The organism is Rhizobacter sp. (assembly GCF_032229685.1).
Taxonomy (GTDB): domain Bacteria; phylum Pseudomonadota; class Gammaproteobacteria; order Burkholderiales; family Burkholderiaceae_C; genus LMDS01.
Map to the genome: position 1 here is coordinate 1 of NZ_JAVTWP010000033.1, position 42,553 is coordinate 42,553.

The window sequence follows — 42,553 nt, forward strand, 5'->3', positions numbered from 1 at the left end:
GACGTGGGCCTCGAATACGTGAAGCTCGGCCAGCCGGTGCCCACGCTCTCGGGGGGCGAAGCGCAGCGCCTGAAGCTGGCCGGCTTTCTGGCCGAAGCCTCGCAGAACGGCAGTGCCAGCGGCCAGAAGGTCGCCAAACGCGGCACGCTGTTCATGTTCGACGAGCCCACGACCGGCCTGCATTTCGACGACATCGCCAAGCTGATGCGTTCGTTCCGCAAGCTGCTCGACGCTGGGCATTCGCTGATCGTGATCGAGCACAACCTCGACGTGATCCGCGCCGCAGACTGGCTGATCGACCTCGGCCCCGAAGGGGGTGACGCGGGCGGCTTGATCGTCTGCACCGGCACGCCGGAAGACGTGAAACGCCATCCCACGTCGCACACCGGCAAGGCGCTGGCCGACTACGACATCGCGATGGGCCTCGACGGCCACCAGGTCGAAGAGGGCCGGCCGCTGCAGTACCTTTTGCGCGCCGCGCGCGACGAGCGCCGTGCGAGCGAAGAAGTGATCCGCATCGTCAACGCGCGCGAGCACAACCTGAAGTCGCTCGACGTGAGCATTCCGCGCGGCAAGTTCACCGTGGTCACCGGCGTCTCGGGCTCGGGCAAGAGCACGCTCGCATTCGACATTTTGTTCAACGAAGGCCAGCGCCGTTACCTCGAATCGTTGAACGCCTATGCACGCAGCATCGTGCAGCCGGCCGGGCGGCCCGAGGTCGATGCGGTCTACGGCATCCCGCCCACGGTCGCGATCGAACAGCGCCTGTCGCGCGGCGGGCGCAAGAGCACGGTGGCGACGACCACCGAGGTCTGGCACTTTCTGCGCCTGCTGTACGTGAAGCTCGGCCTGCAGCATTGCGTGAAAGACGGTTCACCCGTCAAACCGCAAAGCGCCGAGAGCATCGCTGCGCAGCTGCTGCGCGACCACAAGGGCGAGCACGTCGGCCTGCTCGCACCACTGGTCGTGAACCGCAAGGGCCTGTACACCGACCTTGCCAAGTGGGCCAAGGGGCGTGGCCACACCCACCTGCGGGTCGACGGCGAATTCGTCAAGGTCGACCCGTGGCCGCGGCTCGACCGCTTCAAGGAACACACGCTCGAGTTGCCGGTCGGCGACATCGTGGTCAGCGCCGACCACGAAGCCGAACTGCGCGACCTGCTCGCCACAACGCTCGAACTCGGCAAGGGCGTGATGCACCTGCTGAGCCCGCTCGACGGCCTGAAGGGCGCGATGCTCACCGACGGTTCGACCGCGGGCATCGGCAGCGTCAAGGTGTTTTCGACCAAACGCGCCTGCCCGACCTGCGGCACCAGTTACGCCGAGCTCGACCCGCGCATGTTCAGCTACAACAGCAAACACGGCTGGTGCACGACCTGCGTGGGCACCGGCCTGGCGCTCACACGCGAGCAGCGCAAGGCCTACGACGACTCGGTGCGTGACGACGACAACCGCGGCCAGGAACAGAGCTTCCCTTCCGAAGAAAAAGAAGTCGAGGGGCTGGTCGACGAAGCCTGCCCCGACTGTGCCGGCACTCGCTTGAACCCGGCGTCGCGCCTCGTCACCTTCGACACCCATTCGATCGCAGCCATCGCGCAGTGGTCGGTGAGCGACGCACGCCATTGGGTCGACGCGTTGAAGCTGGTCGGCCGCGACGCCGAGATCGCGCGCGACGTGGTCAGCGAGATCCGCAGCCGGCTCGAATTCCTGGAAGAAGTGGGCCTCGGTTACCTCACGCTCGACCGCGCCGCGCCCACGCTCAGCGGCGGCGAGGCGCAGCGCATCCGGCTCGCGGCGCAGCTCGGCAGCAACCTGCAGGGGGTGTGCTACGTGCTCGACGAGCCGACCATCGGCCTGCACCCGCGCGACAACCAGGTGCTGCTGAACGCGCTGCAGACGCTCAGTGACAAGGGCAACACGCTGGTCGTGGTCGAACACGACGAAGACACGATCCGCCGCGCCGACCACATCATCGACATCGGCCCGGGTGCGGGCAAACGCGGTGGCCACCTGGTGGCCGAAGGCAGCGCGGCCGATCTGGCGCGCAACGCCGATTCGGTGACCGGCCGCCTGCTCGCGAACCCGCTGGTGCACCCGCTGCAGGCGCGCCGCTTCGTCGAGCCGGTGACGGCCGCGACCGTGCGCAAGGAAGGCGAAGGTAACCGGCTGCTGACGATCCGCGGCGCGAAGCTGCACAACCTGCAAGACGTGACGGTCGACGTGCCGCTGAAGCGCCTGGTCGCGGTGACCGGCGTGAGCGGCTCCGGCAAGTCCACGCTCGCGCGCGACGTGCTGCTCGCCAACCTGCAGTTCATCAACACGCGCGGTGGCAAGCCGGCCTGGCACGGCTGCGAGACCATCGACGGCTGGGGCTTCATCGACCGCGTGCTCGAAGTCGACCAGACGCCGATCGGCAAGACACCACGGTCCTGCCCGGCCACCTACATCGGCTTCTGGGACACGATCCGCAAGCTCTTCGCCGACACGCTCGAAGCGCGGGCGCGTGGTTACGCGCCTGCGCGTTTCAGCTTCAACACCGGCGAAGGCCGCTGCCCCGGCTGCGAAGGTCAGGGCATGCGCACGATCGAGATGAGCTTTCTGCCCGACGTGAAAGTGGCCTGCGACGTGTGCCACGGCGCGCGCTTCAACGCCGAGACGCTGGCGGTGAGCTGGCGTGGCAAGAGCATCGGCGACGTGCTGAAGATGGAAGTCGACGAAGCGGTCGAGTTCTTCGCTTCGATGCCGAACATCTCGCACCCGCTGCAGCTGCTGAAAGACGTGGGCCTGGGCTACCTCACGCTCGGCCAGCCTTCACCCACGCTCAGTGGCGGTGAAGCGCAGCGCATCAAGCTCGTCACCGAGCTGAGCAAGGTGCGTGACGACGTGGGCCGGCGCGGCAACAAGGCGCCGCACACGCTCTACGTGCTCGACGAACCCACGGTCGGCCTGCACATGGCCGACGTGGAGCGCCTGATCCGCGTGCTGCACCGCCTGGTCGACGCCGGCCACAGCGTGGTCGTGATCGAACACGACCTCGACGTGATCGCCGAAGCCGACTGGGTCATCGACCTCGGGCCCGAAGGTGGCGTGAAGGGTGGCGCGGTGGTGGCGGGCAGCACGCCGGAGGCGCTGGTGAAGATCAAGGCGAGCCACACCGGGGCGGCGTTGCGGGCGGTGCTGGCGCGGGGGTGAGGTGGACGCAAGGGGCGCTACAGTCCGCTCAGCATGAAGCGCCATCTCGCCCTCGTCGAAGACGACGAAGTCATCCTCAGCAACTACGCCGACTTTCTTGCCGGACTCGGGTTTCGAGTCGATCGCTACGGCGACAAGGAGTCCGCGCTGCTGGGCCTCGGTTCCGACTTGCCAGATCTCGTGTTGCTCGACATCACGCTCAACGGGGAGCGCGACGCGGGCTTTGCGATCTGCGCCGAGATCCGCCGCCGCGCGCCATGTTTGCCGGTCATCTTCCTGACCTCTCATGACGGCGAGGTCGACAAGATCTCCGGCCTGCGGCTCGGCGCCGACGACTACATCACCAAGGACGTGTCGCTCGACTACCTCGTCGTGCGCATCGAGGCGCTTTTCCGCCGGTTGGAGGCTTACGCCGCAGCGCCGCGAGGGGTGGCGGCCATCGTGCCCACACAGCGGGCCGGTGTCGACATCGAGTTCGACCCCCAGACTGCAACCGCGCGCTGGCGTTCGCAGCCGCTCGAGTTGACCTTGACACAGGTCTGGATGCTGCAAGCACTGTGCGAGGCGAACGGCCAGACGCGTTCGCATGCCGAGTTGATGCGCGCTGCCAAGATCGTGGTCGAACCGAACACCGTTGCCGCGCACATGAAAGCGATTCGAGAGGCTTTTTCACGCGTCGACCCTTCGTTCGACCACATTCGCACCGAGCGTGGCCGCGGGTATCGCTGGCTGTCGCCCTGAAACTCAGGCCGACGCGCGCGGCAGCTCCACCACGAATCGCGCGCCTTCAACCTGGTGCGCGGGCGGCTCCGCACGCAGCGTGCCGCGATGATGGGTGGCGATGGTGCGCGCCACGAACAGCCCCAGCCCGAGCCCGTTGCCGCCCGCACGGCGCCGCTTGCGGCTCAGGAACGGTTCGAAGATCTGCTCCACGTCGAGGGGCAGCGAATCGCCCTCATTGCTGACGACGAGTTGGCAATTCAGTTCCCCGCCGCGCAGTTGAACCTGGATCGGTCGCGACGGCTCGCCATGCTCGAGCGCGTTGTCGATCAGCTTGTCGAGCATCTGGATCAAGCTGTCGGCATCGCCGTTGACCGCGACATCATTATCGGCGTCGACAGTGAATGTGCGGTCCGGATGGTCGTGCTGAAAGTCGTCGATTCGGTTGCGCACGAGTTCGCCGAAGTCCACGCGCTCGAAGTTGCGAAGGCGAAGCGCCGCCTCCAGGCTCGTCGCATCGGCCACCTGCGTGAGCAGCCGGCGCATGTAGGAAACGCTGCGATCCGCCCGGGCCAGATACCGAGTTGCGGCAGCTGTCGGCCAGGAACGCCCCGCCAGTTCGACCGAAGTACTTACCCCGGTGATCGCATTCTTCAGTTCATGGCGAAGGAAGGCCGCGAGCACTTCCAGCCAACGGCGCCGCTCTGATTCGGCGGCGATGCGCTGCGTCGCTTCGATCTGCGACAGCGCCTGAGCCACAAAGCGCATTCTTGCGGCGCGCTCGTAGCGGTAGGTGGCGAAAGCGGCCAAGACGAAGATGATGACGGAGTCGACAGCGAAGTGATTCAGGATCGCCACTGAATCGACACCAGTGGCCGATGCGCTGCCGGCGAAAATGATCATCAGTGTCGCGGCGACGCCCATCCCCCAACGCAACGGCAGCCCACAGAGAAAGAAGGCTGCGACGACAATGTTCCAGATGCTCGGGCTCAGGTATTCGAAAGCGGCGGAATTCTTGGCCAGCAGGATTGGTATGTCCCGACCACCCACCAATATCAACAAGACCGAGATCCAGGGAAGCCAATAGCGCACATCGCGGATGAAGATGGCACCGAGGACGGCCAGTACCGTCGAGGGTATTCCAATGTATAGGCGCATTGATTGAATCGCGGCGAGGCTGTGTGCGGGCGCGATGATCGGGTCGAGCCAGAGGAAGCTCAGCATGAGCAGAACGCCGACCCCCAGCCCCGAGACGATGACCTTGTGACCCCGTTCGTACTCGAACTGGAGGTACGCCCGCTCGAGTGCGCGATCCTGGAACGTCAACAACCACCCCTGAGGCGGCGACCACGCATGGCGCTCCGGCGCAGCGGCCCAGTCGATGACTGCCATTGTCTGGTCGGCTTCCGCCGCGGGGTTCCGCTCCGTGTTGCCGGCTCCGAGGGATTCGTTCATACGGATTCATCGTGCCTCATGTTTCCTCACGATCCTAGCGTTGACCGCGGCGAACCGGGGTGCGATTCTGTGTTGGCAATGGGCTGAACTTGAGGTTTGCGATGGCCGACGTGCTCAGAACCGGAACCCGGGAATTGGTGGTGCCCATGGGCGCAAAGCGACACTGGTTCGTTGTTGCCGCGTCGCTGGTGGTCGCGATCGCTGTCGCTGCCTGTGGCGGGGGTGGTGGGGGAACTGACACGCCGCCCTTGCCGAGTACCCCCGTGATCACCAGTCAACCGGCATCGGTGAGCGTCGGCGCGGGCTCGAGTGCCAGTTTCACGGTTGCCGCGTCCGGTGGGGGCCTTGCCTACCAGTGGCAACGCAGCACCAATGGTGGGCTGACCTTCAGCGACATCGCGGCCGCGTCCGGCGCCAGCTACTCGATCGCGGCGGTGAACGCGCCGATGACCGGCCAGCAGTTCCGGGTCGTGATCCAGAACACCGCCGGCATCGTGACCAGCGCGGCCGCGACCCTGACCGTGACCGGTGTTCCCAGCGCCCCTGTGATCACGCAACAGCCGACCGAACAGACCACTGCACCGCCCACATCCGCGACATTCACCGTCGCGTTCACCGGTTCGCCGACCCCCACCGTTCAGTGGCAGGTCAGCCTGAATGGCGGGGTGACCTGGACGAACATCAGTGGCGCCACCGCTGCCAGCTTCAGCACTGCAGGCGGCGTCTTCGGCCAGGGGGCGAGCAACAACCTGCGTCAGTACCGCGCCCTGGTGACCAACGCCTCCGGCAGCGTCACGAGCAACACCGCGACATGGCTCGTCAGGCCAGTGACGCTCGGCGGGTTGCCGAACGCACTGCACATGAGTGCATCGGGGGAACTGACAGTGCTGCTGGCGCCGAACTATTCGCAAGACTCCGTCTACCCCCTGACCAACGCGGGAGCCGCCCGATTCGAACGCGTTGCCGCTAACGGCACCGTCAGCGCGCTCGCCGGCGGCGACATCGAGGGCCTGGTCAATGGGTCGGGTGCCACCGCCCGCTTCAATCTCGGAGGGACGGCTTCAGCGCCGTTCGGCATCGGGCGGGATGGGGCCGGCAACGTCTACGTGCCAGAGTTCCAGAACAATGTGATTCGCCGCATCGCGCCCGATGGAACCGTCTCCACATTCGCCGCTGGCGGCGCGCGCATATTGGCAGCCGCCGACGACGGGACTGTCTACCTTGAGCGCTCGAGGCGCATCGTGAAGATCGCGGGCGGCATCGAGACGACACTGTCCCCGGTAGTCGACGCCATCGCCCTGACCGTCGACTCGGCCGGCACCTTGTACGTGCTGCAGTCCGGGTCGGTACTGCGGATCACGGCGGCCGGTGTGGTGAGCGGCTTGACGCTGAACGTCACCGAGGATGCCAGCGCATCGGCAAGGTACAGCGGCATCGCTGTCGACTCCACCACCGGCACCATGTATCTGACCGATGCCGGGCTCTGCATCGTCCGCAAGGTGGCTCCGAACGGTACGGTCACCACGCTCGCCGGCGGAAACGCGCCGACCCTGAACGAGAGCTGCGGCAATGTCGATGGCACGGGACGCGCCGCGAAGTTCAGCTACAAGCTCTTCGGCATCGTCGTCGATGCGGCGGGCAACATCTACGTCGCTGACGGAGACAACCTCTCGATTCGCAAGATCACGCCCGCCGGGGCGGTGACGACTTTGGCGCGCTGACCCAAGAACGGCAGGCGCTCCTCGCTTGACCCCGAGGGCCAGCGCGGGCGACTGTCGAGCAATGCCGATCCGGTCACCGGCGGCTTGCTTGCCAACCACGCTGGTGCAACCTTTGCAGGAGTGGCGTTTGGTCGTCGCAATCGGCGTGAGCCGACCGCTGGACTGCCGATGGCCGGCATCTGGCGCCTGATCCAAGCATCGAGTAGCCGACGCGTCTGCCTAGCCGGCAGCGAAGCCGGATCGGCGTGTTTGCGGTGGCTTTAAGCAAACCTTAACCGAGCCGCAGACATCATCGCGCGATGAACATCAAGCGTGCCCTCAAGACGGCCGGCGAGTGGCTGGCGTATGCGCTGGCCACGTCCGCGTTCACCTACCTCATGTTCGGCGAGTAGGCTCAGGCCAGGCGCCTCAGCACCACGTAGAGGCCGTTCACGTCTCGCCCCTGCTCGTGCCGCACGGGCGCCTCTTCGACCAGCACCGGCTCGAAACCGTTCTCTTGCGCGAGCTGCAGCAGGTGCGAGCGTGCGTGCGCGTAGCGCAGGCTGGGCAGCAGTTGCCAGCCCGCGCCACCCTCGTCGGCCGCTTCTGCCGTGAAGGCGAACAGGCCGTGCGGCATCGCCCGCGCCACCGCGGCGAACAGTGGCGCCGGGTCGCCGATGTAGATGAGCACATCGGCCGCCACCACCAGGTCGAAGCGCTCCGCCGTGCCGACGAGAAACTGCGTGGCGTCGGCCTGTTCGAGCCGGTCGTAGACCGCACTGTCGCGGGCGCGGCCGAGCATCACCGCCGAGACGTCGAGGCCCGTGAGCTGGCGTGCCAGCGGCCGCAGCAGCGGGCCGCAGAGCCCGGTGCCGCAGCCCAGGTCGAGTGCGGCCTCGAAGCCGCTGCCGCCGGCGCAGCGCTGCACGCGGTCCACGAGCTCATGGTGTGCGCGGTAGCCCAGGGTGCCGACGAGGTGGGTGTCGAAGTCGCCGGCATAAGCGTCGAACAGGCGCTCGACGTAAGCCGGTGGTGGTGCCGGCGGCGCGCCCTCGGCGCCCAGCCCGGCCAGGTAATAGCGATGCAATGTCTCGTCGGCGCCGTGGCGAAGGGCTTCGCGGAAGGCCGCCTCGGCCTCGTGGTGGCGCTGCGATTCGCGCAGCAGGCTGCCACGGTGGCTCCAGCCCAATGCGTGGGCGGGCTCCAGCGACGTGAGTTGCTCGAAAACCGCCAGCGCTTCGGCTGCGCGGCCGAGTTCGGCAAGCGCGGTGCCGCGGTGCAGCAGCGCGTCGGCGCTGGCGGGCTCGGTGGCGAGTGCGGCTTCCGCGTTGGCCAGCGCATCGGCCGGGTGCCCGAGCCGCAACTGCGTGGCCGCGAGGTTGATCAGCGTCGACGCGCGGCCGGGCAGCAGGCGCAGCGAGGCTTGGTAGTGCTGTTCGGCCTGGGCGAAGTCACCCGCCTCGTGGCTGGCCAGGCCGGCGAGGAATTCGGCCTTGGCCTGCTCGAACGCGGCGCCGGATGAAGAGGTGTCGGTCACGCCGCATTGTCACGGACGTGCGTGTCGAGCCCGCACGACCCGACACCGCGCGAGCCTTCAGAACGCTTCAGCACCGATTCACATCGGCAAAGGACTGAAGCGGGGGTGCGGCTCGACAGTCAACCCATCGACCACCCACGCCCCGGAGCCCACGATGACCCAGCTGACCCGCACCACCCGCCTGATCGCTGCTGCCACCGCTGCCGCCACCACCTTCGTGCTCTTCAGTGCCGTGCTCTCGAACGCCGAGCCGCAGCGCAGCGTGCTGATCGCCAAGACCCAGCGTCTCGAGAAGCTGCCGGCCGCCCCCGTCGCCGTGGCGATGGCCTCGAACGCCGCCGGCCGAATCAACAAATGAGCGGTGCGTGCACGGCCACGGCAGCGGCGTTGCCCGGCAGGACGGCCGGCGGCTGCGAGGTGGTCGCCAGGCTGCCGGCCAGGGCCGTGTGGGCCGCGGCGTCGATGAGCACCGGCGCGCCGCGTTCGCTGGCCAGCGCCTGCAGCCGCTCGGCCCGCTGCAGCGCGGTGCCCAGCCACACGCGAACGGCGCGCTGCGGCGTGCCGACGTGACCCGTGAGCACGTCGCCACGCGCGATGCCGATGCCCTGAGCGACGGCCGGCTTGCCTGCCGCCGAGCGCTCAGCATTGAACATCGCGAGCAGTTGGGTCATCTCCAGCGCGGCCGGCACGGCGGCCTGCGCGGCGCCCTCGAACACCGCCGTGAGCCGGTCGCCCGCCATCTGCCACAGCACGCCGCCGTGGCTCTCGATCGCGTCGAGCATCAGCGTGCTCCAGTTGCCCAGCAGCTCGAGCGTTTCATGCGGCGGCTGCCGCGGCATGTCGATGTCGTGGAGCCGGGCGACCAGCAGCGTGGCCTCGACGCGCCGGGCCGCGGCGGTAGGCTCACCCGGCGCCAGGCGTGCAAGCAACTCACGCTCGCGGTCACGCCAGTGTTTGCGCTCCAGGCTGGAGTTGACACGCGCTTTCAGCAACACCGGGTTGACCGGCTTGTGCAGGTAGTCGTCGGCCCCCAGTTCGATGCAGCGCGCCACGGGCGCCGCGCCTTCGAGCGAGCTGGTCACGATCACCGGCACCGCCTGAAGCGTGGGGTCGGCGGCACGCTGTTCGAGCAGGCTGAAACCATCGACCTCGGGCATTTCGAGGTCGAGCAGCAGCAGGTCGAAACGTTCGCTGCGCAACTTGTCGAGCGCGGTGCGGCCGTTGTCGGCGCTGGCGACCTCGTGCCCCATCAGTTCGAGCGAGCGGCACAGCAGCAGGCGGTTGACCTTGTTGTCGTCGGCCACCAGCAGGCGCGAGACGCGCGAAGCCGCGGCGGCCGGGCGCTCGGGCGCGGGCAGAGGGCCCGCTTCGGCCGCGCGGGGCGCTGCCGCACCCACGGCCAGCGCAGCCACCGTGAACTGGTAGCCGCGCCCCGGTACCGTGGCGATGGCCTGGGCGCCGAGGATCTTGCGCAAGGCCGAGATCTGCACCTGCAGGTTGTTCTCTTCGACCACAAGGCCGGGCCAGACCACGTCGATCAGTTCGTCTTTCGGCACCACGCGGTCGCGCCGCGCCACCAGCGCCGCCAGCAGGTCGAAAGCGCGGCTGCCGAGCGCCACCGGCCGGCCGTCGACGAGCAGCCGGCGCTCGGCCGGCAGAACCTCGAAGCGGCAGAACGCGCCACCTTCGGGGTGCAGCGTGCCGGCGCTCATGAGCGGGCCAGGGTGCGCAGCGCTGCGAGCGTGGCGTCGATCTCCGGCGCCAGTGCGTCCAACGCCGAAGCGTCGGCCGGCAGACCGCCGAGTTCGAGCGCAAGCGCCATCGTGGCCAGCCGCGTGGCACCGAAAGTGTTGCCGTTGCTCTTGAGCGAGTGTGCTGCGCGCCTGAAGCGCTCTGCCGCGCCAGCCGCGAGCGCGGCGTGCAATTCGGAGAGCAGCAAGGGCGCTTCTTCGGCGAAGGTGTCGACCAGTTCGGCCACGAAGTCGGCGCCGGCGTTGGCCTGCAGTTCGTCGAAAGTGTGCGGGTCGATCATGGTGGCTTGCTCAGGGTTCGGCACGCGGCATGGTGTCGGCCAGCGCCGCCACGAGCTGGTCGACGCGGATCGGCTTGCTGATGTAGTCGTCCATGCCCGCAGCGAGGCAGGCTGCGCGGTCGCCCTGCATCGCGTTGGCGGTCATCGCGACGATACGCGGCCGGCGGCCGGCCGGCCAGCGTGCGGTGATGCGGCGGCTTGCTTCCAGGCCGTCCATCTCGGGCATCTGCACGTCCATCAGCACCACGTCGTAGAGCTGGCGCGCGATGCTCTCGATCGCTTCGATGCCGTTGCCGGCCAGGTCGGCGCGGTAGCCCATCTGCTGCAGCAGGCGCAACGCCAGCTTCTGGTTCACCACATTGTCTTCGGCCACCAGGATGCGCAGCGGGTGGCGTGTGGCCATGCCGGCGTCCAGCGTGGCGGGCTGGTGCTTCGCCGGCATGGCCGAGCCGTGCCCGAGCAGGCCCACCAGCGTGTCGAAGAGTTGCGTCTGCCGCAGCGGCTTGCTCAGGTAGGCCTTGAACAGGCCCTCGGTGTCGCCGGCCTCGCGCCGACCGAGCGAGCTGAAGAGCACCAGCGGCAGCGCCGGCCGCAGCGCGTGGATCTGCCGTGCCAGCGCGAGCCCGTCCATGCCGGGCATGTGCATGTCGAGCACCGCGAGGTCGAACGATTCGCCGCTGCCCAACCAGCGCAAGGCCTCGGCCGGCGACTCGGTGTCGCGTGGCAGCATGCCCCACTTGCCGGTCTGCAGCGTGAGCACCTTGCGGTTGGTGGCGTTGTCGTCGACCACCAGCACACGCTTGCCGCCGAGGTCGGGCTGGCGGCCGACGAGTGTGCGCCGGTTCGGCTGCGGCGAGCGGGCGAGCGGCGCGACGATCGTGAACGAGAAGGTCGCGCCCCGGCCCGGCCCGGGGCTGTCGACCCGCATCGTGCCGCCCATCAGCTCGACCAGCCGCTTGCTGATCGCCAGGCCCAGGCCGGTGCCGCCGTAGCGGCGCGTGGTCGATGAGTCGGCCTGCGAGAACGACTGGAACAGGCGGCCCATGCCGTCGGCCGACAGCCCGATGCCGGTGTCGCGCACTGCGAAGGCCAGCTCGGCGCCGCCCTCGACGGCGCGTGCCGACACACTCAGCACCACTTCGCCGTGCTCGGTGAACTTCACCGCGTTGGCCAGCAGGTTCAGCAGCACCTGGCGCAGCCGGGTCACGTCGCCGTCGAGCGCTTCGGGCACATCACCCTCGAACAGGTAGGCGATGTCGAGGTGCTTTTCGGCGGCGCGCGGGCCGATCAGGTCGAGCGCCGCCTCCACGCATTCGCGCAGGTCGAAGGGCTGGGCCTCGATGTCCATGCGGCCGGCCTCGATCTTCGAGAAGTCGAGGATGTCGTTGATGATGGTCAAGAGCGCATCGCCGCTGTCGCGGATGGTGCCGGCGAACTCGCGCTGTTCTTCGTTCAGCGGTGTGTCCAGCAGCAACCCGCTCATGCCGATGACGGCGTTCATCGGCGTGCGGATCTCGTGGCTCATGGTCGCCAGGAATGCGCTCTTGGCTTCGTTGGCGGCTTCGGCCTGCTCGCGGGCCGCTTTCGTCTCGTTGAACAGTCGGACGTTCTCGATCGCGATCACCGCCTGGTCGGCAAAGGTCTGAGCCAGCGCGATGTCGCCGTCACTGAAGGCCTCGGGCCTGTCGCGCTGGAAGGCCAGCACGCCCAGGCCTTGCTGATCTTGGCCGCGCAAAAGCGGCAGCAACAAGGACGCCCGTGTGGACGCGGTGCGGTGGCCTTCTCGCTCGTGCGCTGGCAATTCGATGGCCGACCAGTCAGGGATGTGCAGCAAGGCCTTGGACGCGAGCGTCCGTGCCGGCAAGTTATGCGCCGGGTCGAACGGCAGCTGTACCGACAAGATCGGTCCCACGCCATGGGCTGAAGCGTGGCTGGCTATGGTCAGCACGTCGCCTTCCCGCTGCAGGAACACCGTGCTCCTGTGGCACCCCAGCAGCCGCCGCGCGGTGGTGACGATGACATCGACGACCGGCTGCACGTCGGTGGGCGACTGGCTGATCACGCGCAGGATGTCGGCGCTGGCCGTCTGGCGTTGCAGTGCGGCTTGCGTCTCGTTGAACAGCCGCGCGTTCTGCAGTGCCACGGTGGCCTGGCGCGACAGGCCGGTCAGGAACTCCAGCTCGTGGGCTTCGAAGGGCGCACCGCCGTTGCGCCACACCGCCATCGCGCCTTGCACTTCGGCACCGGCGAGCAGGGGCACGACCATCAGCCGTTCTTCGCTCTGCAGCGGTGTGCCGGGGATCTGCCGCACGCGCGGGTCGGCCGAGGTGTTGTTGATGCGCTCGGCCCGGCCACTTTGCAGCAGGTTGCCGATGATGCCGACGCCGGTCTCGACCACGGCGGCCTTGAGCTCGCTGGCGATGTCGCCCACCGCCACGATCGCGCGGTGCGTGCGCCCGCCAGGCTCGGGCAGGAAGATCGCGCTGTTGCTGGCGTGCAGCAGATCGCGCGCGTGGTTGGCGATGCGGTCCATCACGGTCGGCAGGTCGAGCGACGACGACAGGTCGCGGCCCACGTCCGAGAGCGCCGACGACTCGCGCTCGCGGCGTTGTGTTTCTTCGAGCAGGCGTGCGTTCTCGAGCGCCACGCCCATCGAGGCGGCCACCGTCTGCAGCAGCCGCACTTCGGACTCGCCGAAAGCGTGCTCGCGCTCGTGGTTCTCGAGCTGCACGGCGCCCAGCATGCGATCGCTGCCGATGATGGGCACCCACACCGCACACTGCGCCATGTCGGTGCCCGGGGTGGGCGCGCCGGCGATCCTGTCCAGCTCGGCGCGTGTGTTGATCACGACGGGCGCGCGGGTCTTGAACATCGTCTCGCCGGGGCCGCCGGAAAGCAGCGGGCGAGGCGGGTGAAACAGGCGCTGCCCGTGTTCGTATGCGTAGAGCGGGTGCACGCGCTCGGTCTTCGGGTCCCACCAGGTGATGCCGATGTCCTGCGTGTGCAGCACCTCGCGCAGCTGGTCGCCCACCAGATCGATGATGGCCTGGAACTCGAGCTTGGCGGCCATGCCGTGCTGGATGCGGTTGATCACCGCCAGCTCCGCATTGCGCTGCTCGGTTTCCTTCAGCAGCCGCTGGGTCTCGTCGAACAGCCGCGCGTTCTCGAGCGCCACACCCATGCTGGCGGCCACGGTGGAGAGCAGGCGCACCTCGGCCTCGCCGAACGCGTTTTCGCGTTGGTAGTTCTCGAGCACGATGGCGCCCAGGAAACGCTCGCCCGAGAACATCGGCACGAACACCGAGGACAGGCTCACGTCGGTGCCTTCGAAGTGGTGGAGGCCCAACGCATCGGCTTCGGCTCGGTTCTGCACGACGACGGGGCGGCGCTGCAGCAGCGCCTTGTCGATCGGCCGCTCCAGCAGGTCGGGCACTGCGGGCAGCTCCGAGCGCACGCCGTGTTCGTACCCGTAGAGAACATGGCGTGTCGCGGTCGCGGCGTCGCGCCAGTTGATCAGGATGTTGCCGGTCTCGAACACCTCGCGCAGCTTGTCGCCGACGAGGTCGACGATGGCCTGGAAGTTCAGTTCGGCGCCCACGCCTTGCTGGATGCTGTTGATCACCGCCAGTTCGGTATTGCGGGCCTCGGTTTCCTTCAGCAGCCGCTGGGTCTCGTCGAACAGCCGTGCGTTCTCGAGCGCCGTTGCCATGCCCGCGGCGATGGTCGTGAGCAGCCGCACCTCGGCTTCGCCGAAGGCGTATTCGCGCTCGAAGTTCTCGACCCGGATGCCGCCGACGCGGCGATCGCCGCTGACCATGGGCGCCAGCACGTTGGACAGGCTGGCGTCGGTGCCCGGCACCAGGCCCGAAGCCAGGCCTTCGGCCAGCGTGTTCTCGATCAGCGGCTCGCGCCGCGCCAGGATCTGCGCCCAGCGTTCGTCGGATTCGACGACGCTCTCGTGCGCGGCCAGCCGCACCCCATGCTCGAACACGTAGGGCGTGTGGACCGCGCGCCGCGTGTGGTCGATCCAGCTGATCGAGAGGTCTCCGCTGCCCAGCACTTCGCGCAGCTTGTCGCCGACGAGGTCGACGATGCCCTGAAAGTCGAGCTTCGCCGCCATGCCTTGCTGGATGCTGTTGATCACCGCCAGCTCGGCTGCGCGCTGCTCGGCCTGCGCCGTGCGCTCGGCCACGGTGTGCTCCAGGCCTTCGGCGATGCCGATGTTGGCGAGCGCCACGGCCGCCTGGCTGGCGAGCATTGCCAGCATGTCGCGGTCGGCGTCGTCGAAGCGGCCGAAAGCGCCGCCGATGTCGGCGTACAGAAACCCGAGCAGTTCGTTCCGTGCGATCAGGGGGGCGACGAGGCACGAGCGCTGCTCGATGGCGGCAGCACCGTCGGGCCCGTGGCGCAGGCTCACGCCGCGGGTGCGCCGCGCTTCTGTGAGCCACGGCGTCACGGCGGCGAGCAGTTCGTCGGCCGTTTCGCCCGGCGGCAGCACGGCGCCGGCGGGCCGTGGCACACCGTCGGTGTCGAGCACCAGCATCACCCGTTCGGCGCCGCTGAGTTCGGCGGCCTCGTCGATCAGGAATTCGTGCAAGGCCTCGGCGCTGCGCAGTTCGTTCAGGCGCAGGCCGGTGTCGACGAGGCGTTCGAAGGGCTGGCGAAAGTCGGCCGCAGCGGCGGCGGGCGACGGCGCGTGGTGCTTCTGAATCTTTTTCGGACCAGGCATGGGCTGCTCGACGAAGCGGTGCGGCCGGCGCCGACCGAGCGCAGTCTACAGGCGGGTGCTGCTCCGCCGAGCTTCAGCGAACGACGGCGGTGGGCGCCGCCTGGGCCAGCAGCGAGCTGGCGACCGGCGGCTGGACCTGGCAGGCCACGGCCGAAAACAGCACGAAAGTGATGGCGGCCGAAGCGATGGCGGCGGCGAAGCGGTGGTTCGGGCGGGTGGTGTTCATGGTGGGCTCCTTCGGGGTGGTGGGCAGTGCGTTGTCGATGGCTGCACTGTCGCCCGCCGGCCCCGCTTCAGTCCTTTGGCCGCCTGAAGCCGACCTGAATCGTTCTGAAACCGGCGTCCGCCACACCGCCCACAATGCGCACTCCTGCCCGAATGCCCGACCACCGCACCATGCTCGACTGGATCTTCAAGAAGAACAAGGCCGCCGCCACCGAGCGGCCGCCCGCCCCGGCCCCGGCCGCCACCCCAGCCGCGCCCGCCGCGAAGACCGCTGCCCCGGCCATCGATTGGCCGCAGCAACTGCAGGCCGCGCTCGGCGACGACAGCGCGCTGCTGGCGCTGGCGCGGAGCCAGGCGCCGGTCGACGTGAAGCTCGCCGCCGTGGCCGCTCTCACCGGCGAAGCCACGCTGAAGCTCGCCGAACGCGAGCTGCGCGACACCGACCGCCGCGTGCACCGCCTGGCCAAACAGCGACACCTGGCGCAAGTCGCCGTGCGTGAAACCGCCGAGCAGGCGGGCCGCCTGATCGAAGCGGCCCGTGCGTTGGTCGGCGAAGCGGTGATTCCCTCGAATCGGCTCGTCGAGCTCGACCGCGGCTGGCGCGCTTTGAACGCCGCGTCGGTCGATGCCGCACAACGCGCCGAGTTCGAAGCGCTGCTCGCGCAGTTGGCCAGCCTCACGCGTGAGCGTGGCGATCAGGCGCTCGCGCTCGAACGCCAAGCCGCCGAGGCACGCGTTGCGCTCGCCGGGCTGCAGGCCGCGTGCCTCGCCGCCGCCGAAGGCGCCCAGGACCGGAGCCAGCTCGCCGAGGCCAGCGCCGCCGCGCGTGCCGTGCTCGACGCGACGACCGACGCCGAGCAACAAGCGCCGTTGCGAGCGGCGCTGCACGGTGCCGAAGCACTCGATGCGCGCCTCGAAGTGCTCGACGCCTTGCTGCAGGGAACGACCGCGGGCGACCCGGGTGCAGACTGGCCTCAGTCCGCACCGCTGCCCGACGCCGCGCTCGAGCGCGCGCTGCAGCAACGCTTCGCGCTGTGGCAACAAGCACGCGACGACGCGAAGCAAAGTCGCCGCACCGAGCAGCGCGAGCAGGCGCGCGAGCGCTCACGCGAGACGAAGACACAGAACACCCAGGCCCTGGCCACGGCGCTCGAACACGCCGAGGCCGCGCTCGCCGAAGGCCAGCTCGGCCCGACGCACCAGCATCTGGTCGAGATCGACGAGTTGCTGCACGGCGGCACGCCAGCGGCGGCCTACAGCGCACGCATCGACGCGGTGCAGGCCGGCTACACGCGCCTGAAAGGCTGGCAGCACTGGGGCGGTGGCCTGGCGCGCGACGAGCTCGTGCTGCAGGCCGAAGCGCTCGCGGCCACCACGCTCGGCGAGGCCGGCGCGCTGAGCGTGAAACTCTCTGTCAAGGAACAGGCCGGCCTGATCGACGACCTGCGCGCGCGCTGGAAAGAACTCGACCGGCTCGGCGGCGCCACCAGCCGCGCGCTGTGGCAGCGCTTCGAGGCCGCGCTCAAGACCGCGCACGCGCCGGTGGCCGCGCACCTCGACCTGCAACGCGCCGCGCGGCAACAGAACCTGCAGTCGCGCGAGCAGCTCGTCGAGGCGCTGAACGCGCTCGGGTTGCCCGGTGCTGAAGATCCCGCGCCCGACTGGAAGACGCTGGCCGTCGCGCTCGATCGTTTCGAGACCGACTGGCGCCGGCTGGGGCCGCTCGAACACACCGTGCCGCACAAACAGCGCGACGCGCTGGTCGAGCGCATGCGCGCGGCCGTGCAGCGCGTCGAAACCCCGTTGAACGAAGCGCGGCGCGTGGCGCAGCGCGGCCGCGAACAGCTGGTCGCACGGGCCGCGGCGCTGGCCGCCGAAGCCGGCACCGGCGAGCCCGGGCGTGACCTGTTCCCGAGGGTGCGCGAGCTGCAGGGCGAATGGCAGCAGCAAGCAACGCGACTGCCGTTGCCTCGTGCGCTCGATAACGCGCTGTGGGGCACGTTCAAGGGCCACATCGACGCCGTGTTCAGCGCGCGCGACGCGGCCTTCAACGCCCGCGATGCTGAGTTCCGGGCGCATGGGGCCGAACGCGCGGCGCTGATCGAGCGGCTCGCGGGGCTTGGTGCCGACACACCGCCGGCCGAACTGCATCGCACGCTGGGCGAGGTCGAGTCGGCCTGGCAACGCGCCGGCCCGGCGCCGCGCCATGATGCAGCCGCGCTCGACGCGCAGTACCGCAGCGCACGCGACCAGGTTCGCCAGTGGCTCGCCACGAGCGCGCAGCGCCGCTGGCACGGCCAGTGCGACGCGCTGCTCGCCCGGCTCGAAGCCTGCGAGCAGTTCGAAGCCGAAGCGGCCGAGGCCAACGACCCGGCGCCTGCGCGCGCGCTGCTCGAACAACGTTGGGCTGCGTTGCCGGCCCTGCCTGTGGTTTGGGATCAGGCGCTGGCGCAGCGTGTGGCACCGGCGGCTGCATCGGCTGCCACCACCACGAACGTCGACGAACTGCTGCTGCAACTCGAAGCCGCGTACCAGCTCGATTCGCCTCCCGCGTTCGAAGCAGCGCGCCGCGCGCTGAAGCTGCAGGCGATGAAAGCGGCACTGGAGAGCCGCCCCTCGGTCGCCTCGGCTGCGTTCACGCCGGAGCAGTGGCTGGCCGCCGCACTCGGCCACCGCGGGCTCGATGCCGCGCAACGCGCGCGGCTCGGCCAGATCATCAAGACGCTGCGCGAACGCGGGCCGGCTCACGCCGGCTGAGGGGCTGCGTCAGGCCGCCGCGGGCGCAGCCTGCGGCCGCGTGCGCAAGGCGAGCGCGCCGATGACCGCGGCGCCCGCCACCCACAGCAGTGCCGGAAGCCATGCCAGCACCGGGGCGAGTGCAGCGTTCTTCGGCAGGCCGGCCAGCACCGCCCCGATGCGCACGAGCGTGGCCAGCGCGAGCATCGCGAACATCGTGCCGAGCGCCAGGCCTTCGCGGCCGCTGCGGCCGAGCTCGGCGGCCGACGAGAAGATCGAAACCAGCATGCAGCCCCAGGCGAAGCCGGCGACGAGCTGGGCCGCGATCAACACGCCGAGCGACGCCGCACCGGCCGCCGCCAGCGCGCTGCCGGCACCGAACAATGCCGCCACCGCCATCACCCGCAGCGGGCCGTGGCGCTTGCACAGTGCGCTGCCGGGCAGCATGGCCGCGCCGAAGCCGACCCAGAACAGCGGCATCAGCCACTCCAGCTCGGCCGGTTTCGCAAAGCGCAGGTACTGGGTGGCGGCGTTGAGCGAGAAGTGGGTCTGGAACGCGGCGGCCAGCAGCAGGATGCCAAGCATCCAGGCTGCGTGCTGTGCGCCGAACACGCGTGGCGCCTGCGGTGTTGCCGCCGCAGCGGGCTGGCGTGCCAGGCTGCGCTCCAGGTGCACGATGCCGGCAGTGGCTGCCAGCAACGTCAGGCTGGACAGCGCGAACGGCAGGCGCGGGTCGATGTTCTTCAGCGCCACGCCGAGAAATGGCGCGAGCGCGCCGCCTGCGGCCAGGCCGAGCAGCGTCAGCGAATTCAGCCACGGCAGGGAAGGGCGCGCGGCGTGTTTGCCGAGCAGCACCCAGGGCGGCGCGCGCAGCGCCGACGAGGTGGTGGTCCAGACCAGGATCAGCCCGAGCGCCAGCAGCGGCGCCGCGCTGCCGAACAGCACCACGTGAGGCAGCAGCAGAAAGGCGATGCACGAGAGCACGGTCCAGCCGACGATCAGCGGGCCGAGGCGACCGAGCAGACGTTGTACCCGGTCGGCGTAGACGCCGCTGGCCACGTCGGCGACCATGAACACGAGCTGGTCGAGCAGCAGGATCCACGGGGTCCAGGCCACCGGCAGGCCGGCCGAGGCGAGCAACTTCGGCAGGAAGATCACGTAGATCGTCCAGGTGGTGACGAACAGGAACTGCACGCCCGCGATGTAGATCGCGGCGCCCGTGGGCACTGTGGCGCGGGCGTTGTCGCTCATCAGCCGTAGTTCGCGACCCACTCGATGCCCTGCGCGTGGGCCGCTTCGATCGCGCTGTCGGCCGACGTGTGGGCGCCGCGCACCACCGCGATGGTGCGTGGCCGTTTCGGCCAGGCCTGTCGGCAGATGACCAGTGCGGGCTCGAAGCCACCGCTCGCTTTGGCCACCGCACTGCAGGACAGTTCGTACTCTTTCACTTGGAAGGTTCGGGTCCCGGTCATGCGTGCCCCAGCGATGCGATGCGGCAGTATGCCCCGCCGCCGCAGCCTGCTCCCCGTTTCCCGCGCTTCGTCCGCATCGCCCCAGCCCCGGCCTTGACCACAGGCCGCTCCGCGATAACCTGTGCCCGATGACGACCGCCACCCCTTCCGAGCCCGGGCCACGCTGGGACCGCACGCGCCTGATCCCGACCCGCCGCCAGCTCGCGCTGGTGGTCGTGCTGGCGGTCGTGGCCGCGGTGGCGCTGCTGCCGGTCACACACAACCCCTACATAGAGCTGCTCGGCGAAACGCTGTTCGTCGGCATGGTGTTGCTGTTCGCGTTCACGCTGGCAGGCGCCTGTCCGCAGACGCTGCTGCCACGCTGGGTGGCCCAGGTGCTGGCGATCGCGCTGGGCGCGGTGCTGTCGCCGCTGATCGTGCAACTGCTCGCCGCCGGCGGTGACTTCTCGGCCTTCATCAGCTCACGCCCGCATGTGCGCGGTTATGTGCTGGTCACGCTCAGTGGCGCGCTGGTCGGCACGCTGTTCGGGCTGGGCGCGTTGTACCGCGAGCGCGACGCGCAGGTGCGGGCCCAAGCGCTGCAGTTCGCGCTCGAACGCGAAACCCTGCAGCGCCAGGCCGCCGACGCCCGGCTGCAATTGATGACGGCGCAGATCGAGCCGCACTTCCTGCTCAACACGCTGGCCAATGTGCAGCAGCTGGTCGAAAGCGGTTCTGCAAATGCGGCGCCGGTGTTCCGCAGCCTGATCGCCTACCTGCGCGCGGCCATGCCGCAACTGCACCGCGACGCGCCGGCCACGCTCGGCGACGAAGAGCGGCTGGTGCGCGCCTACCTCGAGCTGATGCTGATGCGCATGCCCGACCGGCTCACGTTCGCGGTCGAGATCGATCCGGCGCTGCGCACGCTCGCGTTTCCGCAGATGGGCGTGTTGACGCTGGTCGAGAACGCGGTGCGCCATGGCATCGACCCCGGCATCGACGCCGGCCGCATCGACGTCGGCGCGCGCCGTGGTGCGGGCGGCGAGTTGCTGCTGTGGGTGGCCGACACCGGCGTGGGTTTCTCCGACCGCCACGCCGGCACCGGCACCGGCCTGCGCAACCTGCGCGAACGCCTGCAGGCCTTCTTCGGCCCAGACGCACGTGTCGACTTGTCCGAGCAGTCGCCGCACGGCGTGCGCGCCGAGATCCGCGTGACGCCGCGTGCTGCATGAGTGCGCCGACCGCCCTGATCGCCGACGACGAGCCGCTGCTGCGCGAGCAGCTCGTGGCGCACCTCGCTCGCCTGTGGCCCGAGCTGCAGGTCGTGGCGCAGGCGCGCAACGGGCGCGAAGCGGTCGAGCTGTTCGACGAGTTGCAGCCGCGAGTCGTGTTCCTGGACGTGCACATGCCGGGCATGAACGGCGTCGAAGTGGCGTGCTGCGTCGACCGGCGCGCCGAGGTGGTCTTCGTGACCGCCTTCGACCGGTATGCCGTCGAGGCGTTTCGCCATGGCGCGATCGACTACCTCGTCAAGCCGCTCGAAGAAGAACGCCTGCGCGACACGGTGCAGCGCCTGCAGGCGCGCCTGCGCGCACCCGAAGCCGACAACACGCCCCGCCCCGAGTACGGCGAGTTGCTGGAGCGGCTGGCGGCGGAACTCCGGCAGAACGGCGCAGCGCGTTCACACCTGCAATGGATCAAGGCCTCGGTCGGCAACTCGGTTCGGCTGATCCCGGTGGAGCAGGTGCTCTACCTTCGCGCCGACGCCAAGTACACGGTGGTGGCCTGGGAAGGCGGCGAAGCCCTGATCCGCACGCCGATCCGCGAGTTGGCCGATGCGCTCGACCCTTCTTGCTTCGTGCAGATCCACCGCTCGGCCATCGTCAACCTGGCGCAGGTGGACCGGTTCTCGCACGGCCCGGGTGACTCCGGTGAAGTGCACCTGAAGGGCCGCGCCGAGCGGCTCTCGGTGAGCCGCAGCTACGTGCATCTGTTCAGGCAGATGTGAAGCGCCGTTGAAACGCCGGCGCGGTGCCGGCTCAGCTCAGGGCTGGCGATAGGACTGCACCGTTTCCCAGGCCACCGCCTGCAGATGGGCGGCCACATCGGCCGGCAGCCCGGCGGTGTAGCGGTTGCCCACCGGCGAAGGGCCGTAGACCGACGCAAGCACGGTGCAGGCCGCGAGGTAGGTGCCCATCAGGCTCGGGTGGCGCTTGTCGGCTTCGTACAGGTTCAGGTCGGGGCGCTTGGCGATCGACCGCGCGAAGGCGAGGCCGGCTGGCACCACCTTGGCCTTGTTCTCGGCGCCGGCCTTCGTGTACGCGGCGGCGAGCTGCTCGGTCATCTCGGGTTTGTCGGAGTAGGCCCACGACATGAAGAACACGGGCTCGGCGCCGTACTTGCGGGCGATCGCGCTGTCTTTCGCCGCGTACTCGAAGAAGATCTTCGAGAGCTGCGGATGGATCGGGCACTGGCTGCAGTCCATGATGATCGCCACGTCGAAGGGCTTGTCGAACGTGTTGAAGACGACGTTGTTGTTGCCGTCGAAAGAATACGAACCCACGCCGCCGGGCCGGAAGTGCGCTTCCAGGTCGTGCCAGTTGATGCCCGAACCGCTGATCGTGGCCGAGGTGGCGCGGTAGCCCTTTTCGCCCGGGTTCGCGGCAGACAGCAGTCGCCCGACGTGGCCGTGCATGCTGTTGTTGTAGTAGAAGAAACTGTTGCCGACCCACAGCGCCGTCTTGGTCGGTGCGGCCGGTTTGGCGGTCGGTGCGGCGGGTGACGCACAGCCGCTGAGCGCGAGTGCGAGCAACGCGGTGGCGACGAGCGCGAACAGGCTACGCGAAGGGGTGGGCGAGGGCGGGCGAAGGTGGCGCATCGGGCTGGTCTCCTGGGTCGATTTGTCGTGATGGACGTCCGCAATGTTAGTCGTGCCGTCGCTCGGCCAGCGACGCCTGCTTCGGCCGCTTTAGCGAGCTGTGGCCTGGCCGCGTCGCCAAGCCGCCGGCGGGGCGCCGTACTCGCGCCGGAAGGCGCGGCTGAAAGCGGTGTCGGTCTGGTAACCCACGTCTTCGGCGATGCGCGCCAGCGGCGCGTTGCTGCGGCACAAGAGGCTGGCCGCGAGCAGCATGCGCCACTGCGTCAGGTACTGCATCGGCGAGCTGCCGACGAGTTGCTGGAACCGTTCGGCCAGCACCGAGCGCGAGCTGCCGGCTTCGCGCGCCAGCTCTTCCAGCGTCCAGGCGTGGGCCGGGCGTTTGTGCAGCGCGTTCAGGGCCGCACCGACGACGCGGTCACTGACGCCGGCGAGCCAGCCGGTTCGCCCGGCACTCTGTTCGTTCATGTACAGGCGCAGCACCTCGATGAACAGCACCTCGGCCAGCTTGGCCAGCACGCCGGCGCCGCCGGGCCGGGGCGAGCGCGCTTCGGCCAGTGCGTAACGCACCGAGGCTTCGAGCCAGGGACCGGCGTTCGAGCCGCGCACGTTCACGCGCACCAGTGGTGGCAGGCCGGTGAGCAGCAGCTGCGCCAGGCGCGCGTCGCAGGCGAGGTAACCGCAGACCAGCCGCGTCGTCGCGCCGCCGCCACCGTAACTCAGCTGGCGCGGTCGGCGCGAGAGCACGTCGCGCAGCGAGGTGCCGCTCGCTGGCACCAGGCCGGGCTGCGAAGTCATCCGGTGCGCGTCGCCCTGCGGGAACAGCACCGCGTCGCCCGCGACCAGATGTACCGGCGGCCCGTCGTCGAGTTCGACGAAACACTCACCTTCGGTCAGCATGTGCCAGATCACCACGCGCTCGGCGCCGGGCTCGAGCACCGGCGCGGCGATGTCGGCGTGCGGCGAGTGGTAACACCAGGGTGCCGTGAAGCGCGCGTTGATGAACACCGCGCCCACGAGGCGCACGACGCGCAGGGTTTCAGAGAGCGCGTCCATGCGGCCGACTCAGCTAACGTCGATGTGCAGCGCGAACGGCGTGGCCTGCTGCACCGCATTCGGGATCGGCGAGCAGCGCACACCGGCTTCGACCAGCGTGCGCAGGCGCTCAGCGCCGACACCTGTTGCAGAGATCGTCACGTGCAGCTGCACGTCACCCGGCCCGGCGAACACCGGCTCGCCGTCGGTGCCGGCCATGCCGAGCAGGCCGCGTGAATCGGAGCGGCTGCTGGCGCGCACTTCGAGCGTGTCGAGTTCGATGCCGGCGGCCGCGGCGGCCATCACGATCGAGGTGCTGGCACACGACGCGAAGCCGGCGCGAAACAGCCAGCCGGGGGTGATGTGGTCGCCGGTGCCGCCGAATTCTGTCGGCATGTCGCTGGCGACCTCGGTGCCGTTGGCGTGGCTCGCGACGACGCGGGTGCCGCCTTTCCAGCGGGCGGTGGCGGGCGCGTCGTCGTGCACGCCGGCCTCGGGCCGGCGCTTCAGTACGCTGTGCACACGTTCGAGTGCGGCGGCGAGTTCTCGTGTTGTCATGGCTGAGCCTTTGCTACCGATCCGGTGCGGTTCATTGTGACCATCGGCACGCTCAAGTCCAAGCACCACGGATGTGGGCGGCGCGCGCCCGGACGTTCGGGCAGCAATCCCGGACGCTGCGGCAGCTGCTGCAGCCTGCCGGCGATCGTTCGGACGATCGGGCAGGCCGGGCCGACGCGTGGGCAGGACAGCGCGCGGCGCCGGGCGCGAAAGTGCGCACCAGGGCAAGCCGACCGGCGCCTGCCCCACCCCTCAAGGAGCCGACCCCATGAACGCACCCACTGACCTTTCCGCCCTCAAAGCCCGCCAGCAAACCGCCTGGGCCAGCGGCGACTACGCCGTCATCGGCACGACCCTGCAACTGGTCGGCGAAGAGCTCGCCGAAGCCTGCGACCTGCGCTGGGACGAGCGTGTGCTCGACGTTGCCGCCGGCAACGGCAACGCCACGCTCGCCGCCGCACGGCGTGGCGCGCAGGTCACCTCGACCGACTACGTGGCGACCTTGCTCGAACGAGGCGCCGAGCGTGCCCGCGCAGAAGGGCTGCAGGTCACGTTCCAGGCCGCCGACGCCGAAGCGCTGCCGTTCCGCGATGCGAGCTTTGACGCGGTGTTCTCGACCTTCGGCGTGATGTTCGCGCCCGACCATGCGAAGTCAGCGGCCGAGATGGCCCGGGTGTGCCGCTCGGGCGGTCGCATCGGCCTGGCGAACTGGACCCCCGAGGGTTTCATCGGCCAGTTGTTCAAGACACTCGGCAAACAGTTGCCGCCGCCGCCCGGCGTGCAGCCGCCAGCGTTGTGGGGCACGGAAACCCATCTGCGTTCGCTGTTCGGAGAAAGCGCAGCGGAGATCAAGGCGACGCCGCGCCTGTTCAATTTCCGCTACCGCTCGGCGGCGCACTTCATCGAGGTGTTCCGCACCTGGTACGGGCCGGTGCACAAGGCCTTCCTGGCCCTGCCACCCGACAAGGCGGCCGCGCTCGAGAGCGACCTGACCGACCTGCTGAACCGCCTGAACCGCGCTGGCCCGGGCACGCTGGTGGTACCGAGCGAGTACCTTGAAGTCGTGGTGACCCGCCGCTGAACATGGAAGCCAGGCTGCAGCGGCGCGTGCAGCGCTACGGCTGGGATCTGGCGGCGGCTGACTACGAGCCCTTGTGGGGTGCGCAGCTGGCCGGCGTGCAGGCGACGCTGCTGGCGCAGGCCGCGTTGCAGCCGGGCGAGCGCGTGATCGACATGGCCTGCGGCACCGGGCTGGTGTCGTTCGCTGCGGCCCGGGCGGTCGGCCCGACCGGGCGGGTTCTCGGTGTCGATCTCTCGGGCGAGATGGTGGCCGCTGCCGCACGGCGCGCGCGTGAACACGGGCTGCGCCACGCCGACTTCGCGCGCATGGATGCCGAGGATCTCGAATGCGCCGATGCCGACTTCGACGTGGCGCTGTGCGCGCTCGGCCTGATGTACATGCCCGAACCCGAGCGTGCGTTGTGCGAGATGAGCCGCGTACTGCGGCCCGGCGGGCGCATGGTCGGGGCCGTCTGGGGCGCGCGTGCGCACTGTGGCTGGGCGCCACTGTTCGGCATCGTGCAGGACGAAGTGGCGAGCGACGTGTGCCCGCTGTTCTTTCGCCTCGGGCAGGGTGATGCTCTGGCGCGCCTGTGTGCAGAGGCCGGTTTCGAGCGCATCGAAACCCGGCGGATCGTCACCACGCTCGAATATGCCGATGCCGAAGAAGCCAGCGAGGCCGCGTTCGTCGGCGGGCCGGTAGCGCTGGCCTGGTCGCGCTTCGGCGCCGACGTGCGCGAGCGTGTTCGCCGGCGTTACCTCGAAGCCATTGCGCCGTGGCGCGAGGGCGCGGCCTACCGCGTGCCGGTCGAGTTCGTCGTTGTCTCTGCGAAACTGTCGGCATGCGCCTGCCCAACCTTCTCGCCACCCGCTTCGGCCGCCTGACGGCTTTCTTCTTTCTCTACGTGACCGAAGGCATACCGCTCGGCTTCGCCGCCACCGCGGTGGCCGCGCAGTTGCGCAGGCAGGACGTGGGGCCGGCCGAGATCGGCGCTTTCGTCGGTTCGTTCTATCTGCCCTGGGCCTTCAAGTGGGCCTTCGGGCCATTCATCGACGTGTTCGCGTCAGAGCGCTTCGGCCGGCGCCGCGGCTGGATTCTCGGCACGCAGGTCATGATGATCCTGACGCTGCTCGCCTGCATGGGGCTCGATCTGCCGGCGCAGCTCGGCCTGTTCACCGCGGTGCTCCTGGTGCACAACAGCTTCGGTGCGATGCAGGACGTGGCGATCGACGCACTCGCCGTGAACACGCTGCACGAAGACGAGCGTGGCCTGGCCAACGGCGTGATGTTCGGCGGCGCGGCGATCGGCAGCGCGGTGGGTGGCGCGGGTGTGCTGTTCCTGATGCCGTTCATCGGGCTGAAGGGCGGGTTCATTTTCGTGGCCGGGTGCATCGCGGCGGTCACCGTCTTCATCGTGCTGCCGTTGCGCGAAGCGGCCGCGCCCGTGGCCTCCCGGCGTCTGGCCGGGCTGTCGTCGGCAGTGCGCGAGATGAAGAACTTCTCGGTCGAGGCGTTCCGCAGTTTCCTCGGCACACGCGGTGCGTTCGCCGGCGTGTTCTTCTCGCTGCTGCCGGCCGGGGCCATGAGCATGGGCCTGGCTCTGCAGTCGAACCTGGCGGTCGAGATCGGCATGAACGACGACAGCGTCGCCTGGCTGAGCCTGTGGTCGCAGGTGGTCTCGGCCTCGTGCATGGTGCTGGGCGGCTACCTCTCCGACCGCTGGGGCAGGCGCCGCACGCTGTTCGTCTACCTGGCGCTGATGAGCCTGCCGGTGCTCTACATGATGGGCGTGCTGACCGAGCAGAACTGGATCATGCCGACCAGCCCCACCGACGCCGTGAAGCGCGTGGCCGCCCCCGCACTCGTGACCGCCGTGTGGGTCGCGACGCTGCTCTATGCCGTGGCGCAGGGCCTGATGTACGGCACCCGCTCGGCGCTGCTGATGGACGTGACCAACCCGGCCGTGGCGGCCACGCAGTTCACCGCGTACATGGCGATGATGAACCTGGCGATCGCCTATTCGGCGATGTGGCAGGGCATCGCGATCGAGGCGCTCGGCTACCCGAAGACCCTGCTGATCGACGCGGTGGTCGGCGTGTTGTGCCTGGCCGTATTGCCCTTCATCAAGCCCGCGAGCGAACCGGCCGGTGACGGCCGCGGTGCGCGCCGCGCCCGCGTGCTGGCCGGCGTGCTCGCGCTCGCGTGCCTGGCCTGGCTGCCTTACCGCGCCGGGGTCTGGAACGCCGGCGCGGCGGCGCCGATCTTCGAAACGCTGTTCACGCTGATCTTCGTGGCCTCGGCCGTGTTCCTGGCCACCGGCGCGGCCGTGCTCGGCACCAGCGCCAGCGTGCTTGGCCGCCTCGGCCTCGTGCTGGCGCCGCTGCTGCTCGCGATGTACCTGCGGCGCTGGTGGCCGCAGGCCGAGTGGCTGTATTTCGTGGTGCCGGCCGCCGCGGCGCTGGTGCTGGCAGCGCAGGCGCGGCTGTCGTGGCAAGTGTTGCGGGTGGCGCCGGCGCCGGCCCTCGCCGCGGCCTGAGTGCCGGCTTACCGGGTGGTCGACTCCAGGTAGTCGCACGCCAGCTGCGCCAGCGCGCGCACCCCGTTCACCAGGCAGCGCTCGTCGGCGAAGAAACGGGGTGAATGGTTCGGTGCCGCGGTGCGCGGGTCGGTGCCGGGCGGCACCACACCAATGAAGATGAACAGGCCCGGCACGAGCTGCTGGAAGAACGAGAAGTCTTCCGAGCCCATCACCTTGGGCACGAGCATCAGCTGGCCCGCGCCGGCGGTGCGCTCCAGCGTCGGCACCATCGCTTCGGTCAACTTCGGGTCGTTCACCGTCACCGGGTAGTTCTTGCGGATGCACACCGTGCACTTGGCGCGCGAGCCGCGTGCGATGGCTTCGGCCAGCGTGGTCACGCGCTCGTGGATGTCGTCGCGCATCTCTTCGTCGAAGCTGCGGATCGTGCCGCGCATCTCGACCGAATCGGGAATGATGTTCTCGCGCACGCCACCCTTGATGGCGCCGATGGTCACGACCGCCGGCTCGCGCGTCAGGTCGAGCTGGCGGCTCACCACGGTCTGCAGGCCGAGCACCACCTGCGCGGCGGTGACGATCGGGTCGACGCCGAACCACGGCATCGCACCGTGCGTCTGGCTGCCGTGCACGGTGATGCTGAGGTTGTCGGCACTCGCCATCGTGGGCCCCGGGCGGTAGCCGATCACACCGAGCGGCAGGCGCGACGTGACATGCAGGCCGAAGATCGCCTGCGGCGTCGGGTGCTCCAGCGCGCCTTGCTGGATCATCATCTTCGCGCCGCCGTCTTCGCCTTCGGGCGGCAGCTCTTCGGCCGGCTGGAAGATGAACTTCACCGAGCCGCGCAGCGTGGCCCGCAGGCCGGTCAACACTTCGGCCACACCCATCAGGATGGCGGTGTGCAGGTCGTGGCCGCAGGCGTGCATCACGCCCACGGTCTCGCCGTTCCAGGTGGTCTTCACCTTCGAGGCGAAAGGCAGGTCGACTTCTTCGCTGACGGGCAGCGCGTCCATGTCGGCGCGCAGCGCGACCACCGGGCCGGGCAGCGCGCCCTTGAGCAGGCCGACCACGCCGGTGTGGGCGACGCCGGTGCGCACCTCGTCGAGGCCGAGCGCGCGCAGGTGTTCGGCCACCACGGCCGCGGTGCGGAATTCGCGGTTGCCGAGTTCGGGGTGTTCATGGAAGTCGCGCCGCCAGCGCACCAACTGCGGCTCGATCGACGCTGCGGCCGCGTCGATGCGGCTGGCGAGTGAAGTGGGGTGGACGACGCGCTCCGACATGCTGCCCTTTCGGCGGCACGGCGCCGCGCCGGGAAACCTTAGCACGCCTTCGTGAAGCTCAATCGCGCTTCGGCGCGCCGGGGCGCAGGTTCAGGTCGTCGAACAGTTCATCGGGCGACGTGTCGGGGTCTTCCGACACGTCGGCCCCGCTCAGCAGGTCCATCGACGACTCGATCCAGCCGCTGCCCGAGGTGTCGGGCCGCGGCGGCTTCTGCGCCCGGCCGGGCGCCGGCAGCTCGTCGGGGTCGACCCACTCGCCCATGGGCGCGCTTTCGCTGATGCGCCAGACCGCCCGCTTCGTCGGCACGGCGGGCGAGGGCCGGGCCGCGTGGGCTTTCGGCGCCTTGCCGGTCAGCAAACTCCTGAGCGTCTTTTTCATGCGGTCGGCGTCGGGTGGGCAGGGCTGGTGAAGAGGGCACAGGAGCACAGGTACGTGGCCACTGCCCCGATGGATGCGGCATTCTGTTCACCGGCCGCGGCTGTGTCAGCACGACAAAACAGGCGCCGCCATGTGCTGCACGGCGATGTTCGAGTCGGTGGCTTGTCGGCCACTGCCGCGTGCAGGATGTCGCGCCAGTGGCCTGGGTGACAGGCCCGGTGCCCAAGCGGCGGGCGCGGTGCTACCGTGCTGGCCTGCTGCCACCACCGGAGACGACCATGAACTACCGCTGCGCCCACCGCTGGGCTTTCACGTCCTGGGGCGGGGCGCTTGAAGAGCAGGCCGACGAGCTTGCGCCGCCGGCCGGCCACGAGGTCAGCGTGCGCATCACGCACTGCGGCATCTGCCATTCAGACCTGCACGTGCAGGCCGGTGGTTTCGACATGGGTGGCGGCAAACTCTCGTCGCTGGCGCGGGCCGGCGCGACGCTGCCGCTGACCATGGGCCACGAGATCGGCGGCGTGGTGGCCGAGATCGGGCCCGAGGTGCAGGGCGTGGCCGTCGGCGACCCGGTCGTCGTGTACCCGTGGATCGGCTGCGGCGCCTGCCCGGTGTGCGAGCAGGGTGACGACCATGTGTGCCCGCGCGCGTCGAACACGCTCGGCATCCAGAAGCCCGGCGGTTTTGCCGACCTGGTGCGGGTGCCGCACGAGCGTTACCTCGTCGCCACCGGCAGCCTCGACCCGGCGCGTGCCGCCACCTTCGCGTGTGCGGGCATCACGGCGTTCAGCGCGGTGCGCCGGCTCGGCACGCTGACCGAGAGCGACGTGGTCGTGATCATCGGCGCGGGTGGCGTGGGCATGACGGCCGTGGCGCTGCACTCGGCGTTGTCGCCGGCGCGCACCGTGGTGATCGATTCCGACCCGGGGCGGCGCGAAGCGGCGCTCGCCCATGGTGCGGCGCTCGCTTTCGACCCCGCGATGCCCGACGCGCTGAAGGCCATCGGCAAGGCCTGCGGCTTCAACGTGGCGGCGGTGATCGACTTCGTGGGCGCCGAGTCGACCTCGTCGCTGGCGGTGAACCTGGTGCGGCGCGGCGGGCGCGTGGTGATGGTCGGCCTGTTCGGTGGCGAGTTCCGCATGCCGCTGCCCACGTTCGCGCTGAAAGTGCTGCAGATCAGCGGCTCCTACGTGGGCTCGCTGAACGACCTGCGCGAGCTGGTGGCACTCGCGCAGCGCGTGAAACTGCCACAGATCCCGCTCGACCTGCGGCCGATGTCACAGGTCAACCAGGCTTTGGGCGACCTGGCGCAGGGGCGCGTGGTGGGCCGGGTGGTGCTGCAGCCTTGAACTCGGCGGCGGCGCCCGCAGTTGGGGTGCATGGGTGCGCGATGCCGCGCGCCCGCTGCAGGAGTCTTTCATGTCCGCACTGCCCGTCGAAACCATCAAGTCGCGCCTCGAGACCGTGATCGCGCTCGCGCGCTTGCTCGAGCGGGTCGAAGCCAGCGGTGTGGCCGTCGGTGCCGATCAGTACCGCGCCCTGGTGCAGCGGCTCGCGCTGGCCTTGTCGCAAGAACTGCCTCAAGACGCACTGAACGCCGTGCTCGGCGCCCACCCGGCCGCGGCCGAGTTGTACGAGAACCTGCACTACGAGCAGTCGGGCCTGTCGCGCGCTTCGCTCGAACGCTCGGTCAGCTCGGAGCTGATCGCGAGCCAGGCCATCACGAAGGCTGCACGAAAGAACTGAGCCGCGTGTCGGTGCGCGCCAGCCGCTGGCCGACGAGGTAACTCGTGCCCATCACCAGCACGATGGCGGCGCCGAACCAGAGCGCCTTGTCGTCGGCCCAGGCATCGATGCCGGGCACCGTCTGCGTGGCGACGCCGAGGCCGGCGGTCAGCAGGCTGACGCCCGAGACCGCCAGCGCCATCACACGCGACGCGATGCGCGCGGTCTGGTCGGAACGGCGCACCAGGCGTGCGATCCACCAGCCGTTCAGGCCGTCGGTCAGCAGCATGCCGGCGATGAAGGTCAAGGCGAGGAACAGCGCGCTCTGCCAGCCGCCGAAGCGCGTGGCCGTCACCGCGAACAGCGTGGCCTGACTCACGGTGTCGAACGACAGCGCGAAGAGCGTGCCCACCGCCATCACCGTGGCGGGGTTGCGGGCCCGCAGCAGCCGAGCGAACACGCCGCAGCGCCAGCCGAGCAGCGGCGTGGCCTGGTCGCACGGGGTTCGCAGCACGGCGCCGATGTTCAGCAAGGCCAGCAGCGTGAGCACGCCGATCGACACCCAGGCGCCGAACGACTCGAGCCAGTGCGGCGCGCGCCAGGCCTGGGCGAGTGTCGACACCCCGAGCGCCACGCCCACCACCACGAGGCCATGGCCGAGCGAGAACAACACGCCGGCGGCGCTCGCCAGCCGTGGCCGCGCCTGCGCGTTGTAACGCGTGAGGCCGTCGATGGCGGCGAGGTGGTCGGCGTCCAGCCCGTGTTTGATGCCGAGCATCAGCACCACGAGGGCCAGCCCGATGAAGTCGCTGGGCAGGTCGGTGTTCATGTGTAGGAACTTTGGATCTTATTTCATACCGGCTTCGAGCAAGGTTCGCGCCAGGCGCCGCAGGCCGGCAAGCACCGAGAAGGCCCTGTTTCCCGCCGCTGTTGCACGCGCCGCCGGGCCGCTGCATCGTGAACACTGGCGCGAACCCCACGGAGCCGGCGAACCGGGCCGCTGCCATGAACAAAGACCACATCCCTGCCTTCACCCTTGTGCCGGAGAAACGGGCCGTCGAAGCGAAACCAGCCGCAGGCCCCGCCACGCCGCGTTTCATCGACGACGTGGCCGCCGGCCGGGTCGAATTGCCGACGATCCCCGCCGTTGTGCAACGCCTGATCGCCGCGCTGCGCGACCCCGACGTCGACGCGCGCAAGATCGGCGAAGCGCTGTCGCGCGACCCGGTGCTCAGCGCCAAGGTGCTGAAGGTGGCGAACTCTTCGTTCTTCGGCGGCCAGCGTTCGATGGCCTCGATCGACGCCGCCGTGGCGATGATCGGCACGGCGGCCCTCAACAAGCTCATCGTGGCCTGCGGGGTGGCCGCGACCTTCGAGAAGATCGAGAGCATCGACATGCCGCTGTTCTGGCGTGACGCGCTGGTGGCCGCCACCGCCGCCAGCAAGCTCGCGCCGCGCCTGGCGGCCGACCCCGAAGAAGCCTACCTGTGCGGCCTGCTGCACGCGACCGGGCACCTGATCCTGTGCCGCAGCTACCCCGACATCGCCAACGCCATGTTCGCCGGCTTCGAGGTGCTGCGCGGTGCCGAGCTCGCCGCGATCGAGCTCGAAGCCTTCGGCATCGAGCACCCGACGGTGGGCGCGCTGTGGGTCGAGTCGCTCGGGTTCCCGCAAGCCATCGCCGAGGCGGTCGGCAGCGCGGTGCGCCCGCTCGCCGAACTTCAGGCGCCACTCGCGCTGGCCTTGCGCGGTGCGTGCACGCTGGTGACGTCGGTCGCGCAGAAACAAGATGCGGACGTGGCACTGGCCGCCCTGCCGCCGGCGCTGCGCGCCGGCTTCACCGCTCCGGGCGGCGAACCCGACGCGAGCTTCATCAAGCTCTACGACACGCTGCTCGAAACCGAGCCGGCGCTCTGATCAGCGCGCCGCCGGTGCGCGGCCCTCGTAGAGCGTGACCACGCACGCGCCACCCAGCCCGAGGTTGTGCTGCAGGCCCAGGCGCGCGCCCGGCACCTGGCGCTGTTCGGCCGTGCCCCGCAGCTGGTGGGTCAACTCGTAACACTGGGCCAGCCCCGTGGCGCCGAGCGGGTGGCCTTTCGACAGCAGGCCGCCGGAAGGGTTGGTGACCACCCGGCCGCCATAGGTGTTGTCGCCGGCGTCGATGAAGGCTGCCGCGCCCCCTTCGGCACACAGGCCGAGCGCTTCGTAGCTGATCAACTCGTTCTGCGCGAAGCAGTCGTGCAGCTCGACCACGTCGATGTCGTCGGGCCCGATGCCGGCCTGCTCAAAGACTTGCTGCGCCGCGCGCCGGCTCATGCCGTAGCCCACGAGCTGCATCATGTCGTGGCTTGCAAAACTGTCGGGCCGGTCCGTCGTCATCGCCTGCGCGGCGATGAACACGTCGGTGCGCAGGCCGTGGCGCTTGGCATAGGCCTCGGACACGAGCACAGCCGCCGCGGCGCCGCAGGTCGGCGGGCAGGCCATCAGGCGCGTCAGCACGCCGGGCCACAGCATCGGCGCGTTCATCACGTCTTCGGCCGTGAGTTCCTTGCGCAGCAGCGCGAGCGGGTTGCGCGCTGCGTGCCGGCTGGCCTTGGCGCGCACCTTGGCAAAGGCCTCGAGCGGCGTGCCGTGTTTGTTCATGTGCGCCAGGCCGGCGCCGCCGAAGTAACGCAGCGCGAGCGGCAGCTCGGGCATGCCGACCAGCGCGGCGGCTTCGCGGTCGAAGTCTTCGAAGGGGCTCGGCCGGTCATTGAAGACCGTGCCGAGCGCGCCCGGGTTCATCTGCTCGAAGCCGAGCGCGAGCACGCAGTCAGCGGCACCGCTCTCGATGGCCTGGCGCGCGAGGAAGAGGGCGGTCGAACCGGTCGAGCAGTTGTTGTTGACGTTGAAGATCGGAATGCCGCTCATGCCCAGGCCGTACAGCGCTTTCTGCCCGCTCGTCGAGTCGCCGTACACGTAGCCGACATAGGCTTGCGCGATCGCGTCGAAGGCCACGCCGGCATCTGCCAACGCCAATCGGCCGGCGTTCGCGGCCATCACCGGGTAGGGGTCGTTCGCGCCTGGCTTGGCGAACGCGATCATGCCGACGCCGGCCACGAATGCCTTGCTCATGCCGCTGCTTTCGGCGTGCGTTTCAGCATCTCTGCGCGGATGTCCTTCTTCATCACCTTGCCCACCTTCGAGCGCGGCAGGTCGGGCCAGACCTCGACCAGCTTGGGCGTCTTCACGCTGCCGATGCGCGCTTTCACGAACGCCTGGATGTCGTGCGGGTCGACACTTCGCCCGGCGTGCAGCTGCAGCACCGCCACCACCTTCTCGCCCCACTTGTCGTCGGGCAGGCCGATCACGGCGCTGTCTTGAACGTCGGGGTGTTGCATCAGCGCCTGCTCGACCTCGACCGAATAGACGTTGAAGCCGCCGGTGATGATCATGTCTTTCGCGCGGTCGACGATGTAGAGAAACCCGTCGGCGTCGAGGCGGCCGATGTCGCCGGTGTGGTGCCAGCCGAAGCGGCCGGCCTCGGCCGTGGCGGCGGCGTCCTTGTAGTAGCCCATCATCACGAGCGAACTGCGGATCACGATCTCGCCGGTTTCGCCGGTCGGCAACAAGGCGCCCTCGGCGTTCATCGTGGCCACCTGCACGAGCGGGCCGGGCCGGCCTGCGGAGCCGAGGCGCTGCTTCGCCACCGTGCCGTCGGTGTTGAAGTGGTCGCGCGGCGCCATCATCGAGATCATCATCGGCGCCTCGGTCTGGCCGAAGAGTTGCGCCATCACCGGGCCGATCTTCGTCAGCGCTTCTTCGAGCCGCGCGACCGAGATCGGTGCGGCGCCGTACCAGAAACACTGCAGCGAATCGAGCTTCGTGGTGGCCAGCTGCTCGTGCTGCAGCAGCATGTAGATCAGCGTCGGCGGCAGGAAGGTGTGGGTCACGCGGTGGCGTTCGATCAAAGCGAGGAACTCGCCGAGGTCGGGCTTGGGCATGATGACCACGCGGCCGCCGAGTGCCATCACCGGCAGGCACAACACGCCGGCGGCGTGCGTGAGCGGCGCGAGCGCCAGGTACGACGGGCGGCCGTCGAAGGGGTAGCCCATCAGCGTGAGCGCGCTCATGGTCTCGAGGTTGCGGCCCGAGAGCATCACACCCTTCGGGCTGCCGGTCGTGCCGCCGGTGCCGGCGATCATCGCCACATCGTCGATCGGCGCAACAGTCAACGGTTCGGCGCCGACACCTTCGAGCCATTGCGAAAGCGACGGCGCAAACGGCACCGGCTTGTCGAGGCAGACCCAGGCCTTGACCTTCGGCAGCCCCGCGCGCATCTGCTCGACCATCGGCGCGTAATTGCTGTGGAAGATCAGCGCGGCGCAGTCGAACGCATCGAGCACGAAGCGGTTCTCGCTCGTCTCGTTGCGCGGATTGATCGGGCACCACACCGCGCCGGCGCGCGAGATGCCGAAGACGCAGGCGAAGGCGTGCGCGTCGTTGCTCGACAGCACCGCGACCTTGTCGCCCGGCGCGATGCCCGAGCGCTGCAGGCCGCGGCCGACGCGGTGGCTGATCGCCTGCACCTCGGCGTAGCCGAGATCCACGCCGTTCATCGTCAGACAAGGCGACGCGGTGCCGAGCTGCGCCCCCTTGTCGAGGTAGTCGACCAGTCTCATGAGAGCCCCTCAGCCTGCCGCGACTCGATGCTTCACTTGTGAACGCTCAGCACCGGCTCCTGCACCAGCCCGAAGCTCTTCAACGCGCCGAGCAGCTCGCGATGGCCGAACGCCTGGCAGCCCGATGCGAAGCCGGCGCGCCTGGGCGGCTGCTGCAGCAGCGAGGCCGCCGCGTATGCCTGCAGCAAGCCGGTCTGCTTGTAGTTGCAGTTGCCGTAGATCACGCAGTGCGCCCGTGCCAGCGGCCCTTGCGCGTGCACGGAGTCGACCGACTTGTTGATGCGCGGGTTCTCGCGCGGCGGCATCGTGTTCATCACGCCGGCCGCCGTCTGGGCGAGCGCGGCGTAGCGTTCGTCGGGCTTCATGTCTTTGGTGGCTTCGAGCGCGGCAGCCACGATCTGCGGCACGCCGAGCATCAGCGGCTTGTTGAACACGCCGCCGAGCACCTTGACGTTGGCAACCCGCGGATCACGCTTGAACCACACCGGGTGCGAGGTGCCGCCCCAGGGCAGCGCCAGCGCCATCTCGTGCTGTCCGGGGATCGCGAGGTGGTACAGGCCGGCATCGGGCTGGTGCTCGACGTACTCGTTCTGCTGCAGGTGGTAGGCCTTGGCCATCGCGGCGTTGACAAGGATGGTCGCGGTCGACGCGATCGTCGGGCTGCCGCCCCAGAACACCGCGATGTCGAGCGTGTCGATCCCCGGCGTCTCCAGGCACAACTGCGCGGCGATCTCGCCGGTGGTGTACATCTGCGCGAGGCCGGGCGACAGCAGCAGGCCGGCGTTCGCGAACTTCGCGCCGTATTCCTGGTCGAGCGTGATCAGCCAGTCTTGCTCGCCCGTGGTGTCGGTGTAGTGGCACTTCGAGGCGAGGCAAGCCTGCACGACCTCGTGGCCGAACTTGGCGAACGGGCCGACGGTGTTCAGCACCACCGACGCGCCGTCGAAGAGCTTGGTCAGCGCCGCGGTGGTATGCGGAACCTCGACCACCTCGTAGCTGGCGGTCTCGATGCCGGCGACGTTGCTCTTCATCGCCGCCTGGAGCTTGTCGGCGCTGCGACCCGCTGCGATGAACGGGATGTTGTATTCCCGCAGGTACTCGCACACCAGCCGGCCGGTGTAGCCAGAGGCGCCGTAGACGACGACGGGCTTCTTGCTGTTCTTGCTCATGGGTTGTCTCCTGTTGCTGTGTTGTCGTGACGTGGCTGATCGATCACATGCCCATGCCGCCGTCGACCGGCAGGCCGGCGCCGGTGATGAAGCGTGCTGCGTCGGAACACAGGAACACGACCGCGTCGGCCATGTCGCTCACCTCGCCGAGCCGCCCCGACGGGGTCTGCTCGATGATCGCGCCGACCGCCGCTTCGGGCGAGGCGAACAAGCCCGCCGCGACCACGTCGCCCGCGAGCTTCATGCCCATCTCGGTCGGCACGAGGCCGGGGTAGATGCAGTTCACGCGCACGCCGTAGCCGAGCTTGCCGGCTTCCATGGCGCCGACGCGCGTGAGGCGGTCGACCGCCGACTTGGTGGCCGAATAACCGGCGATGGCGGGGAAGGCGATCGTCGCCGCCACCGACGAGATGTTGACCACCGCGCCGCCCTTGCCGGCCGCGCCGCCCGGGCGCATGGCGCGGAAGGCGTGTTTCATGCCGAGCGCGGTGCCGACGATGTTGACGTCGAGCATCTTGCTCAAGGCAGCCGGGTCGATGTCGGCCACCAGCGCGGTGACTTCGATGCCGGCGTTGTTGATCAGGATGTCGAAACCACCGAGCGTGTCGACGGTGGCCTGCACGGCGGCGAGCCAGTCGGCTTCCTGGGTCACGTCGAGCTTCACGAAGCCGGCTTTCGCGCCACCGGCCGAGAGCTTGCCCGCCGTGTCGCGCCCGAGCGAAGTGAGCACGTCGCCGATCATCACCGAGGCGCCGGCCGCCGCCAGTGCCTGGGCCATGCCTTCACCGAGGCCGCGTGCGCCGCCGGTGACCAGGGCCTTGCGGCCGGTCAGGTCGAACTTGTTCATGGTGTGTCTCCTGGTGTTATTTGGACGAATGTCCAAGGGAAGAATTTCATCGTAGAAGTCGTCTTGACAACTGTCAAGAGGGTTTTGGACAAGTGTCAAGAACTGGAAGTTGCGCCACTGGCCGGTGGCCGCCGCGCTCTTTACAATCGCGCCATGGCCACGACCCCCCGCCCTCGCGACGACAAGTTCAACGAGCGCCGCGCCGAGCTCGGCGAAGCCGCGCTGCAGACGCTGGCCGAGCTCGGCTACGCGCGCACCAGCCTGCGCGAGATCGCGCAGAACTCCGAGTTCTCGCACGGCGTGCTGCACTACTACTTCGAAGACAAGCTCGACCTGATCCTGTGCAGCGTTCGCCAGTACAAGGCGCGTTGCGTGAAGCGCTACGACGAGGTCACGGCCACGTCGACCAACTACGAAGAGCTGCTCGAAGGGTTTGCCGCCGCCCTCGGCGACACGCTGCGCAAGGAAGCCTCGCTGCACCGGCTCTGGTACGACCTTCGCGCGCAGTCGCTGTTCGAAGCCGCGTTTCGTGCCGACGTGGCCGAGATCGACAAGAGCCTCGAGAAGATGATCTGGCGCGTGCTGTCGCGCTTTGCCGAGCTCGGTGGTCAGCCGGTGGGCCTGCCCAGTGGCGTGGCCTATGCAATGTTCGACGGCCTGTTCCAGCAGGCCTTGCAGAAGCACCTGTCGGGCGACAAGAAGGCCGTGGCCGCGATGCAGGCCCATGTGCGGCTGGTGGTCCCGCAACTGGTGCCCGCGCCGGTGGCCGGCAAGCGGCGCAAGCAGGCTGTGGCTGCCTGAGGCGGCGCTCGCCGGCGCCGGTCGACTTCTGCGCTCTAATGGGCGGCCATGAAAGCTTCCCTGTATTGGTTCATCGCTGCGCTGCTCATCGGCCTGGCCGGTTGCGCCAGCAAGCAGGCGGCGCCCGTTCCGGCGGCCGCACCCGCCGCCACGGCAGGCGCGGCGGCGCCGGCGAGCCCGTCCGCTTCAGCCGCGGCGGCGTCGACGCCGGTGCCGCCGCGCGCCGCGCTGGCGGCCGAACAGAAACGGCTCGCCGAATTGTTCAAGGGCACGCCGGTCGTGTTCTCGATGCAGGCCGACGGCAGCATGAAGGTCGACGTGCCCTTGAGCTTCTGCTTCGACCGAGGTTCGCTGGTCGTCAAGCCGCCGCTCGGCGCGGTGCTCGACCGGCTGGCGCGCAGCCAGCGTGGCGACACGACCAAGCTGCGCGTCTCGGCCGCCGCTGACAGCGCCAGCAGCGGCGCGAACCTGGCCCGCGACCGGGCCGCCAGCGCACGCGACTACATGGTCGCGCGGGGAGTGCAGGCGGCGCGTGTGGTGCTCGCCGCCGGGGCGCCGGGCGATGGCCTGGAGATCGTCGTCAGCGAGGCCGCGCCGGCCAAACGTTAGCGGTCGCGCCGCAGCAGGCCGACCGGCGCTGCGGCGTCGCCCAGCATGAACAACGTGTAGACGCCGCCGCCGGGAATGCTCAGGGCGGTCTGCAGGTACAGCGACTGCTGCGTCTGCGGCGAAGTCACTTCGAGGCGCATCGCGGTGTTGCCGGTGACCAGTGCGGCGCCCGAAGCTTGGCCCGGCTGCACGTTGCTGGCGATCACGCTGAAGTCGGCGTTGAGCGTGAGTGCCGTCGCTGCGCCCGTCACGCCGTTGACCATGCGCATCTTCAGTTTGGTGGCGGCGCTGGGCAGCAGGTTGTCGTCGGTGATCAGCGCCGCCGTGGCGGCACTCGGGCTGCCATGCACGAGCAGCGTGGCGTCGCTGCCGGCGGCGAGTGCCAGCGTGGGCAAGTTCAACGGGCTGCCGTTGATGGTGACGGCCAGCGCCGCGTTGGTGGTGGTGGGCACCAGCGCATAGGCACCGACCGAAGGCGCGACGAGCGCGGTTTCGATCGGCGTGCTGCCGGCGCTGGCGGCCACGGTGGCACCGCCCGACACCGCGGCGGCCAGCCGCACCCGCGCATTCGTGTTGCGCCAGGGCGTGTAGCTGCCTTGCTGGATCAGCAACCCGCCATTGACGAGGTTGGCGCCGGCGCTCGGTGTGAGCACCACGGTGGCCACAGCCTGGTCGGCGAGCGTGACGCTCGGCATGTCGAGCCGCAGGTCGGTCTTGTTGTCGGCCGCGGTCACGCGCACCCGGTAGGTGCCCGGCGCGAACGAGACCAGCCCGCTCGACAGCGCGTAGTTGGGTGCGCTGATCGTGAAGGTGGGCGCGGCCACGCCGGCCAGGTCGGCGGTTGGCGCGGTCACGTAGACGTCGAGCGTGCCGGCGCTGCTGGCGGCGTCGAAGATGCGCAACTGGGCCGTGCCGGCGGTGGGTGCGGTCGAGTCTTCGCCGATCGACGCGAGCTTCACCGCGCCACTCGCCTCGTACGCGAGCAGGCTGTAGTGCAGGTCCTTGCCGACCACCGCCGATGTGGTGGTGAGCGCGTTGCCGTCGCCGGCGTCGTTGGCCTGGAATGTGATGGTGCCGGCGGTCTGCGACACGGCAGCGCTGGCCGTGTCGAGTGCGGTGGCCGGCACGATGACGGTCGAGCCTGCGAGCAAGTCGATCGACGCGTGGCTCTGGGTCGCGTTGATCACGCGCACCGAAGCGCTGCCGGTCGAGTCGCTGCCACCGCCGCCACACGCCTGCAGCAACACCGCGAGCAGCGCCACGGCGAGGCCCGCCAACCGCCTTGAGTCATTCATTCCCGGTTCCTCGTTCTGGTGATCCGGCGGCCCGTGGCGGGCCGCCGTGAACGCGCGATTGAACCGGGGCAGGGTGTCGACTTGATTGCTGCTCGCGCACGCTGCGTAAAGAAGCGTGAGCGATCTTCAACGGCCGCGTTCTGCGCGGCCGCGTGCCGCGTGTCAGCGTTGTGGCCGGACGCGGTAGACCGCGTTGTTCTTGTCGGCGCTGAAATACACCGTGCCGTCGGCGGCCACGGCCACGCCGGTCACCACGTAGGGCGGCGGCATGCCGGGGCCGGCGGCCAGGCCGATCGGCAGGTTCTCGGCCACGCTGCGGCGCGTGCCGGTGGCCGGGTCGATCTCGGTCAGCCGGCCGGCTGCGCTCTCGGCCACGATGAACGTTCCCCAGGGCGTTTGCGCCACGCCTTCGGGCAGCGCCAGGCCGCTCGCCACCTCGGTCTTGGCGCCGCTCGCCAGGTCGATGCGCGTGAGCTTGCCGGCGGCTTCGGTCACGTAGAGCGCACCGTCGCGGCCGAGTGTCATCTGCACCGGGCCGGCGATTCCGGCGGCGATGACTTTGGTGGTCTTGTAATCGGCGCCGCTGGCCTGCGTGATCGAGCCGGTGGCGATCTCGGCATAGACGACGCTGCCGTCTTCCATCGGCAGCGCGTCGAAGGGCGCCTTCAGGCCGTGGATCGTGTGCACGGTCTTCAGCGAGCTGCGGTCGACGAGTTGCACCGTGCCGGTGAACCACGAGGTCAGCGCGAACAGCTTCGACGACACGCCCACCGCGAACGGGTATTCCATGTCGGAAGCCTGCATGCGGAAGATGTCCTTCACGTCGCCGTTCTTCACGTTCACCTGGCGAAAGCCGAACACGTCGGCGACCCACAACGAATCGCGGTCGAGCTTGAGCCCGGCGGGCACCGCCAGCTTGCCGCTGGTGAGTGTGCGCAGCGCGCCGGTGGCGGGGTCGTAGGCCTCGATCGAGTTGTCGGCCATGTTCGACACGTAGACCGTGCCGTCGGGTGCGATGGCCAGGTTGTCGAGCGCCGGCTTGAGCTGTTTCACGACGGTCTTGCGGCCGCTCGCGAGCTCGACCTTGCAGAGCTCGCCGGTGCGCGTGTCCACGACCCACAGGTTGCCCTTGCCGTCGAGGTTGGCGGCGGCCGGGATCTTGAATTCGCTGTTGATCACGGTGATCGCGCCATTCGCCGGGTCGATCTTCACGACCTGGCCCTTGAACCACAACGGGCCGTACAGCATGCCGTCGGGGCCGACCTCGAAACCGTTGAAGCCGCCCATGTCCTTGGCGATCAGGCGCGGCGCTTTCACGCCGGCCACGTCGAGCTCCCAGAGCGCGTCGCCCAGAAAGACCTGCGACGCGTAGAGCTTGCCGTTCTTGCGATCGAAGTCGAGCGAGTTCAGGCCGGGCAGGTCTTTCGCCAACACCTTCATCGGCGCCGTGTCGTTCTCGCGGTAACGCACCATGCCCATCAGGTAGTTGGTCCAGGCGAGTTCGCCCTTCGGGCCCACCGCGATGTCGTCGGCCTGGCCTTCGGGCGCAGGGATCAGCACCTTGGCGGCGCCGGTCTGGCGGTCGACTTCCCACATCGAATAACCGACCACCGAGCCGGCGAGCAGCCGGCCCTTGGTGTCGACCGCGAGGCCGTGCACGCCGGCGAACGACGAGGGCGCGACCAGCGCCTCGGGGGCGCCCCACGCGGCGGGGCGCGTGGGTGGCGATGAAGCGCAAGCGCTCAGGCCGAGCACGATCGCGACAGACGCGGCGAGCCCGCAGGCCCGCGAGAAATATCGGTTCATGACTGTCTCCATGTTCTTGTGGGAGAAACAGTCTATGCCCGGCTTTCGGGCCGCCCACGTCACGTGAGCGACAGCGCTTCAGTCGGCGCGCGCGTAGCGCTTGGCGCGCAGGTTCTTCTTGATCTCCTGCAGCATCGGCCGCA

At 69.3% G+C, this 42,553-nt stretch carries 35 protein-coding genes; 15 read left to right on the forward strand and 20 right to left on the reverse strand.

The features are described 5' to 3' along the window. Together AC30PD_RS15465 and AC30PD_RS15470 are read left to right on the forward strand one after the other, a co-directional pair. The coding region (locus AC30PD_RS15465; protein ID WP_489536553.1) for an excinuclease ABC subunit UvrA at positions 1-3,192 on the forward strand (3,192 nt) is incomplete at its 5' end. A 33-nt stretch (positions 3,193-3,225) separates the two neighbouring features. Further along, positions 3,226-3,933, forward strand: a complete 708-nt coding sequence (locus AC30PD_RS15470) for a response regulator transcription factor (protein WP_489536554.1) — start codon at positions 3,226-3,228, stop codon at positions 3,931-3,933. Between the two features lie 3 nt (positions 3,934-3,936). Here the strand turns inward: AC30PD_RS15470 and AC30PD_RS15475 are convergent, their stop codons facing one another. Continuing rightward, positions 3,937-5,367, reverse strand: coding sequence for a sensor histidine kinase (locus AC30PD_RS15475; protein WP_489536555.1), 1,431 nt, complete (start codon positions 5,365-5,367; stop codon positions 3,937-3,939). A 101-nt stretch (positions 5,368-5,468) separates the two neighbouring features. Here AC30PD_RS15475 and AC30PD_RS15480 point away from each other — a divergent pair, with 101 nt between their 5' ends. Then, positions 5,469-7,088: a DUF8696 domain-containing protein gene (locus tag AC30PD_RS15480; RefSeq protein WP_489536556.1), complete on the forward strand. Its 1,620-nt coding sequence runs from the start codon at positions 5,469-5,471 to the stop codon at positions 7,086-7,088. A 394-nt stretch (positions 7,089-7,482) separates the two neighbouring features. On the opposite strand, the gene AC30PD_RS15485 is transcribed toward AC30PD_RS15480, so the two are convergent. Next, a complete protein-coding gene (locus tag AC30PD_RS15485) occupies positions 7,483-8,604 on the reverse strand; it encodes a class I SAM-dependent DNA methyltransferase (protein WP_489536557.1) in 1,122 nt (373 codons plus the stop codon). A 154-nt stretch (positions 8,605-8,758) separates the two neighbouring features. Between AC30PD_RS15485 and AC30PD_RS15490 the strand changes: the two genes are divergently transcribed. Next, a complete protein-coding gene (locus tag AC30PD_RS15490; RefSeq protein WP_489536558.1) occupies positions 8,759-8,962 on the forward strand; it encodes a hypothetical protein in 204 nt (67 codons plus the stop codon). On the opposite strand, the gene AC30PD_RS15495 is transcribed toward AC30PD_RS15490, so the two are convergent. From AC30PD_RS15495 to AC30PD_RS15510, 4 genes are all read right to left on the reverse strand, one after another. Next, positions 8,952-10,316 carry a response regulator gene (locus AC30PD_RS15495; protein ID WP_489536559.1) on the reverse strand — a complete coding sequence of 455 codons (1,365 nt, stop codon included), beginning with the start codon at positions 10,314-10,316 and terminating at the stop codon, positions 8,952-8,954. The genes AC30PD_RS15490 and AC30PD_RS15495 overlap by 11 nt on opposite strands. Then, complete coding sequence (locus AC30PD_RS15500; RefSeq protein WP_489536560.1) at positions 10,313-10,636, reverse strand: Hpt domain-containing protein; 324 nt, start codon at positions 10,634-10,636, stop codon at positions 10,313-10,315. The genes AC30PD_RS15495 and AC30PD_RS15500 overlap by 4 nt, the downstream gene beginning before the upstream one ends. Positions 10,637-10,646: 10 nt before the next feature. Further along, positions 10,647-15,365, reverse strand: a complete 4,719-nt coding sequence (locus AC30PD_RS15505) for a GAF domain-containing protein (protein WP_489536561.1) — start codon at positions 15,363-15,365, stop codon at positions 10,647-10,649. Between the two features lie 73 nt (positions 15,366-15,438). Continuing rightward, positions 15,439-15,591 carry a hypothetical protein gene (locus AC30PD_RS15510; protein ID WP_489536562.1) on the reverse strand — a complete coding sequence of 51 codons (153 nt, stop codon included), beginning with the start codon at positions 15,589-15,591 and terminating at the stop codon, positions 15,439-15,441. Between the two features lie 152 nt (positions 15,592-15,743). Between AC30PD_RS15510 and AC30PD_RS15515 the strand changes: the two genes are divergently transcribed. After that, a complete protein-coding gene (locus AC30PD_RS15515) occupies positions 15,744-18,347 on the forward strand; it encodes a DUF349 domain-containing protein (RefSeq protein WP_489536563.1) in 2,604 nt (867 codons plus the stop codon). A 9-nt stretch (positions 18,348-18,356) separates the two neighbouring features. Here the strand turns inward: AC30PD_RS15515 and AC30PD_RS15520 are convergent, their stop codons facing one another. Then, a complete protein-coding gene (locus tag AC30PD_RS15520) occupies positions 18,357-19,577 on the reverse strand; it encodes an MFS transporter (RefSeq protein WP_489536564.1) in 1,221 nt (406 codons plus the stop codon). Further along, positions 19,577-19,798 carry a hypothetical protein gene (locus AC30PD_RS15525; protein WP_489536565.1) on the reverse strand — a complete coding sequence of 74 codons (222 nt, stop codon included), beginning with the start codon at positions 19,796-19,798 and terminating at the stop codon, positions 19,577-19,579. The genes AC30PD_RS15520 and AC30PD_RS15525 overlap by 1 nt, the downstream gene beginning before the upstream one ends. 128 nt (positions 19,799-19,926) lie before the next feature. On the opposite strand from AC30PD_RS15525, the gene AC30PD_RS15530 reads away from it, so the two are divergent. Continuing rightward, the gene (locus AC30PD_RS15530; protein ID WP_489536566.1) at positions 19,927-21,009 is read left to right on the forward strand and encodes a sensor histidine kinase; all 1,083 of its coding nucleotides are present in this window, start codon (positions 19,927-19,929) and stop codon (positions 21,007-21,009) included. Beyond that, positions 21,006-21,785, forward strand: a complete 780-nt coding sequence (locus AC30PD_RS15535) for a LytR/AlgR family response regulator transcription factor (protein ID WP_489536567.1) — start codon at positions 21,006-21,008, stop codon at positions 21,783-21,785. Before AC30PD_RS15530 ends, AC30PD_RS15535 begins: the two co-directional genes overlap by 4 nt. A 36-nt stretch (positions 21,786-21,821) precedes the next feature. Here the strand turns inward: AC30PD_RS15535 and AC30PD_RS15540 are convergent, their stop codons facing one another. The 3 genes from AC30PD_RS15540 to AC30PD_RS15550 form a co-directional block, all read right to left on the reverse strand. Then, a complete protein-coding gene (locus AC30PD_RS15540; RefSeq protein WP_489536568.1) occupies positions 21,822-22,655 on the reverse strand; it encodes a hypothetical protein in 834 nt (277 codons plus the stop codon). Between the two features lie 90 nt (positions 22,656-22,745). Next, positions 22,746-23,708: an AraC family transcriptional regulator gene (locus AC30PD_RS15545; protein WP_489536569.1), complete on the reverse strand. Its 963-nt coding sequence runs from the start codon at positions 23,706-23,708 to the stop codon at positions 22,746-22,748. Positions 23,709-23,717: 9 nt separating this feature from the next. After that, positions 23,718-24,245, reverse strand: a complete 528-nt coding sequence (locus AC30PD_RS15550) for an OsmC family protein (protein ID WP_489536570.1) — start codon at positions 24,243-24,245, stop codon at positions 23,718-23,720. 268 nt (positions 24,246-24,513) lie between these two features. On the opposite strand from AC30PD_RS15550, the gene AC30PD_RS15555 reads away from it, so the two are divergent. From AC30PD_RS15555 to AC30PD_RS15565, 3 genes are read left to right on the forward strand one after another with little or no spacing between them, the layout of a single operon-like run. Beyond that, positions 24,514-25,326, forward strand: coding sequence for a class I SAM-dependent methyltransferase (locus AC30PD_RS15555; protein WP_489536571.1), 813 nt, complete (start codon positions 24,514-24,516; stop codon positions 25,324-25,326). A 2-nt stretch (positions 25,327-25,328) separates the two neighbouring features. Next, positions 25,329-26,189 carry a class I SAM-dependent methyltransferase gene (locus tag AC30PD_RS15560; protein WP_489536572.1) on the forward strand — a complete coding sequence of 287 codons (861 nt, stop codon included), beginning with the start codon at positions 25,329-25,331 and terminating at the stop codon, positions 26,187-26,189. Beyond that, positions 26,147-27,841 (forward strand): MFS transporter, encoded by a 1,695-nt coding sequence (locus tag AC30PD_RS15565; RefSeq protein ID WP_489536573.1) that lies wholly within the window; start codon positions 26,147-26,149, stop codon positions 27,839-27,841. Before AC30PD_RS15560 ends, AC30PD_RS15565 begins: the two co-directional genes overlap by 43 nt. 8 nt (positions 27,842-27,849) lie before the next feature. On the opposite strand, the gene AC30PD_RS15570 is transcribed toward AC30PD_RS15565, so the two are convergent. Both AC30PD_RS15570 and AC30PD_RS15575 read right to left on the reverse strand, forming a co-directional pair. Beyond that, positions 27,850-29,118 (reverse strand): amidohydrolase, encoded by a 1,269-nt coding sequence (locus AC30PD_RS15570; RefSeq protein WP_489536574.1) that lies wholly within the window; start codon positions 29,116-29,118, stop codon positions 27,850-27,852. 58 nt (positions 29,119-29,176) lie between these two features. Beyond that, the gene (locus tag AC30PD_RS15575; protein WP_489536575.1) at positions 29,177-29,497 is read right to left on the reverse strand and encodes a hypothetical protein; all 321 of its coding nucleotides are present in this window, start codon (positions 29,495-29,497) and stop codon (positions 29,177-29,179) included. A gap of 278 nt (positions 29,498-29,775) precedes the next feature. Here AC30PD_RS15575 and AC30PD_RS15580 point away from each other — a divergent pair, with 278 nt between their 5' ends. Further along, on the forward strand, positions 29,776-30,846 hold the full coding sequence (locus AC30PD_RS15580; protein WP_489536576.1) for an alcohol dehydrogenase: 1,071 nt from the start codon (positions 29,776-29,778) through the stop codon (positions 30,844-30,846). A 70-nt stretch (positions 30,847-30,916) separates the two neighbouring features. Then, entirely contained in the window at positions 30,917-31,243 is a 327-nt protein-coding gene (locus AC30PD_RS15585; RefSeq protein WP_489536577.1) for a hypothetical protein, read from the forward strand. Here AC30PD_RS15585 and AC30PD_RS15590 read toward each other — a convergent pair. Beyond that, positions 31,218-32,051: a HoxN/HupN/NixA family nickel/cobalt transporter gene (locus tag AC30PD_RS15590; RefSeq protein ID WP_489536578.1), complete on the reverse strand. Its 834-nt coding sequence runs from the start codon at positions 32,049-32,051 to the stop codon at positions 31,218-31,220. The two genes, AC30PD_RS15585 and AC30PD_RS15590, sit on opposite strands and share 26 nt — an antisense overlap. Positions 32,052-32,227: 176 nt before the next feature. On the opposite strand from AC30PD_RS15590, the gene AC30PD_RS15595 reads away from it, so the two are divergent. After that, positions 32,228-33,139: an HDOD domain-containing protein gene (locus AC30PD_RS15595; RefSeq protein WP_489536579.1), complete on the forward strand. Its 912-nt coding sequence runs from the start codon at positions 32,228-32,230 to the stop codon at positions 33,137-33,139. Here AC30PD_RS15595 and AC30PD_RS15600 read toward each other — a convergent pair whose 3' ends face one another. The 4 genes from AC30PD_RS15600 to AC30PD_RS15615 are packed head-to-tail and all read right to left on the reverse strand — an operon-like array spanning position 33,140 to position 37,899. Further along, on the reverse strand, positions 33,140-34,336 hold the full coding sequence (locus AC30PD_RS15600; protein WP_489536580.1) for a lipid-transfer protein: 1,197 nt from the start codon (positions 34,334-34,336) through the stop codon (positions 33,140-33,142). Further along, positions 34,333-35,883, reverse strand: a complete 1,551-nt coding sequence (locus tag AC30PD_RS15605) for an AMP-binding protein (protein WP_489536581.1) — start codon at positions 35,881-35,883, stop codon at positions 34,333-34,335. The genes AC30PD_RS15600 and AC30PD_RS15605 overlap by 4 nt, the downstream gene beginning before the upstream one ends. A 32-nt stretch (positions 35,884-35,915) precedes the next feature. Further along, complete coding sequence (locus AC30PD_RS15610; RefSeq protein ID WP_489536582.1) at positions 35,916-37,052, reverse strand: DUF5938 domain-containing protein; 1,137 nt, start codon at positions 37,050-37,052, stop codon at positions 35,916-35,918. Between the two features lie 43 nt (positions 37,053-37,095). Further along, on the reverse strand, positions 37,096-37,899 hold the full coding sequence (locus AC30PD_RS15615; RefSeq protein ID WP_489536583.1) for an SDR family NAD(P)-dependent oxidoreductase: 804 nt from the start codon (positions 37,897-37,899) through the stop codon (positions 37,096-37,098). Positions 37,900-38,052: 153 nt separating this feature from the next. Between AC30PD_RS15615 and AC30PD_RS15620 the strand changes: the two genes are divergently transcribed. Beyond that, positions 38,053-38,700 carry a TetR/AcrR family transcriptional regulator gene (locus tag AC30PD_RS15620; RefSeq protein ID WP_489536584.1) on the forward strand — a complete coding sequence of 216 codons (648 nt, stop codon included), beginning with the start codon at positions 38,053-38,055 and terminating at the stop codon, positions 38,698-38,700. 48 nt (positions 38,701-38,748) lie between these two features. Further along, the gene (locus AC30PD_RS15625; protein ID WP_489536585.1) at positions 38,749-39,309 is read left to right on the forward strand and encodes an OmpA family protein; all 561 of its coding nucleotides are present in this window, start codon (positions 38,749-38,751) and stop codon (positions 39,307-39,309) included. On the opposite strand, the gene AC30PD_RS15630 is transcribed toward AC30PD_RS15625, so the two are convergent. Both AC30PD_RS15630 and AC30PD_RS15635 read right to left on the reverse strand, forming a co-directional pair. Then, the gene (locus AC30PD_RS15630; RefSeq protein ID WP_489536586.1) at positions 39,306-40,604 is read right to left on the reverse strand and encodes a DUF4397 domain-containing protein; all 1,299 of its coding nucleotides are present in this window, start codon (positions 40,602-40,604) and stop codon (positions 39,306-39,308) included. The two genes, AC30PD_RS15625 and AC30PD_RS15630, sit on opposite strands and share 4 nt — an antisense overlap. A 162-nt stretch (positions 40,605-40,766) precedes the next feature. Beyond that, positions 40,767-42,410 carry a Vgb family protein gene (locus tag AC30PD_RS15635; RefSeq protein ID WP_489536587.1) on the reverse strand — a complete coding sequence of 548 codons (1,644 nt, stop codon included), beginning with the start codon at positions 42,408-42,410 and terminating at the stop codon, positions 40,767-40,769. Positions 42,411-42,553 lie beyond the last annotated feature (143 nt).

Bases quoted from the DNA above. Each gene is read 5' to 3' on its own strand.
- AC30PD_RS15550 (WP_489536570.1), bottom strand. From the start codon at position 24,245: ATGACAACACGAGAACTCGCCGCCGCACTCGAACGTGTGCACAGCGTA.
- AC30PD_RS15590 (WP_489536578.1), bottom strand. From the start codon at position 32,051: ATGAACACCGACCTGCCCAGCGACTTCATCGGGCTGGCCCTCGTGGTG.
- AC30PD_RS15615 (WP_489536583.1), bottom strand. From the start codon at position 37,899: ATGAACAAGTTCGACCTGACCGGCCGCAAGGCCCTGGTCACCGGCGGC.
- AC30PD_RS15500 (WP_489536560.1), bottom strand. From the start codon at position 10,636: ATGATCGACCCGCACACTTTCGACGAACTGCAGGCCAACGCCGGCGCC.
- AC30PD_RS15620 (WP_489536584.1), top strand. From the start codon at position 38,053: ATGGCCACGACCCCCCGCCCTCGCGACGACAAGTTCAACGAGCGCCGC.
- AC30PD_RS15530 (WP_489536566.1), top strand. From the start codon at position 19,927: ATGACGACCGCCACCCCTTCCGAGCCCGGGCCACGCTGGGACCGCACG.
- AC30PD_RS15570 (WP_489536574.1), bottom strand. From the start codon at position 29,118: ATGTCGGAGCGCGTCGTCCACCCCACTTCACTCGCCAGCCGCATCGAC.
- AC30PD_RS15470 (WP_489536554.1), top strand. From the start codon at position 3,226: ATGAAGCGCCATCTCGCCCTCGTCGAAGACGACGAAGTCATCCTCAGC.
- AC30PD_RS15605 (WP_489536581.1), bottom strand. From the start codon at position 35,883: ATGAGACTGGTCGACTACCTCGACAAGGGGGCGCAGCTCGGCACCGCG.
- AC30PD_RS15480 (WP_489536556.1), top strand. From the start codon at position 5,469: ATGGCCGACGTGCTCAGAACCGGAACCCGGGAATTGGTGGTGCCCATG.
- AC30PD_RS15600 (WP_489536580.1), bottom strand. From the start codon at position 34,336: ATGAGCAAGGCATTCGTGGCCGGCGTCGGCATGATCGCGTTCGCCAAG.
- AC30PD_RS15565 (WP_489536573.1), top strand. From the start codon at position 26,147: ATGCGCCTGCCCAACCTTCTCGCCACCCGCTTCGGCCGCCTGACGGCT.
- AC30PD_RS15505 (WP_489536561.1), bottom strand. From the start codon at position 15,365: ATGCCTGGTCCGAAAAAGATTCAGAAGCACCACGCGCCGTCGCCCGCC.
- AC30PD_RS15520 (WP_489536564.1), bottom strand. From the start codon at position 19,577: ATGAGCGACAACGCCCGCGCCACAGTGCCCACGGGCGCCGCGATCTAC.
- AC30PD_RS15545 (WP_489536569.1), bottom strand. From the start codon at position 23,708: ATGGACGCGCTCTCTGAAACCCTGCGCGTCGTGCGCCTCGTGGGCGCG.
- AC30PD_RS15595 (WP_489536579.1), top strand. From the start codon at position 32,228: ATGAACAAAGACCACATCCCTGCCTTCACCCTTGTGCCGGAGAAACGG.
- AC30PD_RS15625 (WP_489536585.1), top strand. From the start codon at position 38,749: ATGAAAGCTTCCCTGTATTGGTTCATCGCTGCGCTGCTCATCGGCCTG.
- AC30PD_RS15560 (WP_489536572.1), top strand. From the start codon at position 25,329: ATGGAAGCCAGGCTGCAGCGGCGCGTGCAGCGCTACGGCTGGGATCTG.
- AC30PD_RS15630 (WP_489536586.1), bottom strand. From the start codon at position 40,604: ATGAATGACTCAAGGCGGTTGGCGGGCCTCGCCGTGGCGCTGCTCGCG.
- AC30PD_RS15495 (WP_489536559.1), bottom strand. From the start codon at position 10,316: ATGAGCGCCGGCACGCTGCACCCCGAAGGTGGCGCGTTCTGCCGCTTC.
- AC30PD_RS15635 (WP_489536587.1), bottom strand. From the start codon at position 42,410: ATGAACCGATATTTCTCGCGGGCCTGCGGGCTCGCCGCGTCTGTCGCG.
- AC30PD_RS15540 (WP_489536568.1), bottom strand. From the start codon at position 22,655: ATGCGCCACCTTCGCCCGCCCTCGCCCACCCCTTCGCGTAGCCTGTTC.
- AC30PD_RS15575 (WP_489536575.1), bottom strand. From the start codon at position 29,497: ATGAAAAAGACGCTCAGGAGTTTGCTGACCGGCAAGGCGCCGAAAGCC.
- AC30PD_RS15475 (WP_489536555.1), bottom strand. From the start codon at position 5,367: ATGAACGAATCCCTCGGAGCCGGCAACACGGAGCGGAACCCCGCGGCG.
- AC30PD_RS15510 (WP_489536562.1), bottom strand. From the start codon at position 15,591: ATGAACACCACCCGCCCGAACCACCGCTTCGCCGCCGCCATCGCTTCG.
- AC30PD_RS15585 (WP_489536577.1), top strand. From the start codon at position 30,917: ATGTCCGCACTGCCCGTCGAAACCATCAAGTCGCGCCTCGAGACCGTG.
- AC30PD_RS15525 (WP_489536565.1), bottom strand. From the start codon at position 19,798: ATGACCGGGACCCGAACCTTCCAAGTGAAAGAGTACGAACTGTCCTGC.
- AC30PD_RS15555 (WP_489536571.1), top strand. From the start codon at position 24,514: ATGAACGCACCCACTGACCTTTCCGCCCTCAAAGCCCGCCAGCAAACC.
- AC30PD_RS15490 (WP_489536558.1), top strand. From the start codon at position 8,759: ATGACCCAGCTGACCCGCACCACCCGCCTGATCGCTGCTGCCACCGCT.
- AC30PD_RS15515 (WP_489536563.1), top strand. From the start codon at position 15,744: ATGCCCGACCACCGCACCATGCTCGACTGGATCTTCAAGAAGAACAAG.
- AC30PD_RS15610 (WP_489536582.1), bottom strand. From the start codon at position 37,052: ATGAGCAAGAACAGCAAGAAGCCCGTCGTCGTCTACGGCGCCTCTGGC.
- AC30PD_RS15535 (WP_489536567.1), top strand. From the start codon at position 21,006: ATGAGTGCGCCGACCGCCCTGATCGCCGACGACGAGCCGCTGCTGCGC.
- AC30PD_RS15580 (WP_489536576.1), top strand. From the start codon at position 29,776: ATGAACTACCGCTGCGCCCACCGCTGGGCTTTCACGTCCTGGGGCGGG.